The sequence below is a fragment of the Janthinobacterium sp. HH106 genome (genome assembly GCF_001758725.1).
In the GTDB taxonomy this organism is placed as follows: Bacteria; Pseudomonadota; Gammaproteobacteria; order Burkholderiales; family Burkholderiaceae_D; genus Janthinobacterium.
Genome location: NZ_LRIC01000001.1, coordinates 57,060 through 114,730, shown reverse-complemented (window position 1 = coordinate 114,730; position 57,671 = coordinate 57,060). Strand labels below are relative to the sequence as shown.

The window sequence follows — 57,671 nt, the reverse complement described above, 5'->3', positions numbered from 1 at the left end:
GTTCCATATCAGGCCGTGATCAAGTGGCTTGAATCGAATCCGCACATTCGTCTTCTCAATGCCGACACCATCCGCAACGAGGGATACTTTAAATCTTTGAAATCAGAGGAAAAATGACGACCACAAAGCAAGCATCCGCGACCGCCGCCAGACTGTATGGCAATGAACTGAAATATGTCACCGAGGTGATAGATTCGGAGTTCCGAAGCTCGAAGGGTTCGGGCATGATGCGTCGCCTGGAGGAAGCCTTTGCCGAACGTTTCGACGCCAAGTATGCGATTTCCTTCGTCAACGGCACGGCGACCATGCACGCGGCACTGGAGGCGTATGGCATCGGCCCAGGCGATGAGGTCATTGTACCGCCACTGACGATGTCCGCGACAACCTTTGCCGTCCTGCAGGCAAACGCAACGCCAGTATTTGCCGATGTCGATGCCGACACCTTCCAGATCAGTGCCGAGTCGATCGCCGCACGCATCACGCCCAAAACCCGCGCAATCATCACCGTGGCCCTGTATGGCATGTCGCCGGACATGGATGCGATCATGGCATTGGCCAAGCAACACAACTTGTTCGTCATTGAAGACAATGCTCAGTGCTTCCTCGGCAAATACAAAGGTAAAATCGTCGGCACGCTCGGCCATTGCGCCAGCTTCAGCTTCCAGAGTTCGAAGCATCTGAGCAGTGGTGAAGGCGGCATGATTATCACCGATGACATTGAACTGGCCGAGAAGATCCGCAAGGTCCAGTCGCTCGGCTACGCTGGTGTCGGCGCAACCAAGGCAAAGATTACCAAGAAAGATATTCAAGACCCATACTACTCGCGCCACGTGACGATGGGCTGGAATTACCGCATCCCCGAACTGTGCGCAGCAGTAGCGCTGGCTCAGGTCGAAAATATCGAGCCACTGGTGCAAACACGGGTAGATGCTGCGGCACTGTTTACGAATGCAGCCAAGGGTTTTGACTGGTTCAAACCGCAATTCGTCGGCCCTGAATACGTCAACACCTACTGGACTTGGGTGGCGCGCCTTGACCACACGGATATTACCTGGCATGAGTTCCGCGATCGTTTCGTGGAGTTGGGTGGCGACGGCGTATACGCGGCATGGAAGCTGACGTATCTGGAGCCGATGTTCGAAACCATGAACCTGCTGGGCCGTGAAGATTTCATCTCTGCGGAAAATCGCGCACAATACAAACCTGGCCTGTGCCCGGTTGCCGAACGCATCGCGCCGCGTCTGCTGCAGTTCAAGACGAATTACTGGAACTTGGCTGATGCTGAACGCCAGGCTGAAATCCTGCGCGCCACGCTGCAAAGTTTCGAGAAATGACACCGATGCGTGTAATGGTACTGGGAGCAACAGGGTTAATGGGCAGCACGCTCGTGCCATACCTGCGCCAGTGCGGTCATGCGGTCTTCACCAACGCGTCCGCTGCGGGCGCGCGGGTTGATCTGACGCAAGACGATGCCATGCGCGCCTGCCTGGACCAGGCAATGCCGGATGCTATCATCAATCTGATCGCCCTGACCAATGTGGACGAGTGCGAGAGGTCGCCGCAGCAAGCCTACCTCGTGAATACCAGGATCGTCGAGAATATTGCCGCGTGGATGCGCGACACTGACCGGCATGTCCATCTGATCCATATTTCTAGCGATCAAGTGTACAATGCGGCCGGCCCGCACCGGGAAGATCAGGTTGCGCTGTCGAACTACTACGGCTTTTCAAAATATGCAGGTGAACTGGCCGCTGCAACCGTGCCGCATACGATTCTGCGCACGAATTTCTTCGGTGTCAGCCAGTGCCCGGGCCGCACCAGCTTTAGCGACTGGCTCGTGCGAGCCCTGCGCCAGGGCGAATCCATCACCGTGTTCGATGATGTCCTATTCAGCCCCTTGTCTCTCGGGACGCTGGTTTCGCTCATCGAGCAGGTGCTCGCGCACCCAATACAGGGCGTCTTCAACGTCGGCAGCAGAGAGGGTTTGTCAAAAGCCGATTTCGCCTTCGCGTTGGCGCAGCAATTGAATCTGTCCTGCGCAAACATGCGCCGCGGCAGCTCCAGTAGCAGCCCCCTGACAGCCTACCGCCCGAAAGATATGCGGCTTGATGTGGCAAAGTTTGAAGCAGCCATGGGTATGCCAATGCCTATTTTACAAAAAGAAATTTATAGCGTTTGTAAGGAATATGAAAATGCTGCGCGTTAATTCCGAATTAAAGATTGATAACAAGACCATCAGCAATGATAGTCCGACGTATTTCATCGCCGATATTGCCGCTAACCACGACGGCGACCTGGAACGCGCCAAGGACCTTATTTATATGGCTGCTGAAGCCGGTGCCGATGCAGCCAAGTTCCAGCATTTCAAGGCGGACACTATCGTCAGCGACCATGGCTTCAAGGCCCTTAGCGGTGACCAGTCGCACCAGTCTAAATGGAAGAAGTCCGTGTTCGACGTCTACCAGGATGCCTCCGTCGGCCTGGGGTGGACACCAACGCTGGTTGACACCTGCAAAAAAGCGGGGATTACCTTCTTCACCAGCCCCTACGCACTCGACCTGGTTGATGCTATCGATCCGTTCGTTCCTGCGTATAAGGTGGGCTCTGGCGACATCACATGGGTGGAAATCATCGAGTACATCGCTGCCAAGCAGAAGCCCTATATCTTGGCGACAGGTGCCTCGACAATGGACGATGTGCTGCGTGCCGTTACAGCAGGCCTGGCGATCAATCCGAACCTCGCTTTGATGCAATGCAACACCAATTACACCGCAGAACTTGAAAATTTCAAGTACATCCAGCTCAACGTACTGAAATGCTATCGGGAAATGTTCCCGCACATGGTGCTGGGCCTCAGTGATCACACTCCAGGTCACGCAACCGTACTCGGCGCAGTTGCTCTTGGTGCTCGCATGATCGAGAAACACTTCACCGACGACACCAAGCGAGTCGGACCTGATCATGCCTTCTCCATGGATCCTGCCTCTTGGCGCGACATGGTCGAGCGCACGCGCGAACTGGAATTTGCCCTGGGAACGGGCATCAAACGCGTGGAAGAAAACGAAAGCAAAACCGTGGTTCTGCAACGCCGCGCCATTCGCCTGGCCACTGACTTGCCAGCAGGCACGGTGCTACGCGCCGAGCATCTGAATTTTCTGCGTCCCTGCCCAGCAGACGCGTTGCCACCATACTGCATCACCCAGGTAGTTGGAAAAACCTTGTCGGTCAATGGCGTCGCCGGCCAGCATATCAGCATCGGATCTCTGGCGTGAGGCAGCAGCACGGCGGAAAAATCGCGGCCGTCATTCCAGCATGGAACGAGGCCGCAACGATTGCCCAGGTCGTCAGCGGTCTGCAAGGTATCGCCTTGCCAATTGTTGTCGATGACGGCTCATCGGATGACACCGCCGCGCTGGCGCTGCAAGGCGGCGCAGTGGTCGTGCGCCACGGCATCAACCGCGGCTACGATGCGGCCATTGACAGCGGCTTCGCAGAAGCGGCGCGTCTCGGTTGTGAATATGTGATTACCATCGATGCCGACGGTCAGCATGACACTGCCGCCTTGGTCGCCGCAGTTGGCATATTGCAGGCTGGCGCCCGGCTCACCGTAGGTGTGCGCGACGTGCAGCAGCGGCTCGGCGAAACCCTGTTCTGCCTGGTCGGCAAGCGCATGTGGGGGATGGATGATCCATTATGCGGCGTTAAAGGTTATCACATCGATCTATATCGAAAGCTGGGGGCATTCGACACCTACCGGTCGGTTGGCACGCAATTGGCGATCCATAGCGTCCTGACCGGCACGCCTGTCGTCCAGTTTCCACTGAAGACCAGGGAGCGCCTGGGCCAGCCCCGTTTTGGGACCACCTTGAGCGCGAATCTGAAAATTGTACGCGCCCTTGCCATTGGTATCTGCAGAACCATCCGCCATCGGTACGTCGTGCGCACATGAGTGAACCGCGCACCGGTTCGCAAGCTCCGCTCAAGGAGCGGGCACGCGCCGCACTACAGTCCCTCCCCGCCCTCAATTCGCGCGCCGTATTTGCCATCGCTTACGCGGGCAGTGCTGGCGTGCAAAAAGGCCTGGGACTGTTGCTTTTCCTGTGGCTGGCTCACTCGCTACCGGTAGACGCGTATGCGCAATTTGGCCTGTTTTATGCGCTGCAAACAGGTATTACCGCGTTCGCTATCGCCGGCATCATGGAGTCGGTGGTGGGCATGCTGAAAGACCGTCCCGCTGGAAAGGCACGAACCAGTCTGTTCAGTGCCGCCAATACGGTATTCCTGCTGCTGGCCGCGCTGTCGACCATGTTGACCGTGCTCAGCTACCGCCTCATAGTTTCCAACACGCCAGCATCATGGGCGGAACTGCTGTTGGTCGCCGCAACGGGCGTCATCACGGCATTTTTTACCCTGCAGGCCCTGCTTACACGCCTCGAAGAAAAACATCTGGCATCCCTGTGCCTGAATTCGCTGCCCGCACTGGCCGGCCTGCTGGCCGGTTTTCTCGCCTTCGCAGCCATCCGCACCGTGCCCGCTTTTTTTGCCGGCACTGCGCTGGGCCTGCTATTGTCGCTGCCTGCGCTGACGTGGAAAAAAGTACCCTCGTATGGTTTTGCACGGCAGGGCAGCGACGTCAGACTGATACTGGCGCGTATCGCGCCCTTCGTTCTGATTGTCCTGCTCGGATGGCTGAGCGGCTATGGCAACACCTATCTCGTTCAGTACTTTTTCAATCCCAATGATGTGGCCCGCTTCACCTTCGCCTATTCAATCTCGTCAATCATGCAATTGGTGGCCACCTCGCTCAATCAAGTGTGGAGTCCGCGCTTCTTCCAATTGGTGCATGAATTGACGATTACCGAAGTCGAAGCAAAGAACCACCATTTTTACCGCCTGCAAGGTCTGGCGCTCGGTCTGTTCGGCGGTGCAGTACTGCTCATCCTGCCACTGGTGATCCAGGCAGTCGGCCCTTCCTTGCGCCCCTACCAGCATCTCGAACTGGAAATGTTTTTCCTGTTCTCGGCCTACGCCGTGTCGATTCCGTGGTGGCACATCCAGAATTATTATCTGGTGCATGGCAAGGGCCATCAGCTGATGAATGTAACACTGGCCACCAGTATCGCTGGCCTGATCGCCTGGGCCGCATTGATGCTGGCGCTTGGCGTGCTCGGCGTCTACGCCGGATTTTTCGCGATGATGCTGCTGCGCTCGATCGGCGTATTTTTCCACGCCCGCCAGTGGTGGCAAATTCGCCTGTTATGGCAAGGACCGGCATTGGCGACCTTAATGCTCGGCGGCTGTACGCTGCTTGCCAGCCAATTCGCCCACGCTCCCTGAACCAGCTACTTTAGATTGATTAAGCATGGACTACACAATTATAAAAAAAATTATGCTCGACTGTTTCAAAATCGAGAAAATTCGCTATGACGAGGTGCCAGTACTGACTGTCGCACACGATAACGACCGCAGCCTCTTACACAAAGGAAAATACTATTCTCCATTGATCGACACCATGGAGGACGACCTGGCGCAACGCGGCGTGGCCTGCATCAGCGTGGCACGCATCATCTCTACCGTGAAGGGCGAGTTGAGCTATGCACGCGTGTACTCGCCGGAAGGTGCTTTTGCCCGCGCCTTGGTGGTAAAGCGCCTGCTGGCAAAATTCACACGCGCAGCCTACCCCTATTCGGCGATGGAAGAGCGGATCTGGGGTGACATTCTCGACCAGACCAAGGCAAAGAAAGTTTTTGGCATCCAGCCATCGCGTGAACTCTGCGTGGCCTGCCACAAACGCGGTGTATGGGTAGCAGACGTCCAACACGGCGTCATTGCAGAAACCCACCCATGGTATGGCGCCTCGTTCCGTGCCGCCGATCCGATCGAATACCTGCCGAACGCCTTCCTGTGCTGGGATGAAGGAAGCGCCGAGGTAATCCGCGAATGGGCCACGCCGAAAGGTGTAGTCACCAATGTCATCGGCAACCGCTGGCTGGCGCGCTTTACACGTCCAGCCGCTAACGATGCCCTGGTACAGGAACTTTCCGCCGACTATCAGTTGCGCACTGTACGAGATGAACGCAAAACAGTCATGATGAGTCTTTCATGGGGGTGCACCAATATACCGAACGGCTTCATTGGCGAGGAACTGGAACAAGTCATCCGCAAGACTGCATCGACCTATCGCTGGCTTCTACGCCTGCACCCGAATCAGATTCAGGGCTTCGCCACGCATGAAGGCCCTAACTTCATCAAATATTTCAACCAATCGCTGCGCGGCTATGCAGAATGGGAGCTGGCCACCCAGGCGCCGTTACCAGTCGTTCTCCGCGATATCGACTTGCACGTATCATGGAATAGCTCTGTATGCATAGAAGCGGCACAGGTGGGTATTAAATCAGCGCTGCTCGACCCGAACTTGCGGGCGGATGAATCCAAGGGTGACTATTACTCTTACTATAAACAGGCCGGTCTGGTCGAACTCATCTCGGAATCGGAAGCCAGCCTGACCGCCTGGCTCGCGGACAATATCGATAGCAAGCGGCCAGCAGAATCCTTTGACGCCTTTGACGAGCGGTACGTGCAGTTACTGGATTTTCTGGCGAAATAAGGCAGCGATGATCTTCACCACCGCGCACGCGAAACACCTCGCGTACACCGCCTTTCTGATGCTGCTGGTCGCTGCCTTCGCCTTGCGCATCGAGTGGCTGGTTGGCCTTTATCTCGGCGTCGCTTTGTGCGTCGTGCTGCGAAACGCCCATATGTTTCGATTGGCTAACAACGTCGAGCGCTACATGATGCTCTTACTCCTGTGCACTCTCACATTGATGCTACCGTTGAGCACAATGCGCAGTTGGACAGCCCCGATGCACTACGGTATTTCACTACTGTCCATGGGTGCAGCATTCGTCCTGAGCCGCGATAAGGATGCACTGCTGGCCGCTTGCAAATATTCACTATTGGCGGCTTTGGCAGCGCTCTTTGCCGCACTGGTTGTCACAGGACTCAGCGATTTTCCACTGGAAAACCTGATTCCCGATTCCAGCAGCAACGGCATCACGTCCTATCTCATCGTGCTGCAGGCAACCTATTCCACACTAAAATTCCTGCGCCACCGCCAGGCCAGCCTTGTCACTGCTTCGCTAACACTATTTGTTTGCATCATCGGCTACGGCCGCGGCTCCATCCTTGCTTCCACAGCTATTTTGGCAGTAAATCTATTGTCCTATCTGTCCTGGAGACGCGACCTGCGCGGCCTACGCAGTATCGTGCTAGGTCTTGGAGCAGTATTCCTGGTGTCGATTTACTTTGCCGACGATATCGTCGATTTCGTCGAGTCCAATACAAAAATCGGTTCCGGGCTGGTCGATGAACCGCGTCAGCGCATCCTGACCGACTACATGAACAAGATTAACTGGGCGAGCGCGCTGACAGGCGCCGACTACGAGGGCACTAGCATCGAGTCCGACTTCAACGGCAATCCCCATAACTCCTTTGTGCGCGCTCATCATATTTTCGGTGCACTGTACCTGCTGTCGCTGGCCGCCTTTCCCCTGGCGTTGCTGCGAAGAAGGCTGCCATCGTCTGTGAAGGCATTTTCCGGAAGCATGCTGTTGATCGTACTGTTTCGCTGTGCGACGGAACCAGTACTGTTCCCTACGATTTTTGATTTCTATTTTTTCGCCTTCTTTTTCGCTCTCAGCGGAAAATTTCTGCCACATCCGCCCAGAAACAGGATCGCCAGTTCATGAACACGCCGCCACGTCACCACAATAATTTCAATCTGATCCGTTTGCTTGCCGCGTTACAGGTCATGAGCGTGCATGCGCTGAACCATTTCGGCATTAGCGGATATGCCGTCGAGATCTTAAAAGTTTTCCCCGGCGTACCAACGTTTTTTTTCCTCAGCGGCTATCTGATCTGCTCCTCCTACCAGCGCATGGAAGGAAAGGGGCTGCTGGCCTTCTTCAAGAACCGCGTACTACGCATCTATCCAGCATTATGGGTGTGCATACTGCTGTCGACCGCCACAGTGTTCATCCTGGGCTATCTGCCTACTCCTGGCCTGAGCCTGTCGTCGTTCTTCATGTGGCTGACCGGCCAAATGACGATACTGCAGTTCTACAACCCCGAGTTCATGCGCGGCTTTGGTGTCGGTGTCTTGAATGGCGCTCTGTGGACCGTATCGATTGAACTGCAGTTTTACCTGCTGATGCCTGTCGTCTACTATCTTGCACGGCGCGCCAAGGCGCTCCTCATACTGCTATTCTTGTTGTCTATGGCAATCAACGTCTATCTTGGGCAACACTTGGACTGGAGCATCATGTACATGAAATTGCTGTATGTGTCATTCGCTCCCTGGATATATATCTTTCTGCTGGGTTGCTTTATAGCACTTAACGAGAACTGGATTACCAAGATCCAGCGCCTCGAGTACAAATATCTGCTGCCCGCCTACTTGCTGGCGATGAACTTCATCGGCAGTTATCAGCGCAATGCGGAAAACGGCATCAATCCGGTCGCCGTCGTGTTGCTTGTTGCGCTACTGCTCAAGTTTGGCACGGCACAACTGGCGCTGCCTGCTAAAATAACCGCCGTTATCCGTAAAACGGACTTCTCCTACGGGCTCTATCTCTACCATATGCCGGTCATTAATGTGCTGTTGTTCACCGGCGTGTTTTCTGCGGGCATCAACGTCTTCGCCACGATCATCGTCAGTGTCGTGGCCGCGATGTTTTCCTGGTATGTCATCGAGCGCCCCGCTTTGAAACATAAGTACTAAGCCAATATAATTGCAACATCAACTTCTGGGAATAAGAACGATTATGTCGTCCGCTGCCACGTCAAACTATCAAATTTGCACCAATTGCGTAATGGACACGTCCGATTCAAAGATTACCTTTGACGCGAACGGGGTCTGTGATCACTGCACCACTTTCAAGGAAAAAATCGCTCCAAACTGGCACACGGACGCCCGTGGCCAGCAGGAACTGGACAAACTCGCCGCCGCCATCAAGGTTGCCGGCAAAGGCAAGGATTTCGATTGCATCATTGGTATGAGCGGCGGTATCGACAGTTCCTATCTGACGTATATCGCGAAGGAAAAGTTGGGCTTGCGACCACTGGTATTTCACGTTGATGCAGGCTGGAACTCGCAAGAGGCTGTCAATAATATCGAACGCATTGTCGACTGCCTGAAACTCGACCTGTACACCGAAGTAATCGACTGGCAAGAAATGCGCGATCTGCAGCTCGCTTTCTTCAAATCAGGCGTTTCGCACATCGACACCCCGCAGGACTATGCCTTCTTTGCGACGATGTACAAGTTCGCCGAAAAACATGGCATCAAGTATATTCTGACCGGGGCCAACCTGTCGACCGAGTGCATCCGCAATCCCATCGAATGGATGTACTACCAGTCCGATTCCATCCAGCTGCACGACATTCATCGCCGCTTCGGCAAGAAGGCCCTGAAGAATTTCCCCACAACGTCCATCTTGCGCCACAAGATTTATTTGCCCTACATCAAAGGGATCAAAATCGTGCGCCCGCTCAACTTCGGGCCGTATATCAAGGAAGAGGCTGTCGAACTGCTCAAGCAGAAATTCGACTGGCAACCGTATCCGCAAAAACACTTCGAATCACGATTCACGCGCTTCTACGAGGGATATTGGCTGCCAAAGAAATTCGGCTACGATACCCGCCGCGTTCAGTATGCAAGCCTGATCGTGACCAATCAGATGACGCGGGAGCAGGCGCTGGAAAACTTGAAGCAGCCGGCCCTCAGCGAGGACGTGGCGCGCCAGGAATTCGAGTACGTGGCGACCAAGCTGGGTATTACTGTTGCCGAACTGCAAAGCTATATGGATGCCCCCAACAAAAGCTACAAAGACTATAAGTCGCAGGAAAGTTTTTATCTGTTTGGCGCCAAGGTAATGAAATTCCTTGGCCTGGAGCTGGGCGGGAAACGATGATTACCATCGTCGACTATGGCCTGGGCAACGTACTGGCCGTCGCCAACATCTACAAACGTCTTGGCATTCCGGTTACCATCGCCACCAACGCAGCAGAGCTGCGCGGTGCAAAAAAAATCGTTTTGCCAGGCGTGGGCGCCTTCGACTGGGCGATGACGCGCTTGCAGGAATCGGGCATGCGCGAATGCCTGGATCAACTGGTGCAGGGTGAGTACAGCCACGTAATCGGCATCTGCGTCGGCATGCAGATGCTGGCCACACGCAGCGACGAGGGTAGCTTGCCTGGCCTGGGCTGGATTGACGCCGATGTCAAGCGCTTTGACGACACGCACATGCTGCAACAGACCCATTTGCCGCACATGGGCTGGAATGACGTCGTGCCGCAGCGCCCCAACAGCCTGTTCAAGAACCTGGACGCCGGCGCGCGCTTCTATTTCTTGCATTCATATTATTTTTCCCCACATAAGCAGGAAGACGTGCTGGCGGTGGCCGACTATAACGGCCCATTCACTTGCAGCGTCAACTCCGGCAACGTCTTTGGCGTGCAATTCCACCCCGAAAAGAGCCATCAATGGGGCATCCAATTGTTACAGAATTTTGCGGAGCTGTAAGATGTTACGACCACGAATCATTCCCTGCCTGCTAATCCAGAACGGCGGGTTGGTCAAGACCGTCAACTTCGGCAGCCCAAAGTATGTCGGCGACCCGCTGAACGCCGTTCGCATTTTCAATGAGAAGGAAGTTGACGAACTGATCGTCATCGATATTGATGCCACCGTGCACAAACGCGAACCCGACTATGCATTGATCAAGTCGCTGGCGGCCGAGTGCCGCATGCCCCTGTGCTATGGCGGAGGGGTAAAAACGGTCGAGCAGATACAAACAATCATTGGCCTTGGCGTCGAGAAGGTCGCCCTTAGCTCGGCGGCCTTGGCTGATCCGGAACTGGTTTCCCGGGCCGCCGAAAAAGTTGGAAGCCAAAGCGTCGTCGTCATCCTGGACGTCAAGAAGAGCGGTCTATTTCGCAAGTACGAGGTATTCACCCACAATGGCAGCCGTGGAAGTGGCGTCGGTCCGGCCGAACTGGCAAAAAAAATGCAGGCACTTGGCGCGGGCGAAATTGTCATCAATTCCATCGAACGCGACGGACAGATGAAGGGCTACGATGTCGACCTGATCGACACCGTGCGAGCCGCAATCACGCTGCCCATGACTGCCCTGGGCGGCGCCGGCAGCCTGCAGGACGTGAGCGACCTGATTCGCCGCTTCGACATCATTGGAGCCGCTGCCGGCAGCCTGTTTGTCTTTAAGGGGACCTATCGCGCCGTCCTGATCAACTATCCCAACCGTCAAGACAAGGACGCGCTGGTCCTGAAAGCGGGCCAACGGAACGAAAGCGCTATTTAATCCTCTCAGAGGCATGGAGAACAAGTGAAACAAATTTTGCAAAGCCTGAAAACAGGCGCTACTACCGTGGCCGATGTGCCCTGTCCTACAGTGGGCAAAGGCGGCGTATTGATACGCTCATCGCGCACGCTGGTATCCGTCGGCACCGAACGTATGTTGGTCGAGTTCGGCAAAGCGGGCTGGATCGAAAAAGCCCGCCAGCAACCCGACAAGGTGCGCATGGTACTCGACAAAATCAAGACGGACGGGCTGGCACCAACGCTCGAAGCGGTCTTCAACAAGCTCGATCAGCCATTGCCTCTGGGTTATTGCAATGTCGGCACGGTGCTGCAAACCGGACAGGGCGTCAACGGCATCACGCTCGGTGATCGCGTAGTCTCGAACGGCAAACACGCAGCGGTCGTCAGCGTACCGATGAATCTGTGCGCGACCATTCCGCCAGGCGTCTCCGACGAGCAGGCCGCATTCACAGTACTGGCGTCGATCGGTCTGCAAGGTATCCGCTTGGCACAACCAACTCTCGGTGAAGCCGTCGTGGTTACGGGTCTGGGCTTGATCGGGCTGATGACAGTGCAACTGTTGCGTGCGCATGGCTGCCGCGTACTGGGCATCGATTACGATCCTGCCAAGCTGCAGTTAGCCAAACAATATGGCGCCGAGGTCGTCGATCTGAGCGCCGGCGAAGACCCCCTGGCGGCGGCGAATACCTTCTCGCGCGGGCGCGGTGTCGACGCCGTACTCATCACAGCTTCGACGACCAGCAACGAACCGGTGCATCAAGCGGCATTGATGTCGCGCAAGCGCGGACGCATCGTGCTGGTCGGTGTAACCGGGCTGGAACTGTCACGCGCCGATTTCTATGAAAAGGAACTCACCTTTCAGGTCTCTTGTTCCTATGGCCCAGGCCGCTACGACCCGAATTACGAGGAAAAAGGCCAGGACTATCCGGTAGGTCTGGTACGCTGGACCGAACAACGCAATTTCGAGGCAGTACTCGACATGATGGCCGACGGCAGACTCAACGTTGACGCGTTGATCTCGCATCGCTTCACGATCGACCAGGCGGAGAATGCCTATGCCCTGTTGTCTGGCAGTGCGCCAGCGCTCGGCATTTTGCTCGAATACCCATCCGACGAGACCATTCCCGACACGGTACTGCGCCAGCGTACGGTTGAACTGGCAGAAGGAGGGACTCGCGGGGCAGGTTTAGCCTTCATCGGATCGGGCAACTATGCTACGGCGGTCTTGATTCCCGCCTTCAAGAGCGCAGCGGCGACGCTGAAGACGGTGGTTTCGAACAATGGCGTCTCCGGCGTCCATGCAGGGCGCAAATTTGGTTTCCACGCCACCACTACCGATACCGACTCTGTATTCATCGATCCGCAGGTTCACGGAGTCGTCATCAGTACCCGCCATGATAGCCATGCCAAGCTCGTTTGCCAGGCGCTCGCTGCCGGCAAACATGTATTTGTTGAGAAACCCTTGGCCTTGCACGCGGAAGAGCTGGACAAAATCGACGTGGCCTACCGCGCTGCGGCCGTGGCGGGCCATCCAGCCATGATTATGGTCGGTTTCAATCGCCGCTTTGCGCCGCATGTTCAAAAGATCAAATCCTTGCTGAACAGTATGCACGAGCCGAAGACCTTCGTCATGACGGTCAATGCCGGCGCCATTCCGGCACAGCATTGGACCCAGGACAATGAGGTGGGCGGAGGCCGCATCGTGGGCGAAGGATGCCATTTCATTGATCTGCTACGCTTTCTCGCCGGCTCACAGATTACCGAGTACCGCGTACACAAGATGCAAGCGGCTACCGCTGACACGGTCGCGCTACAGCTCGGTTTCGCGGATGGATCGATCGGCACCATTCACTATCTGGCCAATGGCAGCAAAGCCTTCCCGAAAGAACGACTCGAAATCTTCGCCAGCGGTCGAGTATTGCAGTTAGACAACTTCCGCAAACTGACGGCCTTCGGCTGGCCTGGTTTTTCCAAAATGAATCTTTGGCGGCAGGACAAGGGACAAAAGCAATGCGCAGCGGCATTCGTCGTGGCAATGCAGGACGGCGGCAAAGCCCCCATTCCCTATGACGAAGTCATGGAAGTGAGCCGGGTGACGATCGCGCTCGCGGCAGCTGCGCAATGCTAAGCCAGTACAGCGGAACAGGCGAAAAATGCGCCGCCTGCGTGCGGGTGCTGCGATGAACGACGTGGCGCTCAAGTACTGGCACACCTTGCGGCACCTGAAGCCCATTCAGTTCTATGGCCGGATCTGGTTCAAGTACAAGCCAGTAAGTGCCGACCTGCGTCCGGCGCCGCCGCTGCGGCCACTGTCCGGCACGTGGGTGGTACCGGCGGCGCGCCCGGCCAGCCTTTCGGGAGAGGCGGTTTTTTGCTTCCTGAATGAAACACATGACCTGGATACGCTGCAGGGTTGGGACGATCCCGCTGTGGGCAAACTGTGGCGCTACAATCTGCACTATTTCGACACGTTGCACAGCGCTGACGCAGCCATGCACGGGGCGCAACATCACCGTTTTCTGGACCGCTGGATGCGCGAGAATCCGCCTGGTCAAGGTAGCGGCTGGGAACCCTATCCTACTTCGCTCCGAGTCATCAATTGGATCAAATGGGCGCTGAACGGCTCACCGCTGTCGCCAGCAGAACTTGACAGCCTGGCAACTCAGGTGCGCTGGCTGTCGAAGCGACTGGAGATCCATCTATTAGGCAACCACCTGTTTGCAAACGCAAAGGCATTGATTTTTGCCGGGCTCTTTTTTTCGGGCCCTGAGGCGGCGAAATGGCTGGCAACGGGAATGCAAATACTTGCCAGCGAAATTCCCGAGCAGATCCTGCCCGATGGGGGCCAGTTCGAACGCAGCACGATGTACCATGCGCTCGCACTGGAAGACATCCTTGACCTGGACAATGTGATGCAGGCGTTCGGCGGGGCTCTCGACGCACGTGCCCGCGCGCTGGCGGCTAGCTGGCGTGCCCTGGCAGGCCCCATGCACGTCTGGCTGCTGGCAATGAGCCACCCTGACCGGCGGATCAGCTTCTTCAATGACGCCGCTTTCGACATTGCCGTGCCGACTCCGGAGCTGGAAAAGTACGCGTCACGGCTTGGCCATGCCTGTGTTCCGACCCTGCCGGACGGTGTCCATCACCTGGCCGATAGCGGCTACTTGCGCATTCAGCAAGACGAAGCAGTGGCCTTGCTCGATATAGGCCCCATCGGGCCGGACTACCTGCCTGGCCATGCCCACGCCGATACCCTGTCATTCGAACTGTCTTTATTTGGACAGCGCGTCTTCGTCAATTCCGGGACGTCGGAATATGGGCTTGGGACTGAGCGCCTGCGCCAGCGCGGCACCAGCGCCCACAACACGGTCTGCGTCAACCAGCAGGATTCCTCCGAAGTATGGAGCGGGTTTCGTGTTGCGCGCCGTGCCCGCATCACCGCCTTGCGGATCAATCCAGGCAAGGATGCGATCTCGGTCTCTTGCGCGCATGACGGCTATCATCGCCTTCCCGGAAAAAACCGGCACACCCGTACTTGGCACCTCTCGCCTGGTTCCCTGGAACTGAGCGATACGGTAAGCGGCACCTTCGGTCAGGCAGAAGCTCACTTCCACTTGCATCCCGATATCCGCGTCATGGATGGACTCTCGCAGCAGCAATGCCAGTTGAAGTTACCGGAAGGCCAGCTAATCAACTTCGGCCTCACGGGAGGAACGCTCAAAGTCTTGGAAAGCACCTGGCACCCGCGGTTCGGACAAGCCCTGCCGACAAAGTGCCTGGTGTTGCGGTTTACCGGAGCGACGCTGACAAGCGCCATCGGCTGGCACCCAGCGACAGAAAGTAGCTAACAGCGCCTCCTATCAAGAAGCGCTGCACCGATAGCAATAACGGTATCAGAAAAAGGGGGCACGCCAAGGAAACAGGAGCGGCGGCCATCGTTGCATGGTATGCTTCGAGTCCTTTTCTGAAGCAAGTACGCCATTGGCTGATATATATAGCTATAGCTTGCGTTCATGGTATTTTCAGCAGCAGCGATCAAACCAGGTAAAAGATATGCCTCCGATAGGCATGAAATAGTTCACCCGGCATGGCCGGCGCTTTATGAGATTCTATTGCAAATAGATACAAAACTTACTCTATCTTACAGAATCAATTATATCGACGGCATAAAATACCGCAAGAATCTTACCTTATAACAATGCAAAAAATACTGATTACTGGCGCCAATGGCTTTGTCGGTGCCGCGCTGTGCGAAGAACTGACGCGGCGCCAAGTCCCGTTTTCTGCGGCCGCACGCACGAAACTGACACCATCCATGTTTCCAATCGGTGATTTGAGCGCGACAACGAATTGGACAGAAGCACTGGAATCTTGTTCCGTTGTCATTCATTTGGCAGCCCGGGTCCACGTCATGCAGGAAAACGCTGCGGATGCGCTGGGTGCTTACCGGGAAATTAACGTTGCAGCAACAATGAATCTCGCACGACAGGCTGCACAACATGGCGTAAAGCGATTTATCTTCGTCAGCAGCGTGAAGGTGAACGGGGAGTCCACCTTGGCGAAACCCTTCACTGCGTCAGACATCGCCGCACCACAAGACCCCTATGGTCAGTCCAAGCATGAAGCCGAATGTGCGTTGAGAGAATTCTCCCGGCAAAACGGCATGGAAGTGGTGATCGTGAGACCACCTCTGGTGTACGGTCCTGGCGTGCGCGCCAATTTTCATCGCCTGATGCAGCTGGCCAACACCGGGCTGCCGCTGCCATTGGGAGCGGTACGTAATCGCCGCAGCATGGTGGCCCTGGACAATCTTGTCGATCTACTCATACTCTGCAGTTCCCACCCCAGAGCGGCAGGTGAAACCTTCCTGGTCTCCGATGACCACGATGTCAGCATTGGAGAATTGCTCAAGATGCTATCGACGGCGATGGGCAAGCGCTCCTGCCTGCTTCCCGTACCTGCGTCATGCCTGACCTTCGTCGCCACACTGCTGGGTCAATCGATGCAGGCACGGCGCTTGCTGGAATCACTGCAAGTGGATATTTCGCATACCAAGCAAACTCTGGACTGGTTGCCGGTGGTGAGTCTGCCTGAAGCGATGCGCAAAACCGCCTCCGCTTTTCTATCCCTTCATTGACGGTTCTAACATGAAAAAGTTTTTCGATTTCACTCTGTCGCTGACCGCGCTCATCATGCTGCTACCACCGATTATCCTGGTCGCGCTACTGGTCAAAGTAACCTCACCCGGTCCGGTGCTGTACTGGTCAGACCGTGTTGGGCGGCATAATCGTATTTTCCGCATGCCGAAATTCCGCACAATGCGCACGGGAACCCCCGCCGTAGCGACCCATTTGCTAACCGACCCGAAACAATTCCTGACCCCGGCAGGTTCCTTTCTGCGCAAATCCAGCCTGGACGAGTTACCTCAGTTGTGGAGCATTCTCTGCGGCGACATGAGTTTCGTGGGCCCGCGTCCAGCGCTGTTCAATCAGCAAGACCTCATCGAACTGCGCACCGAGCAGGGCGTCAGCACAATCTTGCCGGGCTTGACCGGCCTGGCTCAGGTCAGCGGACGTGATGAATTGGCAATCCCTGAAAAAGTCAGGCTCGATGCCGAGTATATGCAACGGCAATCTCTTTTCTTCGACATAAAGATTATCTTCCTGACCTTCCTCAAGGTCGTGCGCAGAGATGGCGTAACGCACTAAGTAATCGCCAGGAAATTATTGTGAATTTATGACAAACAGAACCGGATGCTATACAAGGCGCCGACTGCGATGCAGTGCGAGCACTGCTAGCAGTTGGCAACGCAGTAGAGCGCCGGTTATGGAAGTCAGAGATCACAAGAATTTATTGAGGGTTACTTAGATACTAACTTTATCTTGATGTGGTTCCTGCCGTCATATTGTTGAGCGGGCATCATAAACAATACCACTACTCAACAACACCATCACGCTAGAATAGTGAAATGAAATCCTTTCTTGATATATCGCGTTTCCATAAACAAATGATAGCGGCAACGGCTGATTTATTTCTTTTACCGTTGACATTCGCCCTTGCCATTCTTCTGCGATATGACGTCGTCGATTCCAATTTATTCCGCCAATATTTGTGGCTTATCCTGGCAACGCCACTCATTTCGATTCCCATTTTTATCCGGCTTGGTTTGTATCGCGCCGTCATACGCTTCATTGACCAAAAAATCGTCTACGTCATTTTATTGGGCGTGACGATTTCGGTGGCGCTGCTGGTCGCCTTGGGTGCATTCCTGACACATATGCAAGGGCTTTCCCGCGGGGTTTTTGGTATTTACTGGGTCAGTGCAATTACCTATGTGGTGGCAAGCAGATTTCTGGCGCGCGGCTTCCTGCTGCAAGCCAATGCAGAACACAAGGCCGTCCGGGTTGCAATCTACGGCGCGGGCAAGGCAGGAACACAGCTAGCCACAGCCTTGCGCGCAGGACACGAGTATCAGCCGCTGGCCTTTATCGACGACATGAAGGAACTCAGAGGCACGACCATGGCCGGGATCAAGGTGCACGCCCCATCGGACTTGGCGGAGCTGATAGCCAAGCGAAATATCAGTGAAGTGCTGCTCGCCATGCCGTCGTTGACGAAAAGTCAGAAAAAACGCATTCTCGACAAGCTCGAAGTGTTCAAGGTAAAGATCAAGGTAACTCCACCGGTCGAAAGCCTGGTCAGCGGCGAGCAACGCCTGCAAGATGTCCGCGACATTGAAATCGAAGACTTGCTGGGCCGTGATCAGGTAGCGCCGGACTTGAATCTGGTTGCAAGCTGCATCACCGGCAAGTCTGTGATGGTGACCGGTGCCGGCGGCTCGATTGGCTCCGAACTGTGCCGCCAGATCATTCGGCTGCAACCTTCCAGACTCATTCTTCTGGAAATGTCTGAATTTGCGCTGTACTCGATCAAGCAGGAGCTGAAGGGATTTAAACACGCGCATGGGCAAGAGCTAGAACTGCTGCCCTTCCTGGGTTCTGTGCTGGACACGGAGAAGTGCACGATGATCATGCGTACCTTCACGGTGGAAACGGTCTATCATGCGGCCGCCTATAAGCATGTTCCACTGGTGGAGTACAATCCCGTCGAAGGCGTGCGCAACAACGTCTTCGGCACGCTCAGCATTGCGCAGGCGGCAATGGATACAGGGGTCAAATGCTTTGTGCTGATTTCTACCGACAAGGCCGTGCGCCCGACAAATGTGATGGGCTCGACGAAACGCCTGGCTGAACTGATACTGCAGGCTTTCGCACAGGAACGCGGCAAGACGCGCTTTTGCATGGTACGCTTTGGCAACGTGTTGGGCTCGTCCGGCTCGGTCGTCCCCCTCTTTCGCAAACAGATCATGGCCGGTGGTCCCATCACACTGACGCACCCCGAAATTACGCGCTATTTCATGACCATTCCCGAGGCCGCGCAACTGGTGCTGCAGGCCGGCGCAATGGGCGAAGGCGGCGATGTTTTCGTGCTCGACATGGGGGCGCCGGTGAAGATCATGGATCTGGCCGAACGCATGGTGCATCTGAGCGGGCTGGAAGTAAAGAGCAAGTCGGCCCCGGACGGCATCGAAATCGAACATGTCGGGTTGCGCCCCGGCGAGAAGCTATACGAAGAACTGCTCATCGGCGACAATGTCGAGGGGACAGAACACCCGCTGATCATGCGCGCGCAGGAATCCGAGATACCGCACGCTGAATTACAGCTGCTGCTGGCTGAGCTCGACGACGCCTGCAAGCGCTTCGCCTATGAGGATGTGCGGACCGTATTGTTGAAAGCAGTGAAAGAATACACGCCACAATGCGGCATTGAAGACTTGATCTGGTCCGAAAAAAACAAGGCACTGGCATTACGCGGATGATGCCGGCAGCCAGGAAAAGACCGCAAGGCTGACAAAACACAACTGTCGGCAGGTCTTTCCTTGTACATATTATTCATCTATACATAATTTGAGAAATCACATGAAAAAGCAGGAAGAGTTCACCCAACACAACACAGAATACGACGAAGGTCTGATTTCCCTGACCGATCTCCTGAGTACACTGTGGCATGCGCGTCGCATGATTACTGGAATCACCGTGGCCTGTATCGCACTGGGGCTGGGTAGTACACTGTTTTTTGCCAAGTACAAAAGTGAGGGCTTTCTGCAATTTGGCGGGCCCATCCCCTTGCCAGCAGAAAAAATGACAAAAATGAAAGACGTCAAGGAAGCCGCCACCGGCATTCAACTCAGTGACTACAAGCGCTATTCGGCAGCCTTTGGCAGCCGTGGCCGCTTCGACGACTATGTGCGCGCCACCAAACTCGATAACACTCCCAGCATTGCCAGTCTGCGCGCCAACATCACCAGTGAAAAGAGCCTGAACACCATCATCGTGCCAATTTTCCCTTTCACCAAACTCGATGCCAAAGATTTAATGGAGCAGCCCAAGGAAAGCAGCAACAATGTGATCGGTTTTCGCATCAGTTACGAAGCCAGCACGCCAGAAGAGGCGCAACGTATCGTGGCCCTGCTGGGGCGCTACACGGTCGACACGATTGTCTACCTGATCTATACCGATGCACTGCGCTTCAAGCATCTGGAAATTACCGCCAAAATCACCAAGCTCGACAATGACATCATTGGCAGCAAGGAGAAACTTGCAGAATACGGCAGGCGCATCAGCAACCTCAAGCAGATAGTTTCCCGCTACCCGAAGTCCGAGGTGCAGGCAGCATCTCAAGTCGTCACCGTAACGGATGAGAACTCACGCTACCTGTCACCAGTGACGCAACTGATGAGTGCCGAAATCGAGGCCAGTGCGGCGGAAGAAGCCATTTACCAGGCCAAACGAGAACAGCAACAATATCTGTTGCTGCGTGACTATTACGATCTCGCCAAGGCTGAGCTCGACGCCAACAAATCCGGCGAAGCCGTACTGCGCGCATTGGAAGCCAGCAAAGAACGCGCATTCAAGAACAAAAACCTGAATGACGAACTGGTCAAAGAGGTATACAACAAAATTACGGTCGACAATCAAAATTCGATCAATCTTTACCTGGAAAAGAGCCGCTTTATCGCCGGCCCGAGCTTGCCGGAGAACCGCACTACCCGTCTCTCGACAGCGCTGGTTGCGAGTGCCTTGCTTGGCTTCGTGCTTGCCTGCCTGATTGCGCTCTCGCGTAAATGGTGGGTTGCAAATCGCACGCAATTAAGCAACTAAGAATACGCTCTCGGCAGGGCAGGATTCATCTGCCGAGACATCAAGTCACGGGTCACGAACTGGCAGACAACCGCCTTCATAGCCTCATCCGCGCATACGCTGGCAGCGTATGCGCCCTCCCTGCTTCAATACCACGCACGATACAATGCAAAACGCGCCATCGTCCGGCATGAAAATAGCCGGTACGATGGCGCGCATGGCGATGGCGTCGCCAGGGAATCCATACGCCGCCACTGTCCTCAATAAAAAGTGGCGCCGCAAGGATCTCCGGCAAATGCATGGCAAGACGGCAGACGCTGCATCCTGATACTGCTCCTTATTGCTTCAACAAACCACCCAGCAATGCCGCCACTTTCTGCTTCGGCTTGACTGCGGCAGGCGCCATGCTGGCGGCAGCCGGGGCTGCGGCCTTGGCCGGCTCATATGGCTTGAGGAACCAGGGATCAGCCTTTTCGCGGCGTGCGCCGGGACCAAAAGCGGGACGCGCACCGCGCTCGGCGGAGCGGCTGTCGCGGCTATCGCCGGCATGGCGGCTCTCGGGGGCGCGCGCGGGGCGTGCCTCGCCACCTTCGCTGCGGCGCGGCGGACGGCGCTCGCTGTCGCCGCTGCGGGCGGGCGCCGGGTTGAAGCCCGTCAATTCGCCGCGCTTGATGCTTTGCTTGATGAGTTTCTCGATATCGGCCAGCAAGCGCTCGTCTTTATCCGAGTAGATCGAAATGGCGTCGCCCGAGGCGCCGGCGCGGCCCGTGCGGCCGATGCGGTGCACATAATCTTCCGCGTTGTACGGCAAGTCGAAGTTGATGACGCAAGGCAGGTCGGAAATATCCAGGCCGCGCGCCGCCACGTCGGTCGCCACCAGCACGTCTATTTCGCCCTTCTTGAACGCCTCCAGCGCCGCCATGCGTTCCTGCTGGCTCTTGTCGCCATGAATCGCCGTGGCGCTCATGCCTTCCTGCTCCAGCACGCGGGCCAGGCGCGAGGCGCCGATCTTGGTGTTCGAGAATACGATGACCTGCTTCAGGTCGCGCTGGCGCAGCAGATGGGCGACCAGGGCATGCTTCTGGTCTTCCGTCACCTTGTAGACCACTTGCGTGACCTTGTCGGCCGTCTGGTTGCTGCGCGCCACTTCGATCGTCAGCGGATCGTTGAGGAAGGTGGCGGCCAGCTTCTTGATTTCTGGCGAGAACGTGGCCGAGAACATCAGGTTCTGGCGCTGTTTCGGCAACAAGTTGATGATGCGCTGCAAGTCCGGCAGGAAGCCCATGTCCAGCATGCGGTCGGCCTCATCCATGACCAGCATCTGCACCTGGCTCAGGCTGATGTTCTTTTGCTCGATATGGTCGAGCAAGCGGCCCGGCGTGGCGATGACGATTTCCACGCCGCCGCGCAGGATGACGGTTTGCGGCTTCATATCCATGCCGCCGAAGACGACGGTCGAGCGCAGCGGCGTGTGCTTGGCGTAGGCCTTGACGTTTTCGGCCACCTGCACCGCCAGCTCACGCGTCGGCGTGAGGATCAGCGCGCGCACCGGGTGGCGCGCCGGCGACATGCTGCTGCTGGCGTGCGCCATCAGCAACTGGATGATCGGCAAGGAAAAACCGGCCGTCTTGCCGGTGCCCGTTTGCGCGGCGCCCATCACATCGCGGCCTTGCAGCACCACGGGGATCGCTTGTTCCTGGATCGGTGTCGGATGGGTGTAACCCTGGTCGGTCAAGGCGCGCTGGATTTCAGGCGCAAGGCCAAAGTCGGCAAAAGTCAGGCTGGGAGCAGCGGATGCGGCAGGTGCAGGTGCAGGTGCAGGTGCAGGCGCAGCGGCGACGGGCGCCGCTTCAGGGGCAATCGCCGGGCTGGGCGTAGGAGTCGATTCGGTTTCAGACATAAATTTTCTGGTGTGCCTCCGCACTGCGGAAGCCATGCTTTCTCAATAAACAACATTTCGGGGCACAGGCAGCTCCGTCTTGCAAGCCATGGATCATTGTTCTTGCGGCACCTCCGTGCTCCGGGACATGCTGTATGGCGTATGCGGGAGCGTCGAAGAGATGTGCTGCGATGGCGGCGGAGATCGCGCCGGCGGAACATCGCGCGCAGAAGATACAATATCAGTGCTGTAAACGATACCCTAATTCACCGCAACTGTACACGGAAACCGTGATTTTTGAGCAAAAAGCGTTCCAGCAATAGACCTCCGGGATGCCGTATCATGCCGGCTCCGATGCCAACGCCGATGCCAGCTCCGCCGTCCCCTGCCCTTACCATGCCCACCCCGCCTTTATCCCACGATCCGCAACCGCAGCCGCCCAGCAAACCGGGCAACGACGAGTGCTGCCACAGCGGCTGCACCTTTTGCGTACTGGAAATGTACCAGGAGGACCTGGCCGCCTACGAAGCAGCCCTGAGGGCGTGGCAACAGCGCCAGCAAGCCGCTGCCGCGCCCGCCACCCAGAGCGTCAGGAAGCCGCGCAAGCGCGCTTAACTTAATTCAATTAAAAGCTTTCCCACTCATCCACTGGCACGGCACGGCGCGCCGTACTGGCCAGTTGACGCGGCGCCGGTGCCGGCGTCACGGCTGCCGACGCCTTGACAGCCTTGACAGGCGCACGCGGCCGGCTTGCGGCGGCGCTGGCCACGTCGAGCTTGAAGATGCTGACCACTTCGCTCAGGCTGGCGGCCTGCTCCTGCATCGACTCAGCCGCAGCGGCCGCCTCTTCCACCAGGGCCGCATTTTGCTGCGTCACCTGGTCCATCTGGGCAATGGCTTGGTTAACCTGTTCGATACCGGCGCTCTGCTCGCTGCTGGCGGCCGTGATCTCGCTCATGATGTCCGTCACGCGGGTGATGCTGGCAACGATGTCATCCATCGTGCGGCCCGCCTGATCCACCAGTTTCGAGCCCGCCTCGACTTTCTCGACCGAATCGCCGATCAAGACCTTGATATCCTTGGCCGCCGCGGCCGAGCGTTGCGCCAGGTTGCGCACTTCCGTGGCGACGACGGCAAAGCCACGCCCCTGCTCGCCTGCGCGCGCCGCCTCGACGGCCGCATTCAGGGCCAGGATATTGGTCTGGAAAGCAATCCCGTCGATGACGGCGATGATGTCGACGATCTTGCGCGACGATGCATTGATCGACGCCATCGTGCCCACCACTTCGCTGACGACCTTGCCGCCCTCGACGGCGATGCTCGACGAGGTTTGCGCCATGGTATTGGCCTGGCGCGCATTGTCCGCATTCTGCTTCACGGTCGACGTCAGCTCTTCCATCGACGAAGCCGTTTCTTCCAGTGAACTGGCCTGCTCTTCCGTCCGCGATGACAGATCCTGGTTGCCGGCGGCGATCTGGCTCGACGCCGTGGCGATGGTATCGGTGCCGCCGCGTACCTGGCCCACCAGGTTTTGCAGGCTGGCATTCATGTCTTTCAGGGCTTGCATCAATTGTCCCGTTTCGTCTTGCGATCGCACAACGATATGCGCCGTCAAGTCGCCAGCCGCCACCCGGCGCGCCACGCCGACGGCCTCGATCAACGGACGCGCCACGCTGCGCGCCACCCACAGCGCCAGCAGCATGCCGATGATGACGATGCCCGCCACCAAGGCGATCAGGCTGGCGCGCGAGGCCGCATAGGTTGCGTCCGCGCCGGCGCTCGAGCGCACGCCGCCGTCCGTGTTAATCGCCACCAGTTTATCGAGCGCCGCCATCATGTCCGTCATCACCTGGGCCGACGGTCCCACGGCCAGCGCGCGCGCCTCTTCCTTTTTCATCTCGCGCGACAGGCTCAGCATGGTTGCATGCAGGCGCATGAATTCATCATTGAGTGCCAGGAAGCGCTCGAACACGTCCTTCTCGCCCGGTTCGGAAATCAGGCCGCGGTACTTGTCGGCATCGGCCTTCAGCCTGGCCTGGGTTTCCGTCATGCGCGTTTCGTTCTGCGCCATGTCGGCATCCTGCGCGGCCAGCATGTGCGCCAGTTCCCAGCGGCGGAAATCGCTGACATCGCTGCGCATGGACATGGCCGCCAGCACGCTGGGCATCCAGTTGTCGGACAGGTCCGTCGACGCGGTATTGATGCGCGCCATGGAAAAGATCGCCGACACGCCCAGCGCGGCCGTCAGCAGCAGCACGGCGCCAAACGACAAGATCAGCTTGGTGGCAATTTTCAGATCAAAAAACCATTTCATGCGTTGCGTTCCTTCATTAACAGGTAAACGGGACAAGACAGGCGCGCACCAACACGGCGCAGGTAATGCGGCGGCTCATACCGAAACGCCGGTTAAATTTCCACAAGGCAACATTTTACCACCGACGCACTGCAGCGCAGAGTGGTTTGATCGCGGCATGCGGCCAAAGTTCAGGTGTAGCGGGCAGCGCGCCGCATTTTTGTCCAAACACGGTTGTTTCCAAACGGGAAAATGAAGAGCAGGCGTAGGAGTTGGATGACACGGGGCAATGTTCCTAGCCTACATAAGCACGTCGGCTCATCCGATGCCCGTCATTGCCCCCTGGTTCTATAGTGGATACAAGATTCAGCACAACGCTAGCAAGCCAGAAAAGCAGCGCCATCCAACAAAATCAGAAGACGAGGCCCTACCATGTACAAAGCTTATAGCAACCTGACACCAGCAACGAATAGCCACGCAGCCGCCCAGCACAACTGGCAAGCCGCTCCGGCCACACCCATGATCAGCATCACGGGCGCCCAACAGAACGAATTGCTGCGCGCCTTGTCGCGCGCCGATCTGGAGCGCCTGTTTTGCCAGCTGGAATTGGTCGCTTTGCCTGCCGGCAAGCACCTGTTCGATTGCGGCGGCAAGATTGAATACACGTACTTCCCCACCAACGCCATCGTTTCCCTGCTGTATGTGATGGAAGACGGCGCCACCACCGAGATCGCCGTCATCGGCCGCGAAGGCGTGGCTGGCGTGGTGCTGTACGAAGCCGAGCGCGCCACCTGCACCGCCATCGTACAGACGGCAGGCTACGGCTACCGCCTGAAAACCGCCTTCCTGCGCGAAGTGTTCAATGAAGGCGGCGCGCTGGCGCAATTGCTGATGCGCTACACCAGCGCCATGTTTGCGCAAATGGCGCAGAACGTGGTGGGCGGCCGTCATTGCAGCATCGAACAAAAACTGTGCCGCTGGCTGCTGGACCGCCTCGACCGTTCCCTGTCGAACGAACTGAAGGTCACGCAAGACACCATGGCCAACATGCTGGGCGTGCGCCGCGAAAGCGTCACCGTCACGGCGCGCAAGCTGCAGGACGAAGGCCTGATCCAGTACCGTCGCGGCACGGTCGAAGTGCTCGACCGCGAAGGCCTGGAAGCGGCCGCCGGCAATTGCTATAAAGCCGCACGCGCCGGTTTCGAACAATTCCGCAGCGGCATCAGCGCGCACAATTAAGCCACGTCGCAAGCTGATGCGGCAGGAAAGCAACACCTTGTACCACCATTTGCCACTTCGTCTTGCTTGGCAACAATCCAGCCTCTATTATTCTCGTTGAAATTACCCAATAGAAACTTTAGTTTCAATTGGGTAATTTATCGCGTACATAATTAGACCAACGACTGGAGTCAGTAAGCATGAAACAGCAATACCTGATCGCCGCCCTACTGGCAGGCATGTTCTGCGCAAGCCAAGCCCAGGCAGAAATCGCCATCGCCGCCGACCTGGGTACGACTGGCGTCGGCGCCCACCTGAGCGTGCCGCTGCAATCGAATCTAAATGCCCGTTTTGGCGTCGGCTTCCTGAATTACTCCTACGACTCCAGCACCGAAGACGTCGACTACAAGCTGAAACTCAAACTGCGCACCTTCGACGCCTTGCTCGACTACTTCCCCATGGACGGCGCCTTCCGCGTCAGCGCCGGCGTCGTGTACAACGGCAATAAAATCGATGCCAAAGGCAAGCCGAACAAAAGCGGCAGCTACACATTGAACGGCAACACCTATACGGCGGCCAGCGCTGGCCAGCTGGACGGCACCATCGATTTCCGCAAGGTCGCCCCCTACATCGGCATCGGCTGGGGCAACCCGGTGAAAGAGGCAGGCTGGAGCATTTCCAGCGACATCGGCGTATTGTTCCAGGGTTCGCCGAAAACCTCGCTGCACAATACCGGCTGCGACCCGCTGGTCTGTGCCGCCCTGAAAACGGACGTTGCCGCTGAAAACGAAAAACTGTCCGACAAGGTCAAGGATTTCAAGGCATATCCAGTGCTGCGCATCAGTGCCAGCTACCGCTTCTAAGCTGGGGCCAACCCGCCTGGCATGATATCGAGGCACGCTGCGGCGTGCCTTTTGCATATTCCGTGTTCTTAAAACGCCGCAGGCCAAGCATTGCGACAAGGGCGCATAACTGGCACTTCGAACCGCACAGGCCACATAAACAACCACCTGCCGGCACGGCATTCCCGATTGTGTCGCCCCGTCTGCACTGTTGCATACCCCGCCAGCAAACACCTAGCCGGTACAATATTGCCATATACCCCTACCTGGCGCCCTGCGGCGCATTGCGCCGGCACTATGAAAGAATAAATGGAAGACATCAATTGCGAAGGCTTGCCGCACATCCGCGTATTGGCAGGCGAAAACACCAGCGGTCCCGTGTATGAAACCCTGCCCGCGCGCCAGATCGACGAGCACGTCTACGAACTGCTGGCCTCGCCCGGCCTGACCCTGAACCTGGCGCGCGGCGACATCGTCAACATCGCCAACCCGCTCGCCCCCGCCGAAGTCTTAAAGCGCGGCGGCAACTTCTGCATCCAGATCTACGCCGACGACGTGCCGCAAGCAGCAGTGGACCAGCTCGAGCGCGACGTGCAAAGCCAGCTGGGCGGCACCCTGGATGGCCAGTACAAGGGCAACCTCACCTTCAGCGTGCCGGGACACCACGGCATCTACAATGTCAACGGTCCCTTCGACGCCTTCCGAGAAGCAACGGGCGTGGAATGGTACTTCGCCAATATCTACGTCAACCTCGATGACGACGATGATGAAACCTTGCTCAACTGGTGGGTGGATATGTAAGGTTGTCCGTGCACCAGGCGGGGCCATGACACATGTCAATGTTCTGTATTGCTCTGGCCCACATCAAGATGCTAACCCACGCCTTGCGTACGCTCTCTCTATCGTCGGCCACAGAGAGAAACGCTATGCCTTACAAAAAGGCGGTATCGCGAAAGGCACAGTGATTGCCACCTTCGTCAACGGCCGCTATCAGAATCTGCGGCAGGGCAATCATGCGGCGCTGTTCATCCGCCAGGTGCCTGGCGGCATAGAAATTTTCGACCAGTGGCGTAACCACAAGCCCAGCGCCCGCGTGATCTACTTCGGCCGTTCGGCGGCGGGGGCATCGAATCGTCCCGAACTCTATTCGGTAGTGGAATGAAGCCGCTCGCACTGGCGACATTGGCCATCGCGGCCACGGTGATGCAGCCAGCTGCCGCGGCCCCCATTGCATCCGCTTCTTGCCCGCAAGCGCCTCCCTCAAGCTGGAACCTGCCGGCCAGCAAACTCGATGGCGTACGCGTGCTGTCCTATCCGGCGCATCAGCCGCCAGCAGCTGGCGAAGCGTTGCCTATCCTGGCCCCGGACAAGGAATGGACACGCAACGGCACCTTGCATCAACGCTGGGACATCAATTTTGATGCACCCGAGTATCTGTTTCAGGTGGACTGCCTGTATGCCGGTACCGAACGCTACCTGCGCATGGCTTTGCCGGGCGTCAAACAGTGCGTTGCAGCCATTACACAGCAAACGAAAATAGTCAGTTTTCAGTGCAAATAGTGCGCTCAATACCACTCCTCAAGCCACTCCCCCGCAGTTGCGTCAAACATGCAAAAATCCATTCAGAAATGACTGGTAAGCAAGGTCAGCAAGCGGCAAGCGCGTTCGATGTGCGGCAGCCCTACGATTGACATATCTCAAGGTAGCGTCCCAGCACCTTGTCCATGCCCTGCTCGATGCATTCGACCACCAGCGCGTGGCCGATCGACACTTCCAGGATGCCGGGAATGTCCAGGAAGCGCGCCAGGTTGTGCAAATCGAGGTCGTGCCCCGCATTCACGCCCAGCCCCAGCGCCTGTGCCCGCCGCGCCGCCTGCAGATACGTGTCAAACACGGCCTCGGCCTGCCCGCCGCCATAACTCTCGGCAAACCGTTCCGTGTACAGCTCGACCCGCGCCGCGCCCACCTCGCGCGCCCATTCCAGCGCCGGATAGTCGGCATCGACGAACAGGCTGACGCGGATGCCCAGGTCGTTCAATTCCCCAATAACGGGGCGCAACAGCGCCGCATGCCGTTCGATGTCCCAGCCGTGATCGGACGTCAGCTGGCCCGGCATATCGGGCACCAGCGTGCATTGCGCCGGGCGCGCGTCTTTCACGACCTGCAGGAATTCCGCCGCAGGATAGCCCTCCACATTCAGCTCGCGTCCCCGTTCCGCGCACAGGCGCTGCAAAGCGGCAACATCATCGTAGCGCGCATGGCGCTGGTCCGGGCGCGGGTGCAAGGTAATGCCGGCGGCGCCCAGGTCGAGAAAGCGCGCGGAAAACGCGAGCAGGTCCGGGAAATTGCGGCCGCGCGAATTGCGCAGCAGGGCGATTTTATTGACGTTGACGGAGAGCTGGGTCATGAAAGGAATGAAGTGAAAGTGACGGGTCCGGCAGCGATTGTAGCGGATCGCCCGCGCAGGGCACGGCCAACCGAACTCAGCGCTACGTGCTACGATGCAAGACAAGTTCCACGCTTTCAATACATACCATGACCTACCAGCTATTCCTGTTTGACCTCGACGATACCCTGCTCGACTTCCGCGCGTCCGAAAAACGCTCGTTTCTGCACACCATGCACGAACTGGGCTTGCGCGACGGCATCAACGCGCTGTTTACCCAGTACCAGGCGATCAACGTCGACCTGTGGAAACGTTTCGAGACGGGTGAGGTGAGCAAGGATTTCCTGAAGGTGGAACGCTTCCGCAAGACGTTTGCGCTGAACGGCATCGCCATCGACCCGGAACTGGCCAGCCGCCTGTATCTGGAATCGCTGCCGGACACGGTCGTGCTCATCGATGGCGCCAAGCAAGTGTGCGAAACGCTGTCGCGCATTGGCGAAGTGGGCATCATCACCAACGGCGTCGAATCCATCCAGAACCGCCGCATCGCCGCCTCCGGCCTGAGCGACTACATTTCCTTCGTCGCCACCTCCGAAGCGTGCGGCCACGCCAAGCCAGACGTGCGCTTCTTCGAATACGCGGCCAACATGGCGCGCGCATTCAACAAGGAAACGACCATCATCATCGGCGACCGGCTAGACGCCGACATCCTGGGCGCCAACCGCTACGGCATAGCCAGCTGCTGGTTCAACCCGGACGGCATGGCCAACACCTCGGCCGCCATCCCCACCTGTGAAGTCGCCAGCCTGCACGAGATCGCGCCGCTGCTGGGCATGATGCAGGTCAACCTGAAACAGGCTTGATCTTCCACAAGCGCACCATCTGAAATACGCTGGCGGCGGCACGAAAACACGCCGCTGTTCGCGTACCATCAGGGCTCGTCCATTCTGGTACCAGCCCATGCCTTCCTACACCGTCCTGATCGCCATCGCGGCAGTGATCCTGTTCCTTGCCATGCTGGCCACGCGCCAGGCTGCGAAATCTCGCAGGCCGCTGCGTCTGCAAAGAAAACCCGTCATGACAACACGCGAACAGCAGATGTACCACCTGCTGCAAACGGCCTTGCCGGAATGCACGGTGCTGGCGCAAGTGGCGTTTTCCGCACTGGTGACGGCGCAGGGACGGGCAAACAGAAACCGTTTCGACCGCAAGGTGGCCGATTTTGTCCTGTGCAGCCAGCAACTGAACGTCATCGCAGTGATCGAACTCGACGACCGCAGCCACGCCGGCCGCGAACGCCAGGATCAGGAGCGCGACGCCATGCTCAGGCTGGCCGGTTACGTCACCTTGCGCTATGCCAACTTCCCCACCCAGCAGGCGCTGCGCGCCGATGTCGAGCAACTGCTGCTGAAAAAATCCGGCGTCGTATCTGCCTGCTGACACCATCCAGACATCAATCGCGCGTCAGCACTTCCAGCAACTCAATCTCGAAGATCAAATTGGAATGCGGCGGTATCAAACCCACCTGCCGCTCGCCATACGCCAGATGCGCGGGCACCCACAACTTGCGCGTGCCACCGACCTGCATGCCGTGCAAACCCAGAATCCAGCCCTGAATGACCTTGTTATTGCTCAACACGCAGCGGAAAGGCTCACCCCGTTTGTGCGACGAGTCAAACTCCGTCCCATCTTCCAGCCAGCCCCGGTAATGTGCCGTGACCAGCGCGCCACGCGCCGCCGCCTTGCCGTCGCCTACCACGATATCGTCAATCTTCACTTCAGCAGTCATCTCGTTTCATCCTTCGTCAATCGCTATGCCGCGATTGTACGACAGCACGAAAAAAGCCCCGGCAGTCACCTGTCGGGGCTTGTTCTATTGTTGCTCAATTCTGGTGGACCTCCCGTGAATCGAATACGGCATCAATGGATTATGAGACACATGCTCTACCTAAAAAATCAACCAAGAAAATCACCAGAACATAGTTTCCTTAAAATTAATTCTCTACTCGCATACCATTTTCATTGATGGAATTAAGTGTCGCCTCCAGAGAATCGCAGATGCCGCCAATAAATCTTATGGCTCTATCAACAGATCGCTTTTCAAAATTATTATCAGGTTCATAATAATACCTCCCCCGGAAATCAATTAAGTATTCAACAATAGAAGTTTCCTCGTTCGTGAAAACACCTTCCAGCTCCAAAACTCGACAATTAGTTAATATATCACTTATCGGAAGCTCAAACTTAATCAAGATTAGCTCAAGTAAAGCTTCCATTTTTCTCCAAGCCACCTCGAAACTTACACTTACAAATTTATCCCTATCATTGACACGCTCAACAACATCTTTAACTTCTGACTCTGGCACAGTTACCTGCGGAAGCTTACTCAAAGCATTTATCAATGTCTCATTCAATTCATTTGATATCTCTAACACTCTATCAAATTGACTCTTATTTAATATTGCATTATGAGCAATAATGCAGCGATAAATATACAAATCATCCCATCTCTTCTGCAAAAAAGTATCATCACAACTTACCAAGGATGAGAAATATCTATTCCAATTTGATTCAGGCAAGCACGATTTTAATTTCTCTAAATCTTCTGTACTTTCCGCAGCTTTAATTCCACTATACAGTTCCGCAATCCCAGTTTTTGTATATGGCTTAATTAAAAAATGTGCCAAATGAATAAAATCAAGGTTATGAAGTACATTTATTTTAGAGGATCGCTTACCTTTATTTATAACATCATTTATTTCTGGAGGAGAGGTCTCAACAACCCAATCAGTTCCAATTTTAACCAACATAAAATTTGAAATTAATTTCCTCATCAAATTTTCGACCTGATGAATTATGGTATACGCTTTTTTAGAATAGCAAAAAGATATATCATCCCACAATGTTTCCACCTCGGCATTTATTCTTGAAAATAGTCCTCTAATAATTTTTAAAAATTCGGAAAATTTTATCAGATCACCATCAGCATCGCTATCAATTTTGAAAAGTACGTGAAAATAATGCTGATTTCTTCCAGTCACATCTCCATCATGAATCTTGTAATCACAAACAAAACTCTCTTTAAAGTGAATTTTACCTCCGTTAATTACAATTGAGGAATCAACCTGCAAAAATTTATTAAAACTAATAATTGAATCGCAAAAAGTACTTTGCTTATCCATAATAGCCAAATATTCTACACTAACCATATTTCCTCATTTTTTAATTTTCGAAAAATAATCTACACCATAAAAGCAGGGAATCTCTTTACATATTTTTCCAAATGCTCCGCTGAAAAGTGTGCGTATCGGCGAACCATCTGCGCACTCTCCCCCCCCAAAAACTCCTGAAGCACATTCAGAGGAGTAACATATTGCACATGCCAACTTGCTCAAGTATGCCTCAAATCATGCCAACGAAAATCATCAATTTCGCAACGTTTCAGCGGTTTATACCAAGGGGTGGCAGGGTCAGGTCCGCCATTCAGACACACAAGGGGTGGCAGGGTCAAAGGGGTGGCAGGGTCAGGTCCGCCATTCAGACACAAGCCCAACCATAGCCGCATTGAACAACGATCATGACCCGTAGCGTGCTCAATTGCCAATACAAGGTCGAACGACTGGCAGACTACGCGATGCCTCTTACCCGTTCCATACCGCCATAAAGATGGAATTGGTGACGAAACCAGCAGCTATCACGCCCAAAAGACCAAACCTTGCGACGATTGTCTCGCGCATAAAAAAATCCCCGGCAGTCACCCGCCGGGGATTTTTTTGCTGCTAATTCTGGTGGGCCTCCCGTGAGTCGAACACGGCACCAACGGATTATGAGTCCGCTGCTCTAACCAAGCATGAGCTAGAGGCCCGGGGACTGCGGCTTGGCGGCGCTGTTGAAAACCCGCCTCGCGCGGCCGTTTTGGAAACGGACACGCGAGGATAGGGGTATCAGGGGCGCACGTCAAGCCCTATTGGCTTCTAGTTGCCTTCCAAGAAGCTTTTCAGCTTGTCGGAGCGCGATGGGTGGCGCAGCTTGCGCAGCGCCTTGGCTTCGATCTGGCGGATGCGCTCGCGCGTCACGTCAAATTGCTTGCCCACTTCTTCCAGGGTGTGGTCGGTGGACATTTCGATGCCGAAACGCATGCGCAGCACTTTGGCTTCGCGTGGCGTCAGGGAATCGAGCACGTCCTTGACCACGCCCCGCATGGACGCGTGCAGCGCTGCGTCGGCCGGGGCCAGGGTGTTGTTGTCCTCGATGAAGTCGCCCAGGTGGGAATCGTCGTCGTCGCCGATCGGCGTTTCCATCGAGATCGGTTCCTTGGCGATTTTCATGATCTTGCGGATCTTGTCCTCGGGCATCTCCATCTTGATCGCCAGGGTGGCCGGATCGGGCTCCGCGCCTGTTTCCTGCAGGATCTGGCGCGAGATCCGGTTCATCTTGTTGATCGTCTCGATCATGTGCACGGGAATGCGGATCGTGCGCGCCTGGTCGGCGATCGAGCGCGTGATGGCCTGGCGGATCCACCAAGTCGCATACGTCGAGAACTTGTAGCCGCGGCGGTATTCAAACTTGTCGACGGCCTTCATCAGGCCGATATTGCCTTCCTGGATCAGGTCGAGGAATTGCAGGCCCCGGTTCGTGTATTTCTTGGCGATCGAAATGACCAGGCGTAAGTTGGCCTCCGTCATTTCGCGCTTGGCCTTGCGCGCCTTCATTTCACCGGCCGCCATCTGACGGTTGATGTTGCGCAAGTCCGGCAGCGGCAGTACGACACGCGCCTGCAGGTCGATCAGGCGCTGCTGCAATTCCTTGACGGTCGGAATGTTGCGGCCCAGGATGGCGCTGTACGCGTGTCCTGCGTTGACTTCGCCATCGACCCAGTCGAGGTTGGTTTCATTGCCCGGGAAGACCTTGATGAAGTGGGCGCGCGGCATGCCGCAGCGGTTCACGGCCACGTCGAGGATCTGTTTCTCGATATGGCGCACTTCGTCGACCTGGCCGCGCAGTGTGTCGCACAGCTTTTCCACGACCTTGGCCGTGAAGCGGATGCCCAGCAACTCTTGCGAAATGGCTTCCTGCGCCTTGGCGTAGGGCTTGGAGTTGTAGCCTTCCTTTTCGAAGGCGCGGCGCATCTTGTCGAATTGCTGCGAAATGACGGCAAATTTTTCCAGCGCCGTGCGTTTCAGGGTTTCCAGCTGTTCGGCCGAGAAGCCGGCGGCGCCCGAAGCGCTCGCTTCTTCCTCTTCTTCCTCTTCCTCTTCTTCCGCTTCGCCTTCTTCCTCGTCTTCTTCGACGGGAGCGGACACGACAGGGGCGGCGGCGACCGGTTCGTTTTCATCGACGAGGCCGTCGACGATTTCATCGATCTTGATCTCTTCGTTGGCGATGCGGTCGGCGGCGGCGATGATTTCGGCGATCGTCACGGGACAGGCGGAAATGGCCTGGATCATGTCTTTCAAGCCATCTTCGATGCGCTTGGCGATCTCGATCTCGCCTTCGCGCGTCAGCAGCTCGACCGAACCCATTTCGCGCATGTACATGCGCACGGGGTCGGTGGTGCGGCCAAAGTCGGAATCGACGGTCGACAAGGCGGCCTCGGCCGCCGCTTCCGCCTCGTCGTCGCTGGTGACGACGGCAACGTTATCAGACAGCAACAACGTTTCCGCATCGGGCGCGTGCTCGTAGACGGCGATGCCCATGTCATTGAAGGTACCAATGATGCCTTCGATGGCTTCCGGATCGACAATGTTTTCGGGCAAGTGATCGTTGATTTCCGCATACGTGAGGAAACCGCGTTCCTTGCCGAACTTGATCAGGGTCTTGAGTTTCTGGCGCCGGCGCTCGAGTTCTTCCTCGCTCGCTTCCGTGTCGGACGAGAACGCATCCTTCAGCAGCGCGCGCTCTTTCGCCTTGCGGTCCTTGGCCTTGGCCTTGTCGACGGCCTTCAGCTCGGCCCGCTCGACGGCGTTCAGGGCGGCGACTTCATCATTTTCTGGCTGGAATTCTTTTGGCTTGCGGCCGCGGCGGCCTGGCACTTTTACCGACGGCAAGACATAACCGGACGTATCGATGGCCGCCAGGGTGGCGGCGTCGGTGGTCTGGCTGACCACGGGCGCGCTGGTCACGCGCGCTTCTGGCCGGTCGAGCGCCTTTTCGGCTTTCGTGGTAACTTTAGTGGGCTTTGCAGCCGCTTTGGATTCGGGTTTCTTGATTGGCACAGGCGCTTTCGATTACACAACGACTTGCTTTACGGTGGATTAGGATAAAGTTTGCTGCCAGTTCCCTGTCTACCTGCGGGAACCACCATCTTCGAACCTGCCGACTACGCAAATTCGACACTGTTACGTTACTTACACCTCATCGGCCACGATCCGCGGGAAGCGCAGCAATTCCTGTCCACCGGCTGTTGCCAGCCGTCTCGGCAAAAATTCCTGCATCGACCGCGTTGGGAGCGAGAGCCTGGCGCGGCTTGCCAGCGTCTGCGAGCCTTGCCCGCAACGCCGAAAGCGCCAGTTGGCCCTGGCTGCCGACACGATCCACCGCGCCGATCAAGAGCCTAACTTACTGAAAACAAATACTATTTACGAAACAGAACTAGCTTGCCAAAGCACACAATACTTAGCATTTAATTATAGCACGCGAAAAATGTTTTTCCAGTGCGCGACATACCCTCAGGGCAAGGTTAGCGATTCACCAACTCGGCATCGCGTTCGCGTTCCAGCTCGCCCTGCTCCTGCATGATTTCGCGGTAGCGTACACCAATTTTCTCCGATGGCAAACCCGACGCAAACAATTGCTGCAATTCCGCCTTCAAGGCATTCAGTTTGATCTCGCGGATGGTGCTCACCAGCCACGACAATTCACTGTCGTAATCGGATTCCGTGCCGGCCGCGATCTCGCCGATGATCTCGTCGTATTCGCTGCCCAGCTCCTTCAACTGCTGCGCCAGCGCGGCAAAACTGCCGTGCTCGCCCAGCGCCTGGCCCACAGCCACCAGTTGCCCCAGGCTGTGCGCCGCATCCGGGCCCAGGTGCTGGAAGGCGGTCAGGGCCGCCTCGTCGATGCGCAGGGTCAAGGGCGGATGCGCCACCAGCATGCGCATGATCTTCAATTCCAGGCCCACGGGCACGGGACGGCCCGATTTCGGCGGCGCGCGGTGCGCCACGGCAACGGGTTTGGCCAGCTCGAACAGGGCTTCGATCTCGGCCGGCGTGGACTGCGTCAGCTGCGCCAGGCCGCGCACGATCTGCAAGCGCAAGGACGACGGCGCCATCAACTGCAGCAAGGGCTTGGCGTCGAACTGCACCCGGGCGCGCCCTTCCGGTTCCGACAAATCATGCTCGCCCGACACTTCTTTCAGCAAGAACTGCGACAGCGGCATCGCTTCATGCACTTGCTGCTCAAAACCTTCGGCGCCGAATTCGCGGATATAGCTGTCCGGATCGTGTTCCGACGGCAAGAACAGGAATTTGATCGTTTTATTGTCCGACACGTGGGCCAGACTCGCCTCCAGCGCGCGGCGGGCGGCGCGGCGGCCGGCCTTGTCGCCATCGAAGCTGAAAATCACGTTATCGGTCTGGCGCAGCAGTTTCTGCACGTGGGTGGGCGTGCACGCCGTGCCCAGGGTGGCCACCGCCTGCGGGAAACCCATCTGCGCCAGCGCCACCACGTCCATATACCCTTCCGTCACCAGCACGTAGCCGGCGTCGCGGATGGCCTGGCGCGCCTCGAACAAGCCATATAGTTCGAAACCCTTGGAAAACAAGGGGGTTTCCGGGGAATTCAGGTATTTCGGTTCGCCATGGTCAAGCACGCGGCCACCAAAGGCGATGACCTGGCCCTTGGTATTGCGGATCGGGAACATGATGCGTTCGCGGAAACGGTCGTAGCGCTTGCGGTTGTTGCCCTCTTCATCGACCTTGTCGATCACGAGACCGGCCTCGGCCAGGGCCACCACGTCGTAATCGGGGAAGACGGAACGCAGATTGTCCCAGCCGCCGGGCGCGAAACCCATGCCGAAGCGAGCGGCCACTTCGCCCGTCAAGCCCCGGTTTTTGAGGTAGGCGATGGCTTCCGGCGCGTGGCGCAATTGCCCGCGGTAATAATCGCAGGCCTGCGTCATGGCGTCGGACAGGGCCAGGCTTTGCGCCTGGATCTGCGCGCGCTGGGCCGGCGGGATCTTGTCGTCCGCTTCCGGCACGACCATGCCCACGTTTTGCGCCAGGTCCTTGACGGCGTCGACAAAGCCCATGCCCGAGTACTCGATCAGGAAGCCGATCGAGGTGCCATGCGCGCCGCAGCCGAAGCAGTGGTAGAACTGCTTGGTGGGGCTGACGGTAAAGCTGGGCGACTTTTCACTGTGGAACGGGCACAAGCCCATGAAATTGGCGCCGCCTTTTTTCAGCTGCACATAGCGCCCCACGACATCGACGATATCGACGCGGTTGAGCAAATCGGAAATGAAGGATTGAGGTATCACTGGCGAGGGCGGGTCTTGTTATAGGTCAGACTATACTACCGCACGTGGCCGGAGGTTGAGCCAGGTCAACGTGTGGGCTGTTTAACAGGCTGCCAGCGCGACGGCTGGCAGCCCTTGCTACTATTGTTGCTTATGCGGCTGGCGTCAAGGCTTTCTTGACCAGCGCGGAGACTACGGTCATGTCGGCGCGGCCGGCCAGCTTCGGCTTGACGATGGCCATGACCTTGCCCATGTCTTGCGGACCGGCGGCGCCCGAGGCGGCCACGGCGGCAGCCACTTCAGCCGCCACTTCTTCATCCGACAGACCGGCAGGCATGTAGCCGATCAGGTGCACCAGCTCGGCTTTTTCGATGTCGGCCAGGTCGGCACGGCCACCGGCTTCGAACTGGGTGATCGAATCCTTGCGCTGCTTGATCATTTTTTCCACGATGGCCGTCACGTGGGCATCCGTCAATTCGATGCGCTCGTCGACTTCCTTGCGCTTGATTTCCGCCAGCAACAGGCGAATCGTGCCCAGCTTGCCCGCTTCCTTGGCGCGCATGGCGTTTTTCATGTCTTCGGTAATTTGTTCTTTCAAGCTCATGGCAATCCTCGTTGGTCAGTATGGGAACGGTGCTCGTGCGCGGCCAGAAACAAGTACGGGCCACAAAAGCGAAAACCCGCTGCGGCGAACCGGAGCGGGTATGCGACTCATCTGAAGTATCACTCCAGGCGAATCAAAACAAAACCCGTGGCGAACAATGCGCCGAACTACCCGGGTTGGTTCTGACTGAACAGTCTTAGAATAATTTTTTCGGCAGTTGTTGGCTGCGGATGCGTTTGTAATGACGCTTGACAGCAGCTGCCAGCTTGCGCTTGCGCTCAGCTGTTGGCTTTTCGTAGAATTCGCGAGCGCGCAATTCGGTCAGCAGACCCGTTTTTTCGATGGTGCGTTTGAAGCGACGCATTGCGACTTCGAACGGCTCGTTTTCTTTAAGGCGAATAGTGGTCATGTAAAATTCAAACCGTTGAGGTGGTGTATAGGAAGAGATAGATAGTAGCAGCTTTTATTCGGAAAGGGAAGCCCCTCCCCCACTTGCGTGCGGCATGCAGCCTGCGGTCGCTGCCGGAATGTGGCGTAAACCACGCACCGGGATCGGCGCACCGGGCGCCAAAACCCCATATTACAGAGTAGCTTACTGCAAGGCAATACCTGCCGCCACGCCGGAAGCCCAGGCCCACTGGAAGTTGTAGCCGCCCAGCCAGCCCGTCACGTCGACCGACTCGCCGATGAAATACAGGCCCGGCACTTTATTGGCCATCATGGTCTGCTGCGACAGTTCGCGCGTGTCGATGCCGCCGCGCGTCACTTCCGCCTTGCGGTAGCCTTCGGAACCGTTCGGCACGATGGACCAGGCATTGATGGCCTGCCCCAGCTTGCGCAGCTGCGCGTCGGGCATGTCGGCGATGCGCGCGTCCGGCGCCAGGCCGTTCGTGGCCAGCAGGCAGTCGGCCAGGCGCTGCGGCAGCCATTGGGCGACGATATTGCCCAGCTGCTTCTTCAGTGTGCCCTTGCCTTCGATGAGGGTTTGCGCCACGTCCACTTCCGGCAACAGGTTGATGACGATGGGCTCGCCCGGCAGCCAGTAGCTGGAAATCTGCAAAATCGCCGGACCGGACAGGCCGCGATGCGTGAACAGCAAATCTTCGCGAAAACGCGCGCCCGTTGCCTTGCGGCCTTTCAGGCTGCCCGTTTCCACATCCACTTCCAGCGCGATGCCGGACAGCTCGGCAAATGGCGCCCAGCTGGCCGGATCGAACGTCAGCGGCACCAGGGCCGGACGCGGCTCGACCATCGCCAGATCGAATTGCTTGGCGATGCGGTAGGCAAAGTCGGTGGCACCGATCTTCGGGATCGACAGGCCGCCCGTGGCGATGACGATGCTGGCCGTCTCGATGTCGCCGCTGTCCGTCTGCAGCACGAAGCCGCCGTCATCTTGCTGGACAATATTATCGATCTTGCACGGCATGCGCCAGTGCACGCCGCCGGTGGCGCACTCGTCCTTGAGCATGTCGATGATCTGCTCGGCCGATTCATTACAGAATTGCTGGCCCTTGTGCTTTTCGTGGTAGCCGATCCGGTATTTTTTCACCAGCGCGAGGAAATCCTGCGGCGTATAGCGCGACAGCGCGCTCTTGCAGAAGTGCGGGTTTTCCGAAAGGAAATTTTGCGGCGTGGCGTTGATATTAGTGAAGTTGCAACGCCCGCCACCCGAGATGCGGATCTTTTCGGCCAGCTTGGCCGCGTGATCGATCAACACCACGCGCTTGCCTTGCTGGGCGGCAACAGCCGCACACATCATGCCGGCCGCGCCGGCGCCGATCACTGCCACATCAAATTGTTTTGCCATAAGAATTCCGGTCACCGCTGATTACAAAGACGCCATTGTAAACTGCGGCGGCGCGGCTAGCGCGGCCGTGCCGCAATCTGCCGCGATGTCGTCAAGCATTGCTCCACCTGTTCGGCGATCGATGGCGGCACGGGCACCTCGCCGCGCAGCACGGCCGCGATCCAGGCCGCCGTGGTGGCCGCATCGCGCTCGGCCGGCAAATGCGGCAACTCTTCCACCAGCAACTGCTTTTCCACCAGCACCGTGCGCTCGCCGTCGTGGAACCAGTCGATCTGCTGCGCCTTGTTGGCGTTGGCCACCGTTTCGCCTTCCGTGCCGCGCATCAGGAAGGCGTCGCCGCGCGCGGGATCGCAGGCAGTCAGGAAATATTCACCGAGCATTTCCAGGTATTCGGGATGCGTGTACGACACCAGGCGCAGGGCGGGAACGGCGAACGGCTGCATGATTTTCACGAGGGTATGCGTGGAATTGCGCACGCCCAGCACGCGCCGCAGCGACAGCATGTGCGCCAGGCGCGGCGCCAGCGCCTCGATGGGCAGGAAGGCCGCTTCGCCGCGCGCCATGGCGGCCTCGGCCTGCGCATGGTCCGGCGAGGCGGGCACACCCAGCGCGGCCAGCACCTCGGCCGTCGTGATGCGGCCCGGGTCGCTGGTGACGCCATGCACGAGCACGGGTGCGCCCGCGCGCGCCAGCAGCAGCGCCAGCAAGGCCGTCAGGTTCGCCATCTTGCGCGCGCCGTTGTAGCTGGGAATGATGATGGGCGCGAATTCGCCTGCCGGCGCGGCCAGCGGGACGAACGAGGCTTCGGCAGCGTCGAGGAAGCCGGCGATCTCGTCCACGGACTCGCCCTTGATGCGCATCGACAACAAAATGCCGCCCAGTTCCATATCCGACACGCGGCCCTCGAGCATGGCGCGGTACAGGGCGCGAGCATCGTCGCGCGTCATGCTGCGCGCGCCGTTCTTGCCGCGTCCTATTTCTTTAATGAAACGTGCAGCGGGAAATGGCTCGCCGGCCACGTCGGTATGGGGGATGGAAACAGTCGTCATGGCGCCAGCTTACACGGATTTTTCCCCGTGCAGACGGGCTGGCGGATGCCATAGGCGCCGATGCAACAGTCTTTCCAGCTATTTTTTTGATGAATGTGCTTCGTGCCTGCATCCAAACGCGCCGCCGCTGCGTATAAGACTGCACAGGGGGAACTCATCATGGAACACGCGATCAAACAGGAAACGGCCTTCGTCGGCATCGAAACGGGCAAGCTGCTGCTGAAAGCCGTGCTGCGCTCGGGCGGCGACGTGCTGTGCAAGGTGCTGGAAAACGACGTGGCCGGCTACCGCTGGCTGCGCAGCTGGCTGCAAAGGAACGACGTGCCCGTCATGGGCTTGCGCGTCTGCATGCGCCTCGACGCCCCGTACAGCGAGACGCCAGCGCGCATGCTGGCCGATATGGGCATGCTGGTCTGCGATGCCCAGCCCGCGCAGCTGGCAGACTATCTGCGCAGTCAAGGTTTGCCCGAGGATGCGGCGCACGGCGCCGTGGTGCTGGCCAATTACTGCGAGGACAAACGCCCCGCTGGCTGGACGCCGCCCTCGCCCGCCTACGTGGAACTGCGCCTGTGGCTGCGCCGCCTGCATGCCATCGTAGGCGTGCGCAAGCAGGAGTCGGCGCGCCTCGACGCCCATCTGCCGGCTGGCCAGCATGCGCTGCACGCCCTGTTGTGTCAGCAGATCGCCTGCCTGGACGCGCAGATACGCCAGCATGAAACGGCCATCCTCGCGCACGTGCGGCGCCATCCCGGCCTGCCCCGGCCGCCCGAGCTGGCCGGCAACTACCAGCGCATCGCCCGCTACAGCGTTGGCGCCAGCGTGACCGGCGGCCATTGAGCGTCCGGGAGCATGGGGCCGGCGGCGTGCAGGCCCTGCCATAAAAACAACTCATGCATTCCCGTTTTGGCCCCAACCCCGCCGCCAGGCCGCATTTCCGCTACACTATTGCCTCTTAAAGAACGCAATAGCGAAAGCCGAGCCAGAATCATGAATACGCCAGACATCGAAAATATCAACGTCACCTCTTTCGCGCCCATGCCGACACCGGCCGAACTGCACGCCAAGCTGCCCCTGTCGGAAAGCGCCTTCGACACCGTCAGCCGCGGCCGCGAAGCGCTGCGCAACATCATCGACCGCAAGGACCAGCGCCTGTTCGTCGTCGTCGGTCCGTGCTCGATCCACGACCCCGTCGCCGGCCTCGATTACGCGCGCCGCCTGAAAGCGCTGCAAGAGGAAGTCAAGGACACGATGCTGCTGGTGATGCGCGTGTATTTCGAAAAACCGCGTACCACCACGGGCTGGAAGGGCTATATCAACGACCCGTACATGGACGATTCGTTCAAGGTCAACGAAGGCATGGAAAAGGCGCGCCAATTCCTGCTCGACGTGTGCGAACTGGGCCTGCCCACCGCCACCGAAGCGCTGGACCCCATCTCGCCGCAATACCTGGGCGATCTGATCGCCTGGACCGCCATCGGCGCGCGCACGACGGAATCGCAGACGCACCGCGAAATGTCGTCGGGCCTGTCGACACCGGTCGGCTTCAAGAACGGCACCGATGGCGACATCAGCATCGCCGTCAACGCCATCCTGTCGTCGGCGCACCCGCACTCCTTCCTGGGCATTAACGCCGAAGGCAACGTCGCCATCGTGCGCACGCGCGGCAACGCCTACGGCCACGTGGTGCTGCGCGGCGGCGACGGCCGCCCGAACTACGATTCGGTCTCGATCGCCATCGCCGAACAGGCGCTGGCCAAGGCCAAGCTGCCGGCCAACCTGGTGGTCGACTGCTCGCACGCGAACAGCTATAAAAAGCCGGAACTGCAGCCGCTGGTGATGGGCGACGTGGTCAACCAGATCCGCCAGGGCAACCGCTCGCTGGTGGGCGTGATGATCGAATCGAACATCGTCGGCGGCAACCAGAAGATCCCGCAAGACCTGTCGCAACTGACCTACGGCTGCTCCGTCACGGACGGCTGCATCGACTGGGATACGACGGCCACCATGCTGCGCGACGCGCATGCGCATTTGGTCAATCGCCCAAAATAATGCCGGCGATGTTGTCGGATTACGGCGCTTTGCGCCTAATCCGACCTACGAATTGAGCCGCGTAGGTCGGCTTAGCGCGTAGCGCGTAAGCCGACACATCACTGCAGACAAAGAACGGCGCCCTGTGCGCCGTTCTTGCTTTTCCCTTCATCACGCCATCTGCACATGCGGCAGCACGGCGAACGATCCCGCCAGCGCCTGCTCCGCCTTGCTGGCCGGGATATTGAGCTCATTGATGTCCAGGTAGACGCGCCCGTCGAGGATGCGCACGGCGTACATGCGCGCCATGCCCTGCACGGGCGCCACCAGGCGGCCCGAATCGAGCTCGATGATCCAGCCGTTCTTCGGCCCCATCAGGTTTTTCTCCATCAGCACCCCCTGCGCCAGCGGCCCCCCCAGGCACGGCACTGTGTCGAGCAGCGCGTAGACCGTATCGTCCACCGCGCGAAACAGCGCCACGCCGGGCAAATCCTGCCACGCCAGCCCCCGCTGCACCATGCGCGCGCCCGCCAGCGGCATGTCCTTCAGGCGGCAAATCATTTTCCATTGTTCCGGCATCGCGAACTCCCTTGAAAAAGGCACACGCCTGTCTAAGCAAGAGCGGTGCCAGTGCCGTTCCAGGCGCAAAGCAGCCGGAATCGCGGGCAAAACCGGCCCGCGCCGCACTGCGCAAGTGCACACTGCCGCCGAAATGGTGCGCCGGCCGCACGGTGGACTGCGCGGCTTTCCTTTACAATGGCGGATTACTCCTCCCTATTCAGTACCTTCATGATTGTTCTTGGCGTCGAATCCTCCTGTGACGAAACCGGCCTGGCCTTGTACGACACGCAACGCGGCCTGCTGTCGCACGCCCTCTATTCGCAAGTCGCCATGCACGAGCAGTACGGCGGCGTGGTGCCGGAACTGGCGTCGCGCGACCATATCCGCCGCGCCATCCCGCTGCTCGAAGAAACCCTGACGAAGGCCGGCATCGGCCTGTCCGAAATCGACGCCATCGCCTACACGCAAGGCCCGGGGCTGGCCGGCGCGCTGCTGGTGGGATCGTCCGTCGCCTGCAGCCTGGGCCTGGCCATCAACAAGCCGGTGCTGGGCATCCACCACCTGGAAGGCCATTTGCTGTCGCCGCTGCTGGCGTCCGAGCCGCCGGAATTCCCCTTCATCGCCCTGCTGGTGTCGGGCGGCCACACCCAGCTGATGCGCGTCGATGGCGTGGGCCAGTACACGATGCTGGGCGAAACCCTCGACGATGCGGCCGGCGAGGCCTTCGACAAGTCGGCCAAGCTGCTGGGACTCGGTTACCCGGGCGGTCCCGCCATTTCGCGCCTGGCCGAATTCGGCGACCCGCTGGCGTATAAACTGCCGCGCCCCATGCTGCATTCGAAGGATTTCAACTTCAGCTTTTCCGGCCTGAAGACGGCCGTGCTGACGGTGGTGAAAAACCATGAAGAAAAAGTCATCGCCAATATCTGCGAGCAGGACAAGGCGAACATCGCACGGGGCTTCGTCGACGCCATCGTCGACGTGCTGACGGCCAAGTGCGTATCGGCCCTCAAGCACACGGGCTTGAAGCGCCTGGTGATCGCCGGCGGCGTGGGCGCCAACGCGCAGCTGCGCGCCTCGCTCAATGCGGCCGCCGCCAAGAAGCGTTTTAAAGTGTATTACCCGGAGCTGGAATTCTGTACGGACAACGGCGCCATGATCGCCTTTGCGGGCGCCATGCGCCTGCAGATCAACCCGGCCGCCGCCAAGCACGATTACTCGTTCAACGTGCGCCCGCGCTGGCCGCTCGACGAAATCCGCGAAGTCTGATCACGCCAGCAGGAAATTGCGCGCGCCCGCCAGGGCCGCGCCCTCTTCCACCGTCTCATCCTTCAATGCCACGCCCGACAACTGCCGGCTGAACGCCTGCGACAGCAGGTAGTGCAGCCGGTACGCGGCCGGCGCATACGCCAGCCCTTCCGGGCGCACGTTCGAGATGCAGTTGCGGCGCTCGTCCAGCAAGCCCACTGTCGGCGCCCACGTCAGGTAAAGGCCCAGGCTGTCCGGGGAACTCAAGCCCGGCCGCTCGCCGATCAGCACCAGCACGGCCCGCGCTTTTATCAATTCCCCCACCTCGTCGCCAACGGCCACCCGCCCCTGCGCCACGATGTGCAGCGGCGACAACGTCCATGCTTCCAGCGCCAGCCGTGCGCGCAAAGCGGCCAGGAACGGCGCCGCGTGGCGCTGCACGGCCAGCGCCGACAGGCCATCGGCCGCCACCAGCGCCAGATCCACTCCCGTCGTCCCTGCGGCCAGGCGCGCCCGTGAAGCGTCGTCGAGCCGGCGCCCCAGGTCGGGGCGTTGCAGATAGTCGGCGCGCGTGGCGGCGGCGCTGTGCAGCTGCACGCAGGCTTGCCCCTGCGCGGCCAAGTCGCGCGCCAGGGCTTCGCCATCGAGGGCCAGGTGCACGGCGTCGCGCGCCTGCGCATGGGCCAGCTGGAACGCCAGCTGCGCGCGGGTCGGCACGCTCACGCCGCGGCGCCCCAGCGCGATGCGCGCCGCCGTATGCGCGCGCAGCGTTTGCCACGGGTTTTTCTCGTCCATGTATCCTCCCTAATCGTCCAGGCGCAGCAGGGCTGCCTGGAAGGCCGGCGCCAGCGCCACGTTCAGATTTCCCTGCGCATCCGTGATCTGCATGCGCGCCAGCCAGGCCGCGAATTCGGGCGCGGGACGCAGGCCCAGCACGCGACGCGCATACAGGGCGTCGTGGAACGAGGTGCTCTGGTAGCCGAGCATGATGTCGTCCGCGCCCGGCACGCCCATGATGAAATTGCAGCCGGCCACACCCAGCATGGTCAGCAAGGCATCCATGTCGTCCTGGTCCGCTTCCGCGTGGTTGGTGTAGCACACGTCGCAGCCCATGGGCAGGCCCAATAGCTTGGCGCAAAAATGGTCTTCCAGCCCCGCGCGCATGATCTGCTTGCCGTCGTACAGGTATTCGGGGCCGATAAAGCCCACCACGGAATTGACCAGCAGCGGCTGATACGCGCGCGCCACCGCATACGCGCGCGCCTCGCACGTCTGCTGGTCCATGCCGTGGTGGGCGCCGGCCGACAGGGCACTGCCCTGCCCCGTCTCGAAATACATGACGTTGCTGCCCACCCTGCCGCGCCCCAGCGACAGGGCCGCCGCCTGTCCCTCGGCCAGCAGGGCCAGGTCGATGCCGAAGCTGCGGTTGGCCGCCTGCGTGCCCGCCACCGACTGGAACACCAGGTCGACGGGTGCGCCGCGGCGTATCGCCTCGAGCGTATTGGTGATGTGCGTGAGCACGCAGGACTGCGTGGGAATCTGATATTGAGCTATGACGGCGTCGAGCAGCTGCAGCAGCGAGACCACCTGCGCCACATTGTCGGTGGCGGGATTGATGCCGATCACGGCGTCGCCGCTGCCCAGCATCAAGCCATCGAGCACCGACGCCGCGATGCCCGTGGCGTCATCCGTCGGGTGGTTCGGCTGCAGCCGCGCGGACAGGCGTCCTTCCAGGCCCAGGGTATTGCGGAAAGCCGTGACGACACGGCACTTGCGGGCCACCAGCACCAGGTCCTGCAGGCGCATGATTTTCGAGACGGCGGCCGCCATTTCCGGCGTGATGCCGGCGGCCACTTGCGACAGCGCGGGCGTATCCGTCGCGTCGTCGAGCAGCCAGTCGCGAAAGTCGCCCACGCACAGGTGGGCAATCGGCGCAAACGCGGCGCGCGCGTGGGTGTCGATGATCAGGCGCGTGACTTCATCGTCCTCATACGGCACCAGCGCCTCATTGAGAAAGGCCGACAGCGGCACCTCGGCCAGCGCCAGTTGCGCCGCCACCCGCTCGCGCGCGCTGGCGGCCGCCACGCCGGCCAGCACGTCGCCCGAACGCGGCGGCGTGGCCTTGGCCAGCAGCTCCTTCAGGCTGGCAAACTGGTAAACATGGCTGTCTATCGTATGGCTGAAGCGGGGCATGGACTTCTCCTGTGGGGTCAGACCCGCCGGGTCTGACCCCGGAGCATGCCTATTCTACGCCCGGAGCAACGCGATACCACCCCACGTCACAAACTGCGCAGCGCCCCTTCCAGCTGCGGATAGCGGAAGCTGAATCCGTCGGCCAGCAGGCGGCGCGGGGCGACCCGCTGGCCTTCCACCAGCAAGTCGGCCTGCTCGCCCAGCAAGGCGCGCATGACGAAGGCCGGCGTGGGCACGACGCTGGGGCGGTGCAGCACGGTGCCCGCCACTTGGGCGAAGCGGCGCTGCTCGATCGCTTCCGGCGCGCAGAAGTTATACGCGCCGCCCACTGCCTGCTCTTCGCTGCGGCGCGCCAGATGGGCGATGGCGCGGATGACGTCGCGCACGTGCACCCACGAAATCCACTGTTTCCCGCTGCCCAGCGGGCCGCCTGCACCGAAGCGTATCGGCAGCAGCATCTGCGGCAGCGAACCCTGGTGGCCGAAGACGAGGCCGAAGCGCATGCAGCCCACCTGCACGCCAAATTTTTCCGCCTGGCGCGCGGCCGCTTCCCATTCCTGGCACAGCTGCGACATGAAGATGGCTTGCGGCGCGCTCTCCTCCGTCAATTCCGTCGCGTCGCCCTGCGGCTGCACGCCGTAGTAGCCGATGGCCGACGCGGACAGCAGCACGCGCGGCTTGTGCTGGGCGCGGGCGATCCACGCCACCAGCTCCTGCGTCAGCGCCACGCGGCTGCGGCGCAGGGCCGCCTTGCGCGCCTCCGTCCAGCGCTTGCCGACGATACGCGCGCCGGCCAGGTTGACCACCATGTCGATGCGCTGCGCATCCGACAATGCGTCCAGCGACCGGATGCAGCGCACCTGGCCGTCGAAGGTCCACGCGGCCTGTTTCGGCTGGCGCGTCAGCACCGTCACCGCATGGCCGTCGGCCAGCAAGGCGCTGACCAGCTGCTGGCCGATGAAACCCGTGGCGCCCGTCACCAGCACGGACTGCGGCGCGGCGGCAAAGCGCAGGCGCTCCTCTTGCTCCGCTGTCTCCTGGACCTTGCGCCGGCCCAGCTGCCACACGGCATACGCGTCGCGCAGGCCGGACAGGCCCACGCCCACGCCGCACAGGGCGAGGAAGACGCTGAGCCAGCCATACGGCTGCCATACGAGGGCCGTCGGCAAGGTCGCCCAGTCGCTGCTGTTCAGGGCCAGCAGGGCGATGAAGGCGCCCGCATTGATCGCCAGCACCGTGTGCGTGACCCGCTCCGTGGCGGGCAAGAGGCGGGTCTGGTCTTCGACGACGAAATCCCACAGGGTCAGCACGATTTCCACGCCAAAGACGATGACCAGCACCCAGGCCCAGGCGCCATGCCACTCCCAGGCGGCCAGGCCCACGAACAGCAGGCTGTAGATCAGGGCGCGCGTGGCATGGATGGTCAGCTCCAGGCGCGCCGAGGCCTTTTGCGGCAGCGCTTCCGTGATTTCATGGTGATAGATGGTGTCGAAGGCGCCCAGGCAGCCTTGCGCCGCCATCAGTTGCAGGGCCAGCAGATGCGTATTCATGGTGTCTCCTTCATTTCCGGTGCGGCGGATTCGCGGAACACGCCGACCTGGGTGAATGTGGTGCCAAACAGGGCGTGGCGGATCTCGATGCGGATGTTGAACTGCTGCGGCGTATCGTTGCGGTGGCACAGATAGGTCTTGCCGGGCGTGAGCACGCCGGGCAGCGGCAGGCGCCAGCCGAAAAGATCCCAAAAATAGCCGTCGCTGGTGAAATGCAGATTGCCATCTTCCACGTGCAGCACCAGCTTCATGCCCAGGCCCATGCCCACGTATTCGAGCACTTCGCCTGTTGCGCTTTCAGCCATGTAAGACGTGAAGCGGATCGGCGCGCGGCCATGCAGGCGGTAGGTGCGCTGCTTGAAGATGAAGGGGCAGCCGGGGCGCGAATAGACTTCGATATCGACGGGGAAGTCGTGGTCGTCATGCGGGATCAGGGCGCCGTCGATGAAGGGGCGCGTGAGCCAGCCCAGCACCTTGCCCAGGCGCGAGCTCGTGAGCTCACTGAGCTCGCCCCGGTAGTACAGGGGCTGGCCCGGCGCGGGATTTTTCTCGAAGCGGCGCCGGATGTCCGGGTGCAGGGTGAGCCACCGCTCGCCCATGACCTTCTTGAACAGCTCTCCTTCCGAGGGGCCGTTCATGCTTTTCCCGGCTTGCCAGGCTTATCGTCCGGGCTGAGGAACTTGGCCACCTTGCCGCCCATCGACAGCATGCGCTGCAGGGTCGCCGGCGGCAGGTTCTTGTAGTCGCTGTAGGTGGCGCTGAGCATTTCCAGGAAAGCCAGCACTTCGCCCATGCGCGCCAGCGTCTCAGGCGGTATCGCCGCATCCTGTTCGCCCTCGATCGCGCATTCGCGCAGCACCGTCAGGGTGGGGTCGATCTCGCGCCGCTTGCGCTCTTCCATGATGACGCGGAAGATTTCCCACACATCCTGCAAGGCGACGAAATGGTCGCGCCGGTCCCCCATCACGTGCGTGATGCGGACCAGGCCCCAGCTTTGCAATTCCTTCAGGCTGTTGCTGACGTTCGAGCGGGCCACGTTCAGGCTGGCCGCGATATCTTCCGCCGTCAGCGGTTCATTGGCCAGGAACAGCAGCGCGTGGATCTGCGCCACCGTGCGGTTGACGCCCCAGCGGGTGCCCATCTCCCCCCAGTGCAGAATATATTTCTGCGTAGTCGGACTCAATTCCATGGTTTTCTCTTATTTCTGTCGTTACAGAAATGTAAGATGAAACAGAAGTCCAGTCAAGCGCGATTCGTCAGGACTGGGCGGGCGGCTGGCCCATGGCGCGCAGAAATTGCTGCTGCGAGGCGTGCAGCTGGCCGTAACCGAGTTCGCGGTACACGAGGCCGTGGCGCGGCGCCAGTTCGGCCAGGATGCGCGCCAGCGCCGGGTAGTGGCGGTGGCTCCAGGTGGGGAACAGATGGTGCGTCAGGTGCAAATTCAATCCGCCGAGCCAGTAACCGAGCCAGCGCAACGCGCGCGGCTTCGGCGTCCAGTCGCAGGCCGTGTAAAACGTGTGCTGGTACCAGTCGTGCGGCAAGGTGCCGTCCTGCCCCGGCTGGAAAAACTCCACTTCAGCCCAGTGCGTGCCGAGGATCAGCGCCACCAGCGCGCACGAGGCGAGCATCTGGCCCACGAAATACGCGCCCAGCACCACGCCCCAGGCGATGCCGTGCTGCTGCAGCACCCACATGGGCAGCGCCAGCACCAGCGCCACGTGACCGAGCTTCCAGCCCAGGAACGACAGCCAGCCGCGCCAGCCCTGCAAGCGGCTGTGCGCGGCCACGGGCGTCTTGCCGAAGCGGTCCAGCCAGTCGCCATACCAGTTCAGATACGGCAGCGACAGGGCCGCCACCACGGGCCAGTACAGGTATTGATAGCGGTACTGGGGCGCCCAGCGTTGGAACGGCGTCTGGCGCAGGAAAGGGTTCGGCTCCGTATCGAGGTCATAGCCTTCCACGTTCGCATACGTGTGATGGAAATGCACGTGGCGGATGGTCCAGAAATCCGTATCCACGCCTACGGGCAAGCCCACGAGGCGGATCAGGATGCGATTCAGGCGTCCCTGGCGGAAGACGGCGCTGTGGGCCGCATCGTGCAGGGTATTCATGGCCAGCGCCATGGCCGCCACCAGGCAGGCGACATAGCTGGTGACAAACGGCCAGGTGCTGCCGGCGCTCAAGGCCAGCGCATACAGCCCCGCCGTCAGCGCGGCCAGGAAGACGGTTTTCGCATGCAGGCGCCAGTCGCCGAAGCGGTGCTTTCCCTCGCTGGCCAGGTAGGCGTCGGCGCGCGCGCGCAGTTCGCGGCGGAAGGCGGAATCGCGGGCGGGCTGGAAGCGCAGCGGCGGCAGGGAAGGCACAGGCGTCACGCGCGCGTCCCCGCCGCGGCCGGCCACCACAGGCGGCGCGCGCCGTCGAGACCATGCGCCAGCAGCGCGGCCAGGAACACCATGCCCCACACGTCGCGCGCCCCATACCAGCCCAGATACAGGGCCGGCATGGCCACGGCGATGGCGACCCAGGCGATGGCGCCCCAGCGGCGCGCATCCGAAAGGCCGCCCAGCGCCAAGGTACCGCCAAAAATCAGCGCGAACAGGATCGCTTGCTGCGCGCCGGCCAGCACCGCTTCGTGGTTGACGTAATAGATCACGAGGCCAAACAGGATCACGCCGCCGATGCCGATGAACAGTTCGGGCACCTCGAAAGTGCCGCGCGACTGCCAGTGGGGAAAGCGCGCGCGCAGCCATTTGAACAGCTTGCCGTTGCTGGCCAGGAGCGGATTATGCGTTTGCGTCATGCCCTTCACGCCATAGCGCATTTCCACGCCCTCGAGTTCGGGCTGGAAGCTGCCGAACAGCCTGTCCCACAGCAGCAAGGTGCCGCCGAAATTGCGGTTGATATAGCGTTTGTCCGTGCCATGGTGCACGCGGTGGTGCGAGGGCGTGACCATGAAGCTATCGAGAATGCCGGACTTGTTCACCAGCGCATTGTGGTTATAGAACTGCACCGTGTAATGCAGGGACGAGACGACAAGGAAGATTTCCAGCGGCACGCCCAGCACGGCCAGGATGGCGATGAAGGGGAAATTCGTCAGCGACGAATACCAGGAATTGCGCACGCCCAGCGACAGGTTGAAGTGCTCGCCCTGGTGGTGCACCACGTGCACGGCCCACAGCAAGGGGATCTTATGGTGCAGCCGGTGCATCCAGTAAAAGCACAAATCCCAGGCAAAGAATGCGAACACCCACTGCGCGGCCACGGGCCACTGGTCGACGATGTGCAGATTCACATGGCGCAGCAGCAGGGCGAACGCCGCCACTTCCACGCCGCGGAACACCCACATCAATATGTGGCCGGAATTGAGGTTGAAGATCACGTCCTTCCACGGCACGGGGGTCTTGCGTACCCATTTGAGGATCAGCAATTCGGCCAGCACGAAGGCCAGCATGACAAGGAAAGAGAGGGCAAAGGGGTTCATCATGATGCGGTTTCAGTAGAAATGACGCGGTGAGCAGTCCAGAATACCTGCATTTTCGCCAGCATGCCGCCAGCGATGCCGACCAACAGGCCGGCGGCCAGGTCGATGCTCACGTGCCGGCGCAGCGCGATGATGGCGTAGCAAATGGCCACGCCCAGCACCACGGCCAGCGCGGAGCGGACCAGGTGGCGCTTGTCGCACAGGGCCCACACGCACAACAATGTCAGGGCGCCATGCAGCGAGGGCAGGCAATTTTGCGCGGAATCCGCCGCCTGCAGCATGCGCAGCGCCTGCGTGCTCCAGGCGGCACCCTCACCCACGGGCGGATACGCGAGCGTGGTCGGATACAGCAGGAAGACCACGCCGCAGGCCAGCGCGGAGAGCGCCATGGCGCGCGCCAGCCAGCGCACGCGGGCCGCATCGGCCGCCAGGTAGGCGTATGGGATCAGGATGAAGAAGGACAGATACAGCCAGATGGCAGAGTCGCTATAGGCAATGGCGCGATCGAGCGCCGTTTCCGGCAAGAGTACCCCCTGCCCTTGCAGCACATCGCTGGAAAAATACACGAGGCCGACGCTGCCCCAGCCGGCCAGCAAATGCAGCAGGCGGCAGCGTACGGTCATGGAAGAAGGATTCATGCGGTCGCAAGGCGCCGGATGCGGCGCCGTTTCATGGTGGGGTCAAAGGGAGGCAGTTCGCCGCTCGTCGTCCAGGCCAGGCTGTCGACGGCCACGGCCAGGCCGCGCAGCACCGTTGCCAGGTGATCGCGCAGGGCAGCCAGGCCAGCGTCGTCGAGGGCCGCGTGCAGCTGCAAGGCGCTGTCGCCCGATTGCAGCAGGCGGTAGTCGGCGTCCGCCGGCAAGGCTTGCGCGAACGCGCGCGTCAAGACGTCGGCAAACACGGCGACGGCGGCGCCGCCGCGTGCAGACGGAAGCAGCAGCATGTCGTCGCAGCGCCCTTCGATGCCGTCGATGGCGCGCGTGGCGCGGCCGCACGGGCATGGCGTGGCGCGCGCGACCAGGATATCGTCCAGGCGATAGCGCACGATGGGCTGCGTGATGCGCGTGAAATCCGTAATCACGGGCACAAAACGACGCTGTTCCGCATCGAGCCATTGCGGCTCGATGTGCACATATTCCTCGTTCAGGTGCAGCACGCCGTGTTCGCAGCTGCTGGCGAGGAAACCCTCGGTCGCCTGATAGATTTCATGCACGGCGCCGAACGCCTGCACGATCAGCGCGCGGTCCTGCGCTTCCAGCACTTCAGCCACCGAGATGACTTTTTTCGGCGCCAGCACCAGGCTGCCGTCGATGACGCGCAGCGCCAGCTGGCGCAGCACCTGGGCCGGCGCGACGATGACGGACGGTTGATAGCGCGCCAGCTGCGCGCACAGGCTGTCGAACGGTGCGAACAGGTCGTAAAAGGCAAACGTGAGCCACGGCGAGCGCACGGCCGTGTACAGATTGCTGTTCGCGCGCAGGAACAGCGCCACCTTTTCGCCGGAAAACAGGCCGTCGGGCAGCGCCTTGGCCAGCATCACGCCCGCCCATTGGGCCTTTTCGCGGGGGCTGACGGTAAACACGGCGCGCCGCGACGAGGTGCCCGACGACAGGCCCACCGTGATGTCGCCCACGGCCGGCGTAAAGTCGCGGCTATGCTCGGCCGCCATGGCCGCGTCCATCGCCTGCGCCAGGGTGACGCCCTCGGTGTTCATGGCGTCGAAATGCTCGAGCATCAGCGCCTTGTTCATCGTCGGCCACTGCGCCAGCGGCAGATCGCGGAACGGGGCGAAGTAAGCGCTGCGCGCGCACAGCACGTCGATGAAACGGGCCAGTTGCTCCCGCTGGTAGGCGTCGAGCTGCGCGCGGCTTGCGAAACGCAGGCGGCGCGTGCGCCAGTACGACAGCAACAGCCAGAAAATTCGCTTCACGGGCGGCCCGCCACTGGCAAATAATCGTTGCTGTCTTCATGCGTGATGCGGATCTGCGCCTGGCCCGACTGGTGCAGCTGGTGCAGGCGCTTCAACGTCTCATAATACGGCGCGCGCTTGTGCTGGATAAGGAACGACAGTTCCGACGGTCCGCGCAGCTGCTGGAAACTTTCCGGCACCCAGGCCGCGTCCGACGCCAGCAGGGTCCAGCCGCCGTCCTGCAGCACGAAGGCGCCCAGGTGGCCGACCGCGTGGCCGGGCAAGTCGACGATGTAGATCTCGCCCGTGCCGCTGACGTCGCGCCCGTGCGTGAACGGCAGCAAGGCGGCCGGCAAGGCCGTCTCGGGCACGCTTTCGACAAACGCCAGGCGGTCAGAGATATCGTTTGGCAGCAGCTCGGGCACGAAGGCCTGGCGCACGGCGGACACGCCGGACAGGCCGCGCACGGCGTCCCAGCCAGTTTTCGAGGCCATCAGCCGCGCGCCGGGAAAATCGCGCAGGCCGGCGATATGGTCGGCGTGGAAGTGCGACAGCAGCAAGGTGTGGATGTCGCCGGGCGATACGCCATGCGCGCGCAGCTGGCCGTGCAACGACTCATTCTCGTCGAACGAGATGGGCGTGACCCACGCATACATGCGGTAGACGCCTTTCGACGTGGCGGCGCGGAAGTGCTCGGCATACCCCGTGTCCCACAGGTATAGGCCCGCGCGCGTTTCGATCAGGTAGGCGCGCGAAGGGAAGCAACGGCTGGCCAGCCCGCTGCCTTTCAAGACCATGCACGACGGATGGGTGCAGTGGCCGACGCGAAATGCGGTGATGCTAGCCATTGCGCTCCTTGCCCACCTTGTGCGCCGCCGCTTCCTGGCGCATCCACTGCGCCGTGCGGGCGATGCCGTCCTGCAGGCTGACGACGGGACGGTAGCCGAGCACCTTGCGGGCCTTGGCGTTATCGAGCGTCATGTCGAAACTGAGCGCGCCGATGCTGTAGGGCGTGAGCGATGGTTCGCGGCGCGTGAAGCGCGAGGCGAACTGCATCAGGCGCGCCACCAGCGCCAGCACGCGATAAGGCACGCTGACGATTTCGAACGGCTGCTGCAGATGATCGCAGAACAGGCTGCGCAAGATGTCGCACAGGCGCGCCGGCTCGCCGTTCGTGATGTTGAAGGCGGCGCCCGAAGCGATGGTCTTGTGCACGGTGGCCAACCACATCGCGTGCACGACATTGTCGACATAGGTGACGTCGATGGTGGCCGCGCCGCCGTTGGGCAGCGGCAGCTTGCCGCCGCGCTCCTGCAGCACCCGCGCCAGGCGCGGGATCAGCACCTGGTCGTGCGGGCCGAAGATGGCGCGCGGGCGCAGGATCACGCACGTCATGCCGCGGTGGCGGTCGACGCACTCCTGCACCAGTTTTTCCGCCATCGCTTTCGAACGCGCGTACGCGTTGACGAAAGCGTCGGGGCGGAAGGTTTCCGGCACCTCGTAGCGGTTGCGGTAGTCGAAATAGATGGCCGGGGTCGAGATGTGCACGAAGCGCGCCACGTGCAGGCCAGCGGCCGCGCGCAACAGCTGGGCCGTGGCCGTGACGTTGGCGGCGATGAAGTCGCGCTCCGCGCCCCACGGCGAGGACAGCGCGGCGCAGTGCCAGACGGCGTCCATGCCGCGCACCAGCTCGTCGACCTGGCGCGGTGTCGCTTGCGCCAGGTCGAGCGCCACGAATTGCGCGCCCATGCGTTCGAGCTCGCGGCCCACGGCCGCGTTGCGGCCCGTGGCGCGCACTTCCACGCCCTGCGCCAGCAGGGTGCGCACGGCATTGCGCCCCAAGCCGCCCGTCGCTCCCGTGACCAGTATCCGCCTCATCGCACCACCTTCACAGGTCAAGAATCATGCCGCCGATGGTCAGGCCCGCGGCCGTACCCATCATCAGCAAACGCTGGCCTGCCACTGCCCGCCCCGTCATCACCGCCTCGTGCAGGGCGGTGGGCAGGGACGCGGCCACCTGGTTGCCATGCGTTTCAAAGATCTTGATGATTTTAGCATCGGGAACGTCGAGGATGCGCGCCGCATGCGCGAGGCCCAGCGGGCTGGCCTGGTGCGGCACGACCACGTCGATTTTATCCAGTCCCGCGCCCGATTCCTGCATGAGTTCCGTCAGGAAATCCGGCATCACCTTGACGGCCAGGCGGAACACGGCCTTGCCATCCATGCGGAACAGGTAGTCGCCCGGCTCGCAGCCGTTGCGCGGGTTGCGCTCGGTACCGCCGCCGCGGATTTCGCAGTAGCGCCGCCCTTCCGGATACGTGCCCATCTTGTAGGCGCGGATGCCGGCGCTGCCGTCGCCCCGCTCGACGATGACGGCGGCGGCGCCGTCGCCAAAGATCATCGACGCTTCCGGCTCGCTCCAGTCGACCCCGCGCGAGGCCAGGTCCGACGAGACGATGGCGATGCGGCGGTAGGCGCCGCCGGCCAGCATGGACGCGGCCACGCGGAAGGCGGCCATGAAACTGAGGCAGCTGGCGTTGACGTCGAAGCTTTGCGTGCCTGGCGGCAAACCGGCATGTTCGGCCACGAAGCAGGCCGTATTCGGCAAGGCTTGCTCGGGCACGCCGCAGGCGCAGATCAGCAAGTCGATGTCGGCCGGACGCAGGCTGGCATTCTTCAGCGCGTCGAGCAGGGCGGCGGCGCCCAGCTGGCTTTGCGATTCATCGGGCGCGGCGACAAAGCGCGACAGCACGCCGCTCTTGCGCAGGGTATAGCCATCCGGATGCCCCAATTTCAGGTCCAGGCTGGCGGAAGTCACACTATGCGACGGCAAGGCTTTGCCCGTCGCGATCAGGCGAACTGGAATCATGTTGGCCTTAACAAAGTAAAGTAAATAGGGTTATGAATTAATCACGTGCCAGCGGCGGCAATGCAACCCCGCAGTTCTTGCAGAAATTGGCATCGTCATCGAGCCCTTCTTTCAGACACGTGGGGCAGGTACGCGTGGTGACCAGCTTGGAGCTGCGCTGCACCGTCATTTCGGCACTGATAATGCCGGTAGGCACGGCCAGGATGCCCCAGCCGAGCAGCATCATCAGCGAAGCGATGGTGCGCCCGATGTCGGTGCGCGGCGTGATATCGCCGAAACCGACCGTGGTCATGGTGCTGATGGCCCAATAGATCGACGTAGGAATACTGCTGAAACCGTTATCGGGCCCTTCCACGACATACATCACGGTACCCAGCAGAAAGACCACCATCATGACAAAAGACAAGAAAATGAGGATTTTGCGCCGGCTGGCCAGCAAGGCCCGCCCCAGCACCGTGTATTCATGCACATACGAGGTGAGCTTGAGGATACGGAACATGCGCAGCAGCCGCAAAATGCGCACGTCAATCAGCACGTGCGCACCCGGCAGCAGCAAGCCGATATAGGTCGGCACGATGGCCAGCAAGTCGATAATGCCGAAAAAACTCTTGGCGTAGCGCACCGGATGCTGCAGGCACGACAGGCGGGCGAAATATTCGATGGTAAATAAAATGGTAAAAAACCATTCGAGCGCCGTCAGC

At 59.6% G+C, this 57,671-nt stretch carries 54 protein-coding genes, 1 tRNA gene and 1 pseudogene (2 of these 56 cut by a window edge); 29 read left to right on the top strand and 27 right to left on the bottom strand.

Translation table 11 applies throughout. The annotated features are described in order from the left end of the window. The 18 genes from JAB8_RS00510 to JAB8_RS00425 form a co-directional block, all read left to right on the top strand. Positions 1-117: the 3' end of a glycosyltransferase family protein gene (locus tag JAB8_RS00510; RefSeq protein ID WP_070287835.1), read on the top strand. The gene continues 642 nt to the left of window position 1, outside the view; the window shows 117 of its 759 coding nt (coding positions 643-759); its start codon lies off the left edge, out of view; the stop codon is at positions 115-117. Continuing rightward, positions 114-1,334 carry a DegT/DnrJ/EryC1/StrS family aminotransferase gene (locus JAB8_RS00505; protein ID WP_070287833.1) on the top strand — a complete coding sequence of 407 codons (1,221 nt, stop codon included), beginning with the start codon at positions 114-116 and terminating at the stop codon, positions 1,332-1,334. The genes JAB8_RS00510 and JAB8_RS00505 overlap by 4 nt, the downstream gene beginning before the upstream one ends. Further along, entirely contained in the window at positions 1,331-2,206 is an 876-nt protein-coding gene (locus tag JAB8_RS00500; protein WP_070287831.1) for an SDR family oxidoreductase, read from the top strand. The genes JAB8_RS00505 and JAB8_RS00500 overlap by 4 nt, the downstream gene beginning before the upstream one ends. After that, positions 2,193-3,272 carry an N-acetylneuraminate synthase family protein gene (locus JAB8_RS00495; protein WP_254679409.1) on the top strand — a complete coding sequence of 360 codons (1,080 nt, stop codon included), beginning with the start codon at positions 2,193-2,195 and terminating at the stop codon, positions 3,270-3,272. The genes JAB8_RS00500 and JAB8_RS00495 overlap by 14 nt, the downstream gene beginning before the upstream one ends. After that, a complete protein-coding gene (locus JAB8_RS00490; protein WP_070287828.1) occupies positions 3,269-3,949 on the top strand; it encodes a glycosyltransferase family 2 protein in 681 nt (226 codons plus the stop codon). The genes JAB8_RS00495 and JAB8_RS00490 overlap by 4 nt, the downstream gene beginning before the upstream one ends. After that, positions 3,946-5,337 (top strand): oligosaccharide flippase family protein, encoded by a 1,392-nt coding sequence (locus tag JAB8_RS00485; protein ID WP_070287826.1) that lies wholly within the window; start codon positions 3,946-3,948, stop codon positions 5,335-5,337. Before JAB8_RS00490 ends, JAB8_RS00485 begins: the two co-directional genes overlap by 4 nt. 25 nt (positions 5,338-5,362) lie before the next feature. Beyond that, positions 5,363-6,607, top strand: a complete 1,245-nt coding sequence (locus JAB8_RS00480; protein ID WP_070287823.1) for a hypothetical protein — start codon at positions 5,363-5,365, stop codon at positions 6,605-6,607. Positions 6,608-6,614: 7 nt separating this feature from the next. Then, on the top strand, positions 6,615-7,748 hold the full coding sequence (locus JAB8_RS00475) for a hypothetical protein (RefSeq protein WP_070287821.1): 1,134 nt from the start codon (positions 6,615-6,617) through the stop codon (positions 7,746-7,748). Beyond that, positions 7,745-8,779: an acyltransferase gene (locus tag JAB8_RS00470; protein ID WP_070287819.1), complete on the top strand. Its 1,035-nt coding sequence runs from the start codon at positions 7,745-7,747 to the stop codon at positions 8,777-8,779. Before JAB8_RS00475 ends, JAB8_RS00470 begins: the two co-directional genes overlap by 4 nt. Positions 8,780-8,822: 43 nt before the next feature. Next, positions 8,823-9,971, top strand: a complete 1,149-nt coding sequence (locus tag JAB8_RS00465) for an N-acetyl sugar amidotransferase (protein WP_071654364.1) — start codon at positions 8,823-8,825, stop codon at positions 9,969-9,971. After that, positions 9,968-10,582, top strand: a complete 615-nt coding sequence (gene hisH / locus JAB8_RS00460; protein ID WP_070287815.1) for an imidazole glycerol phosphate synthase subunit HisH — start codon at positions 9,968-9,970, stop codon at positions 10,580-10,582. The genes JAB8_RS00465 and hisH overlap by 4 nt, the downstream gene beginning before the upstream one ends. Before the next feature lies 1 nt (position 10,583). Then, positions 10,584-11,378, top strand: a complete 795-nt coding sequence (locus JAB8_RS00455) for an AglZ/HisF2 family acetamidino modification protein (RefSeq protein ID WP_070287814.1) — start codon at positions 10,584-10,586, stop codon at positions 11,376-11,378. Positions 11,379-11,402: 24 nt separating this feature from the next. Then, positions 11,403-13,526 (top strand): bi-domain-containing oxidoreductase, encoded by a 2,124-nt coding sequence (locus JAB8_RS00450; protein ID WP_070287812.1) that lies wholly within the window; start codon positions 11,403-11,405, stop codon positions 13,524-13,526. A gap of 25 nt (positions 13,527-13,551) precedes the next feature. Next, positions 13,552-15,246, top strand: a complete 1,695-nt coding sequence (locus tag JAB8_RS00445) for an alginate lyase family protein (RefSeq protein WP_217494174.1) — start codon at positions 13,552-13,554, stop codon at positions 15,244-15,246. 350 nt (positions 15,247-15,596) lie between these two features. Further along, complete coding sequence (locus tag JAB8_RS00440; protein ID WP_070287810.1) at positions 15,597-16,535, top strand: SDR family oxidoreductase; 939 nt, start codon at positions 15,597-15,599, stop codon at positions 16,533-16,535. A 10-nt stretch (positions 16,536-16,545) separates the two neighbouring features. Next, a complete protein-coding gene (locus tag JAB8_RS00435; protein ID WP_070287808.1) occupies positions 16,546-17,106 on the top strand; it encodes a sugar transferase in 561 nt (186 codons plus the stop codon). Positions 17,107-17,366: 260 nt separating this feature from the next. Then, positions 17,367-19,277, top strand: coding sequence for a nucleoside-diphosphate sugar epimerase/dehydratase (locus tag JAB8_RS00430; RefSeq protein WP_070287806.1), 1,911 nt, complete (start codon positions 17,367-17,369; stop codon positions 19,275-19,277). A 100-nt stretch (positions 19,278-19,377) separates the two neighbouring features. Further along, positions 19,378-20,619, top strand: a complete 1,242-nt coding sequence (locus JAB8_RS00425) for a lipopolysaccharide biosynthesis protein (protein WP_070287804.1) — start codon at positions 19,378-19,380, stop codon at positions 20,617-20,619. Between the two features lie 316 nt (positions 20,620-20,935). Here JAB8_RS00425 and JAB8_RS00420 read toward each other — a convergent pair whose 3' ends face one another. Next, complete coding sequence (locus JAB8_RS00420) at positions 20,936-22,498, bottom strand: DEAD/DEAH box helicase (RefSeq protein ID WP_070287802.1); 1,563 nt, start codon at positions 22,496-22,498, stop codon at positions 20,936-20,938. A 375-nt stretch (positions 22,499-22,873) separates the two neighbouring features. On the opposite strand from JAB8_RS00420, the gene JAB8_RS00415 reads away from it, so the two are divergent. Further along, positions 22,874-23,092 (top strand): oxidoreductase-like domain-containing protein, encoded by a 219-nt coding sequence (locus JAB8_RS00415; RefSeq protein WP_070287800.1) that lies wholly within the window; start codon positions 22,874-22,876, stop codon positions 23,090-23,092. Between the two features lie 10 nt (positions 23,093-23,102). Here JAB8_RS00415 and JAB8_RS00410 read toward each other — a convergent pair whose 3' ends face one another. After that, a complete protein-coding gene (locus tag JAB8_RS00410) occupies positions 23,103-24,791 on the bottom strand; it encodes a methyl-accepting chemotaxis protein (protein ID WP_070287798.1) in 1,689 nt (562 codons plus the stop codon). 498 nt (positions 24,792-25,289) lie between these two features. On the opposite strand from JAB8_RS00410, the gene JAB8_RS00405 reads away from it, so the two are divergent. The 5 genes from JAB8_RS00405 (at position 25,290) to JAB8_RS00385 (ending at position 28,390) form a co-directional block, all read left to right on the top strand. Continuing rightward, entirely contained in the window at positions 25,290-26,009 is a 720-nt protein-coding gene (locus tag JAB8_RS00405; protein WP_035828139.1) for a Crp/Fnr family transcriptional regulator, read from the top strand. A gap of 179 nt (positions 26,010-26,188) precedes the next feature. Further along, the gene (locus JAB8_RS00400) at positions 26,189-26,851 is read left to right on the top strand and encodes a hypothetical protein (protein ID WP_175444717.1); all 663 of its coding nucleotides are present in this window, start codon (positions 26,189-26,191) and stop codon (positions 26,849-26,851) included. A 288-nt stretch (positions 26,852-27,139) separates the two neighbouring features. Next, a complete protein-coding gene (locus JAB8_RS00395) occupies positions 27,140-27,631 on the top strand; it encodes a DUF4265 domain-containing protein (RefSeq protein WP_070287796.1) in 492 nt (163 codons plus the stop codon). Positions 27,632-27,656: 25 nt separating this feature from the next. Further along, entirely contained in the window at positions 27,657-27,992 is a 336-nt protein-coding gene (locus tag JAB8_RS28735) for a BPSL0067 family protein (RefSeq protein WP_139142879.1), read from the top strand. Beyond that, a complete protein-coding gene (locus JAB8_RS00385; RefSeq protein ID WP_070287794.1) occupies positions 27,989-28,390 on the top strand; it encodes an STY0301 family protein in 402 nt (133 codons plus the stop codon). Before JAB8_RS28735 ends, JAB8_RS00385 begins: the two co-directional genes overlap by 4 nt. 121 nt (positions 28,391-28,511) lie before the next feature. Here the strand turns inward: JAB8_RS00385 and JAB8_RS00380 are convergent, their stop codons facing one another. Then, the gene (locus tag JAB8_RS00380; protein ID WP_070287792.1) at positions 28,512-29,237 is read right to left on the bottom strand and encodes a pyridoxine 5'-phosphate synthase; all 726 of its coding nucleotides are present in this window, start codon (positions 29,235-29,237) and stop codon (positions 28,512-28,514) included. A 128-nt stretch (positions 29,238-29,365) separates the two neighbouring features. Between JAB8_RS00380 and JAB8_RS00375 the strand changes: the two genes are divergently transcribed. Then, positions 29,366-30,079: a YjjG family noncanonical pyrimidine nucleotidase gene (locus JAB8_RS00375; RefSeq protein WP_070287790.1), complete on the top strand. Its 714-nt coding sequence runs from the start codon at positions 29,366-29,368 to the stop codon at positions 30,077-30,079. 97 nt (positions 30,080-30,176) lie between these two features. Then, on the top strand, positions 30,177-30,656 hold the full coding sequence (locus tag JAB8_RS00370; protein WP_070287788.1) for a DUF2726 domain-containing protein: 480 nt from the start codon (positions 30,177-30,179) through the stop codon (positions 30,654-30,656). Between the two features lie 13 nt (positions 30,657-30,669). Here JAB8_RS00370 and JAB8_RS00365 read toward each other — a convergent pair whose 3' ends face one another. The 10 genes and pseudogenes from JAB8_RS00365 to ybiB form a co-directional block, all read right to left on the bottom strand. Continuing rightward, positions 30,670-31,005, bottom strand: coding sequence for an FKBP-type peptidyl-prolyl cis-trans isomerase (locus JAB8_RS00365; protein WP_070287787.1), 336 nt, complete (start codon positions 31,003-31,005; stop codon positions 30,670-30,672). A 205-nt stretch (positions 31,006-31,210) separates the two neighbouring features. After that, complete coding sequence (locus JAB8_RS28730) at positions 31,211-32,425, bottom strand: HEPN domain-containing protein (protein ID WP_139142878.1); 1,215 nt, start codon at positions 32,423-32,425, stop codon at positions 31,211-31,213. A 32-nt stretch (positions 32,426-32,457) separates the two neighbouring features. Then, positions 32,458-32,673 (bottom strand): annotated as a pseudogene (locus JAB8_RS29780) (tyrosine-type recombinase/integrase); the annotation flags it as partial. A 329-nt stretch (positions 32,674-33,002) separates the two neighbouring features. Further along, a tRNA-Ile gene (locus JAB8_RS00360) sits at positions 33,003-33,081 on the bottom strand. 109 nt (positions 33,082-33,190) lie between these two features. Next, positions 33,191-35,431 carry an RNA polymerase sigma factor RpoD gene (gene rpoD / locus JAB8_RS00355; RefSeq protein ID WP_070287785.1) on the bottom strand — a complete coding sequence of 747 codons (2,241 nt, stop codon included), beginning with the start codon at positions 35,429-35,431 and terminating at the stop codon, positions 33,191-33,193. A gap of 464 nt (positions 35,432-35,895) precedes the next feature. Then, positions 35,896-37,692, bottom strand: a complete 1,797-nt coding sequence (dnaG, locus tag JAB8_RS00350) for a DNA primase (protein WP_070287782.1) — start codon at positions 37,690-37,692, stop codon at positions 35,896-35,898. 130 nt (positions 37,693-37,822) lie between these two features. After that, on the bottom strand, positions 37,823-38,275 hold the full coding sequence (locus tag JAB8_RS00345; RefSeq protein WP_070287781.1) for a GatB/YqeY domain-containing protein: 453 nt from the start codon (positions 38,273-38,275) through the stop codon (positions 37,823-37,825). 196 nt (positions 38,276-38,471) lie between these two features. Beyond that, entirely contained in the window at positions 38,472-38,684 is a 213-nt protein-coding gene (rpsU, locus tag JAB8_RS00340) for a 30S ribosomal protein S21 (protein ID WP_008451879.1), read from the bottom strand. A 183-nt stretch (positions 38,685-38,867) separates the two neighbouring features. Further along, positions 38,868-40,082 (bottom strand): NAD(P)/FAD-dependent oxidoreductase, encoded by a 1,215-nt coding sequence (locus JAB8_RS00335; protein WP_070287778.1) that lies wholly within the window; start codon positions 40,080-40,082, stop codon positions 38,868-38,870. A gap of 56 nt (positions 40,083-40,138) precedes the next feature. Beyond that, a complete protein-coding gene (gene ybiB / locus JAB8_RS00330; RefSeq protein WP_070287777.1) occupies positions 40,139-41,131 on the bottom strand; it encodes a DNA-binding protein YbiB in 993 nt (330 codons plus the stop codon). Positions 41,132-41,290: 159 nt separating this feature from the next. Between ybiB and JAB8_RS00325 the strand changes: the two genes are divergently transcribed. Further along, entirely contained in the window at positions 41,291-41,968 is a 678-nt protein-coding gene (locus JAB8_RS00325; RefSeq protein ID WP_139142877.1) for a hypothetical protein, read from the top strand. A 150-nt stretch (positions 41,969-42,118) separates the two neighbouring features. Continuing rightward, on the top strand, positions 42,119-43,180 hold the full coding sequence (locus JAB8_RS00320) for a 3-deoxy-7-phosphoheptulonate synthase (RefSeq protein ID WP_070287774.1): 1,062 nt from the start codon (positions 42,119-42,121) through the stop codon (positions 43,178-43,180). A 150-nt stretch (positions 43,181-43,330) separates the two neighbouring features. On the opposite strand, the gene JAB8_RS00315 is transcribed toward JAB8_RS00320, so the two are convergent. Then, positions 43,331-43,738 (bottom strand): nitrite reductase (NAD(P)H) small subunit, encoded by a 408-nt coding sequence (locus JAB8_RS00315; RefSeq protein WP_070223110.1) that lies wholly within the window; start codon positions 43,736-43,738, stop codon positions 43,331-43,333. 210 nt (positions 43,739-43,948) lie between these two features. On the opposite strand from JAB8_RS00315, the gene tsaD reads away from it, so the two are divergent. Beyond that, the gene (gene tsaD, locus JAB8_RS00310) at positions 43,949-44,989 is read left to right on the top strand and encodes a tRNA (adenosine(37)-N6)-threonylcarbamoyltransferase complex transferase subunit TsaD (protein WP_070287772.1); all 1,041 of its coding nucleotides are present in this window, start codon (positions 43,949-43,951) and stop codon (positions 44,987-44,989) included. On the opposite strand, the gene eutC is transcribed toward tsaD, so the two are convergent. The 13 genes from eutC to JAB8_RS00245 all read right to left on the bottom strand — a co-directional run. Then, on the bottom strand, positions 44,990-45,763 hold the full coding sequence (eutC, locus tag JAB8_RS00305; protein ID WP_070287771.1) for an ethanolamine ammonia-lyase subunit EutC: 774 nt from the start codon (positions 45,761-45,763) through the stop codon (positions 44,990-44,992). A gap of 9 nt (positions 45,764-45,772) precedes the next feature. Further along, positions 45,773-47,161: an ethanolamine ammonia-lyase subunit EutB gene (locus JAB8_RS00300; RefSeq protein WP_070287769.1), complete on the bottom strand. Its 1,389-nt coding sequence runs from the start codon at positions 47,159-47,161 to the stop codon at positions 45,773-45,775. An 86-nt stretch (positions 47,162-47,247) separates the two neighbouring features. Then, positions 47,248-48,711: a TIGR01777 family oxidoreductase gene (locus tag JAB8_RS00295; protein ID WP_070287768.1), complete on the bottom strand. Its 1,464-nt coding sequence runs from the start codon at positions 48,709-48,711 to the stop codon at positions 47,248-47,250. After that, complete coding sequence (locus JAB8_RS00290; protein WP_070287766.1) at positions 48,708-49,349, bottom strand: DUF4166 domain-containing protein; 642 nt, start codon at positions 49,347-49,349, stop codon at positions 48,708-48,710. Before JAB8_RS00290 ends, JAB8_RS00295 begins: the two co-directional genes overlap by 4 nt. Then, on the bottom strand, positions 49,346-49,900 hold the full coding sequence (locus tag JAB8_RS00285) for a GbsR/MarR family transcriptional regulator (RefSeq protein ID WP_070287764.1): 555 nt from the start codon (positions 49,898-49,900) through the stop codon (positions 49,346-49,348). The genes JAB8_RS00290 and JAB8_RS00285 overlap by 4 nt, the downstream gene beginning before the upstream one ends. 67 nt (positions 49,901-49,967) lie before the next feature. Continuing rightward, complete coding sequence (locus JAB8_RS00280) at positions 49,968-51,083, bottom strand: acyl-CoA desaturase (protein WP_254679408.1); 1,116 nt, start codon at positions 51,081-51,083, stop codon at positions 49,968-49,970. After that, positions 51,080-52,195 (bottom strand): sterol desaturase family protein, encoded by a 1,116-nt coding sequence (locus tag JAB8_RS00275; RefSeq protein ID WP_083287504.1) that lies wholly within the window; start codon positions 52,193-52,195, stop codon positions 51,080-51,082. Before JAB8_RS00275 ends, JAB8_RS00280 begins: the two co-directional genes overlap by 4 nt. After that, positions 52,192-52,830 (bottom strand): phosphatase PAP2 family protein, encoded by a 639-nt coding sequence (locus tag JAB8_RS00270; protein ID WP_083287503.1) that lies wholly within the window; start codon positions 52,828-52,830, stop codon positions 52,192-52,194. The genes JAB8_RS00275 and JAB8_RS00270 overlap by 4 nt, the downstream gene beginning before the upstream one ends. Beyond that, positions 52,827-54,122 carry a F390 synthetase-related protein gene (locus tag JAB8_RS00265; RefSeq protein ID WP_070287763.1) on the bottom strand — a complete coding sequence of 432 codons (1,296 nt, stop codon included), beginning with the start codon at positions 54,120-54,122 and terminating at the stop codon, positions 52,827-52,829. The genes JAB8_RS00270 and JAB8_RS00265 overlap by 4 nt, the downstream gene beginning before the upstream one ends. Continuing rightward, positions 54,119-54,949, bottom strand: coding sequence for an MBL fold metallo-hydrolase (locus JAB8_RS00260; protein WP_070287761.1), 831 nt, complete (start codon positions 54,947-54,949; stop codon positions 54,119-54,121). Before JAB8_RS00260 ends, JAB8_RS00265 begins: the two co-directional genes overlap by 4 nt. Continuing rightward, positions 54,942-55,979 (bottom strand): NAD(P)-dependent oxidoreductase, encoded by a 1,038-nt coding sequence (locus JAB8_RS00255; RefSeq protein ID WP_070287759.1) that lies wholly within the window; start codon positions 55,977-55,979, stop codon positions 54,942-54,944. The genes JAB8_RS00260 and JAB8_RS00255 overlap by 8 nt, the downstream gene beginning before the upstream one ends. A 10-nt stretch (positions 55,980-55,989) precedes the next feature. Further along, positions 55,990-56,970: a 3-oxoacyl-[acyl-carrier-protein] synthase III C-terminal domain-containing protein gene (locus JAB8_RS00250; protein WP_070287756.1), complete on the bottom strand. Its 981-nt coding sequence runs from the start codon at positions 56,968-56,970 to the stop codon at positions 55,990-55,992. Positions 56,971-57,007: 37 nt separating this feature from the next. Then, positions 57,008-57,671: the 3' portion of an ion transporter gene (locus JAB8_RS00245; protein WP_070287754.1), read on the bottom strand. It continues 245 nt past the right edge of the window; 664 of the gene's 909 nt are visible here — the last part of the coding sequence; the start codon falls outside the window, past its right edge — the gene reads right to left on this strand; the stop codon is at positions 57,008-57,010.

Bases quoted from the DNA above. Each gene is read 5' to 3' on its own strand.
- JAB8_RS00400 (WP_175444717.1), top strand. From the start codon at position 26,189: ATGAAACAGCAATACCTGATCGCCGCCCTACTGGCAGGCATGTTCTGC.
- JAB8_RS28730 (WP_139142878.1), bottom strand. From the start codon at position 32,425: ATGGTTAGTGTAGAATATTTGGCTATTATGGATAAGCAAAGTACTTTT.
- JAB8_RS28735 (WP_139142879.1), top strand. From the start codon at position 27,657: ATGACACATGTCAATGTTCTGTATTGCTCTGGCCCACATCAAGATGCT.
- JAB8_RS00420 (WP_070287802.1), bottom strand. From the start codon at position 22,498: ATGTCTGAAACCGAATCGACTCCTACGCCCAGCCCGGCGATTGCCCCT.
- JAB8_RS00430 (WP_070287806.1), top strand. From the start codon at position 17,367: ATGAAATCCTTTCTTGATATATCGCGTTTCCATAAACAAATGATAGCG.
- JAB8_RS00320 (WP_070287774.1), top strand. From the start codon at position 42,119: ATGAATACGCCAGACATCGAAAATATCAACGTCACCTCTTTCGCGCCC.
- JAB8_RS00410 (WP_070287798.1), bottom strand. From the start codon at position 24,791: ATGAAATGGTTTTTTGATCTGAAAATTGCCACCAAGCTGATCTTGTCG.
- tsaD (WP_070287772.1), top strand. From the start codon at position 43,949: ATGATTGTTCTTGGCGTCGAATCCTCCTGTGACGAAACCGGCCTGGCC.
- JAB8_RS00260 (WP_070287761.1), bottom strand. From the start codon at position 54,949: ATGGCTAGCATCACCGCATTTCGCGTCGGCCACTGCACCCATCCGTCG.
- JAB8_RS00250 (WP_070287756.1), bottom strand. From the start codon at position 56,970: ATGATTCCAGTTCGCCTGATCGCGACGGGCAAAGCCTTGCCGTCGCAT.
- JAB8_RS00295 (WP_070287768.1), bottom strand. From the start codon at position 48,711: ATGAATACGCATCTGCTGGCCCTGCAACTGATGGCGGCGCAAGGCTGC.
- JAB8_RS00435 (WP_070287808.1), top strand. From the start codon at position 16,546: ATGAAAAAGTTTTTCGATTTCACTCTGTCGCTGACCGCGCTCATCATG.
- hisH (WP_070287815.1), top strand. From the start codon at position 9,968: ATGATTACCATCGTCGACTATGGCCTGGGCAACGTACTGGCCGTCGCC.
- JAB8_RS00415 (WP_070287800.1), top strand. From the start codon at position 22,874: ATGCCCACCCCGCCTTTATCCCACGATCCGCAACCGCAGCCGCCCAGC.
- JAB8_RS00470 (WP_070287819.1), top strand. From the start codon at position 7,745: ATGAACACGCCGCCACGTCACCACAATAATTTCAATCTGATCCGTTTG.
- JAB8_RS00345 (WP_070287781.1), bottom strand. From the start codon at position 38,275: ATGAGCTTGAAAGAACAAATTACCGAAGACATGAAAAACGCCATGCGC.
- JAB8_RS00395 (WP_070287796.1), top strand. From the start codon at position 27,140: ATGGAAGACATCAATTGCGAAGGCTTGCCGCACATCCGCGTATTGGCA.
- JAB8_RS00375 (WP_070287790.1), top strand. From the start codon at position 29,366: ATGACCTACCAGCTATTCCTGTTTGACCTCGACGATACCCTGCTCGAC.
- JAB8_RS00485 (WP_070287826.1), top strand. From the start codon at position 3,946: ATGAGTGAACCGCGCACCGGTTCGCAAGCTCCGCTCAAGGAGCGGGCA.
- JAB8_RS00385 (WP_070287794.1), top strand. From the start codon at position 27,989: ATGAAGCCGCTCGCACTGGCGACATTGGCCATCGCGGCCACGGTGATG.
- JAB8_RS00315 (WP_070223110.1), bottom strand. From the start codon at position 43,738: ATGCCGGAACAATGGAAAATGATTTGCCGCCTGAAGGACATGCCGCTG.
- JAB8_RS00270 (WP_083287503.1), bottom strand. From the start codon at position 52,830: ATGAATCCTTCTTCCATGACCGTACGCTGCCGCCTGCTGCATTTGCTG.
- JAB8_RS00505 (WP_070287833.1), top strand. From the start codon at position 114: ATGACGACCACAAAGCAAGCATCCGCGACCGCCGCCAGACTGTATGGC.
- JAB8_RS00445 (WP_217494174.1), top strand. From the start codon at position 13,552: ATGCGCCGCCTGCGTGCGGGTGCTGCGATGAACGACGTGGCGCTCAAG.
- rpsU (WP_008451879.1), bottom strand. From the start codon at position 38,684: ATGACCACTATTCGCCTTAAAGAAAACGAGCCGTTCGAAGTCGCAATG.
- JAB8_RS00405 (WP_035828139.1), top strand. From the start codon at position 25,290: ATGATCAGCATCACGGGCGCCCAACAGAACGAATTGCTGCGCGCCTTG.
- JAB8_RS00255 (WP_070287759.1), bottom strand. From the start codon at position 55,979: ATGAGGCGGATACTGGTCACGGGAGCGACGGGCGGCTTGGGGCGCAAT.
- JAB8_RS00285 (WP_070287764.1), bottom strand. From the start codon at position 49,900: ATGGAATTGAGTCCGACTACGCAGAAATATATTCTGCACTGGGGGGAG.
- JAB8_RS00325 (WP_139142877.1), top strand. From the start codon at position 41,291: ATGGAACACGCGATCAAACAGGAAACGGCCTTCGTCGGCATCGAAACG.
- JAB8_RS00275 (WP_083287504.1), bottom strand. From the start codon at position 52,195: ATGATGAACCCCTTTGCCCTCTCTTTCCTTGTCATGCTGGCCTTCGTG.
- JAB8_RS00290 (WP_070287766.1), bottom strand. From the start codon at position 49,349: ATGAACGGCCCCTCGGAAGGAGAGCTGTTCAAGAAGGTCATGGGCGAG.
- JAB8_RS00365 (WP_070287787.1), bottom strand. From the start codon at position 31,005: ATGACTGCTGAAGTGAAGATTGACGATATCGTGGTAGGCGACGGCAAG.
- JAB8_RS00495 (WP_254679409.1), top strand. From the start codon at position 2,193: ATGCTGCGCGTTAATTCCGAATTAAAGATTGATAACAAGACCATCAGC.
- JAB8_RS00500 (WP_070287831.1), top strand. From the start codon at position 1,331: ATGACACCGATGCGTGTAATGGTACTGGGAGCAACAGGGTTAATGGGC.
- eutC (WP_070287771.1), bottom strand. From the start codon at position 45,763: ATGGACGAGAAAAACCCGTGGCAAACGCTGCGCGCGCATACGGCGGCG.
- JAB8_RS00475 (WP_070287821.1), top strand. From the start codon at position 6,615: ATGATCTTCACCACCGCGCACGCGAAACACCTCGCGTACACCGCCTTT.
- JAB8_RS00335 (WP_070287778.1), bottom strand. From the start codon at position 40,082: ATGGCAAAACAATTTGATGTGGCAGTGATCGGCGCCGGCGCGGCCGGC.
- JAB8_RS00425 (WP_070287804.1), top strand. From the start codon at position 19,378: ATGAAAAAGCAGGAAGAGTTCACCCAACACAACACAGAATACGACGAA.
- JAB8_RS00465 (WP_071654364.1), top strand. From the start codon at position 8,823: ATGTCGTCCGCTGCCACGTCAAACTATCAAATTTGCACCAATTGCGTA.
- JAB8_RS00380 (WP_070287792.1), bottom strand. From the start codon at position 29,237: ATGACCCAGCTCTCCGTCAACGTCAATAAAATCGCCCTGCTGCGCAAT.
- JAB8_RS00300 (WP_070287769.1), bottom strand. From the start codon at position 47,161: ATGCCCCGCTTCAGCCATACGATAGACAGCCATGTTTACCAGTTTGCC.
- JAB8_RS00370 (WP_070287788.1), top strand. From the start codon at position 30,177: ATGCCTTCCTACACCGTCCTGATCGCCATCGCGGCAGTGATCCTGTTC.
- JAB8_RS00455 (WP_070287814.1), top strand. From the start codon at position 10,584: ATGTTACGACCACGAATCATTCCCTGCCTGCTAATCCAGAACGGCGGG.
- JAB8_RS00480 (WP_070287823.1), top strand. From the start codon at position 5,363: ATGGACTACACAATTATAAAAAAAATTATGCTCGACTGTTTCAAAATC.
- JAB8_RS00440 (WP_070287810.1), top strand. From the start codon at position 15,597: ATGCAAAAAATACTGATTACTGGCGCCAATGGCTTTGTCGGTGCCGCG.
- ybiB (WP_070287777.1), bottom strand. From the start codon at position 41,131: ATGACGACTGTTTCCATCCCCCATACCGACGTGGCCGGCGAGCCATTT.